Genomic DNA, 57,549 nt, shown 5'->3' on the forward strand with positions numbered 1-57,549 from the left:
CCTCAGTGTCAGTATCAGTCCAGGTGGTCGCCTTCGCCACTGGTGTTCCTTCCTATATCTACGCATTTCACCGCTACACAGGAAATTCCACCACCCTCTACCGTACTCTAGCTTGCCAGTTTTGGATGCAGTTCCCAGGTTGAGCCCGGGGCTTTCACATCCAACTTAACAAACCACCTACGCGCGCTTTACGCCCAGTAATTCCGATTAACGCTTGCACCCTCTGTATTACCGCGGCTGCTGGCACAGAGTTAGCCGGTGCTTATTCTGTCGGTAACGTCAAAACACTAACGTATTAGGTTAATGCCCTTCCTCCCAACTTAAAGTGCTTTACAATCCGAAGACCTTCTTCACACACGCGGCATGGCTGGATCAGGCTTTCGCCCATTGTCCAATATTCCCCACTGCTGCCTCCCGTAGGAGTCTGGACCGTGTCTCAGTTCCAGTGTGACTGATCATCCTCTCAGACCAGTTACGGATCGTTGCCTTGGTGAGCCATTACCTCACCAACTAGCTAATCCGACCTAGGCTCATCTGATAGCGCAAGGCCCGAAGGTCCCCTGCTTTCTCCCGTAGGACGTATGCGGTATTAGCGTTCCTTTCGAAACGTTGTCCCCCACTACCAGGCAGATTCCTAGGCATTACTCACCCGTCCGCCGCTGAATCAAGGAGCAAGCTCCCGTCATCCGCTCGACTTGCATGTGTTAGGCCTGCCGCCAGCGTTCAATCTGAGCCATGATCAAACTCTTCAGTTCAATACTGCTTGGGTTTTTAAGAAACCCTAAACTTGGCTCAGCAATCTCAAATGACTATGTGATTTCTCGCATGGTCACTTGTGATGCTGATAATCTTTCTGACTATCAGTCCGTACTCACAAGCACCCACACGAATTGCTTGATTCGATTTGTTAAAGAGCGTTTGGTTAAGAGATTTTCGTCTCAACCGAGGCGCGCATTCTACGCTTTCCTCAGAGCCTGTCAAGCGTTTATTTTGAAGTTTTTTGCGAGAAACTCGTTTAGCTTCAAACACTTGGCTCGCTGCGATCTCTCGTAGCGGGAGGCGAATCATACAGCGTTTAGAACCGCTGTCAACCACCTTTTTAACCGCTATCGATCAGTCGACCGAAGCACCACCAGCACTACCTGGATTAAGCAACTCATTGAATTTCAAGGAGTTTCTCGTTCCGACTACGCTGGAATTGGGGCGCATTATAAGGGGATTCGAACGCCCGTCAAGGCTTAATTTCAAGAAACCTTGATATTGCCTAAAACAAAGCGGGGAGGCCTGCCGGCCTCCCCGCTTCGCTCCTCATACCTTAAAGGCTAGGGAAGGCAAATTGCGACGCCTCATGGCTCGCACGCTGCGGCCAGCGCTGGGTAATCGCCTTGCGACGGGTATAGAACCGTACCCCATCCGGGCCATAAGCATGCAGGTCGCCAAACAGCGAGCGCTTCCAGCCACCAAAGCTGTGGTAAGCCACAGGCACCGGCAGCGGCACGTTCACACCAACCATGCCCACTTCGATCTCGTCACAGAACAGGCGTGCCGCCTCACCATCACGGGTAAAGATACAGGTCCCGTTACCATACTCGTGATCATTGATCAGCTGCATGGCCTGCTCCAGGCTGTTCACACGCACCACGCACAGCACAGGGCCGAAGATCTCTTCTTTATAGATGCGCATCTCTGGCGTCACCTTGTCGAACAGGGTGCCACCCACGAAGTAGCCGTCTTCATTACCCGCCACACGGAAACCACGGCCATCCACCACCAGCTTGGCGCCAGCAGCAACACCGTCATCGATGTACCCCACTACCTTGTCACGGGCAGCAGCAGTCACCAGCGGCCCCATGTCCAGGCCGCACGAGGTGCCGGCACCGATCTTGAGCGCCTTGATCTGCGGCTCCAGCTTGGCGATCAGCGCATCGGCAACCTGGTCGCCCACACACACCGCCACCGAAATAGCCATGCAACGCTCGCCGCACGAACCGTAGGCAGCGCCCATCAGTGCGCTGACGGCGTTGTCCAGGTCGGCATCCGGCATCAGCACTGCGTGGTTCTTCGCGCCACCCAAGGCTTGCACGCGCTTGCCGCGCTTGGTGCCTTCGGCATAAATGTACTCGGCGATCGGGGTCGAGCCAACAAAGCTCAGCGCTTTCACTTCCGGCGCCTCGATCAGCGCGTCCACAGCTTCCTTGTCACCGTGCACCACGTTGAGGATACCCTTGGGCAGGCCGGCCTCCAGCAGCAACTGGGCAATGTACAAGGTCGAACTCGGGTCACGCTCGGACGGCTTGAGGATAAAGGCGTTACCGCAAGCGATGGCCAACGGGTACATCCACAGGGGGACCATGGCCGGGAAGTTGAACGGCGTAATACCGGCGACCACGCCCAGCGGCTGGAAGTCGGACCAGGCATCGATGTTCGGGCCGACGTTACGGCTGTATTCACCCTTGAGCACCTCAGGCGCTGCGCAGGCGAACTCGACGTTCTCGATACCGCGCTTGAGTTCGCCAGCCGCGTCTTCCAGCGTCTTGCCATGCTCTTCGCTGATCATCTGCGAGATGCGTGCTTCGTTCTGCTCCAGCAGTTGCTTGAAGCGGAACATCACCTGGGCACGCTTGGCCGGCGGGGTGTTGCGCCAGGCCGGGAATGCAGCCTTGGCAGAGTCGATCGCTTCCTGAACGGTCGCGCGGCTGGCCAGCTCGACCTTGCGTACTGCCTGGCCAGTGGACGGGTTGAAGACATCGGCGGTGCGCTCACCCTTGGAAACCAGCTCGCCGTGGATCAGGTGCTGAACAATGCTCATGCAAAACTCCAGATAAAGAAGGTTGATGCTGGCGCGCAAACAGCTCACGCGCCTTACGTCAGAATCGGAAAGATCAGTCGATCTTGTTCAGCGCTTCACCGACCGCGTCGAACAGACGGTCCAGTTCCTGCGGCTGTGTATTGAACGTTGGGCCAAACTGCAAGGTGTCGCCGCCGAAGCGCACGTAGAAGCCGGCTTGCCACAGCTTCATCGCGGCTTCATACGGACGGACAATGGCATCGCCATCGCGGGCAGCGATCTGGATCGCGCCGGCCAGGCCGTAGTTACGGATATCGACGACGTTCTTGGTGCCCTTCACGCCGTGCAACAGCTTCTCGAAGTGCGGCGCCAGCTCGGCGGCGGACTGCACCAGATTTTCCTTCTGCAGCAGGTCCAGCGCGGCGATACCGGCGGCACAGGCTACCGGGTGGGCCGAGTAGGTATAGCCGTGCGGGAATTCCACAGCGTATTCCGGGGTCGGCTGGTTCATGAAGGTCTGGTAGATCTCGCTGCTGGCGATCACCGCGCCCATCGGAATGGCGCCGTTGGTGACCTGCTTGGCGATGCACATAAGGTCAGGGGTCACGCCAAAGGCCTCAGAACCCGTCATGGCGCCCATGCGACCGAAGCCGGTGATCACTTCGTCGAAGATCAGCAGGATATTGTGCTGGGTGCAGATTTCACGCAGGCGCTTCAGGTAGCCCTTAGGCGGCGGCAGTACACCAGCCGAACCCGCAAGCGGCTCGACAATCACAGCTGCGATGTTCGACGCATCGTGCAGTTCGATCAGCTTGAGCATTTCATCAGCCAGGGCGATGCCGCCCTCTTCCGGCAGGCCTTTGGAGAAGGCATTGACCGGCAGCACAGTGTGCGGCAAATGGTCGACGTCCAGTAGCTGGCCAAACATCTTGCGGTTGCCGTTTACGCCACCCAGGCTGGTACCGGCGATGTTCACACCGTGGTAACCACGGGCACGGCCAATGATTTTGGTCTTGGTGGCCTGGCCCTTCAGGCGCCAGTAGGCGCGGACCATCTTCAGCGCGGTATCGGCGCACTCGGAACCGGAGTTGGTATAAAAGACGTGATTCAGGTCACCGGGGGTCAGCGCGGTGATCTTCTCGGCCAACTGGAACGAAAGCGGGTGACCGAACTGGAAGGCAGGGGAGTAATCCAGGGTGCCGAGCTGACGTGCAACCGCTTCGGTGATTTCCTTGCGGGTATGCCCGGCACCACAGGTCCACAGGCCCGACAAGGCATCGAAGATCCTGCGCCCTTTGTCATCGACCAGGTAATTGCCTTCGGCCGCCACGATCAGCCGTGGGTCGCGATGGAAATTGCGGTTGGCGGTGTAAGGCATCCAGTGCGCATCCAGCTTGAGCTGGCTTGCGATACCGGCAGGAGCGGTTTCGGGCATGTTCATCGGCGGTTCCTCGAAAAACGAATAGGCAACGATGGATGTTGTTGCAGCTAAATTCGCACGTGGATAAAGTCTGAAAAAGACTACATTTCTAATCTTCAGGTAGCGCAAGACTAAACTTATGAGCCGACGTCCCGACCCACTCGCCCAAGTCAGCGATTTCGACATCCGCCTGCTGAAGATCTACCGCAGCGTGGTCGAGTGCGGCGGCTTCTCGGCTGCCGAAAACGTGCTGGGCATTGGCCGCTCTGCCATCAGCCAGCAGATGAATGACCTGGAGCAACGCTTGGGCCTGCGCCTCTGCCAGCGTGGCCGCGCCGGTTTTTCGCTGACCGAGGAAGGCCGCGAGGTCTACCATTCGGCGCTGCAACTGCTCAGCGCGCTGGAAACCTTCCGTACCGAAGTCAACGGCCTGCACCAGCATCTGCGCGGGGAGCTGAACATCGGCCTGACCGATAACCTGGTGACCCTGCCGCACATGCGCATCACCCATGCATTGGCCGAACTCAAGGATCGCGGCCCCGAGGTGCGCATCCAGATCCGCATGATCGCCCCAAGCCAGGTCGAGCAGGGTGTGCTCGATGGCAGCCTGCATGTCGGCGTGGTGCCGCAGACCAGCCCGCTATCCGGCCTTGAGTACCAACCGCTGTACAGCGAACGCTCGCTGCTCTATTGCGCGGTTGGCCATCCGCTGTTCTATGCCGACGATCAACAGATCGACGAAGCCCGCCTCAACAGCCAGGAGGCGATCGCTCCGACCTTCCGCTTGCCCGCCGAAATTCAGGCCCATTATCAGGCCCTGAACTGCACCGCCAGCGCCTCGGACCGTGAGGGCATGGCATTTCTGATCCTTACCGGCCGCTACATCGGCTACCTGCCCGACCACTACGCCACGTTCTGGGTTCAGCAAGGTCGCCTGCGCGCCCTCAAGCCCTCGCAGCGCTTCTATGACCTGAGCCTGAGCTGGGTAACGCGCAAGGGCCGGCGGCCGAACCTGGTACTGGAAAGCTTCCTTGAAAGCCTGGCTGCGACACGCTGATGCCTGCTTGTGACGCTAATGCTTGTTACTTGAGCGCAGGAAGGTAATCTTGTCCGACATCCGTTGCCACAGACCTGTACGGAATCGTCCATGACCCTAGAAGTCCCTGCGCATCGCCTATCCGCCTCGGGCAAGCCCGCTGGCCGCATCCGCCAGAAGAACGAACAGGCCATCATCCAGGCCGCCGAAGACGAGTTCGCCCGCCATGGCTTCAAGGGCACCAGCATGAACACCATTGCGCTGAAGGCCGGTTTGCCCAAGGCCAACCTGCATTACTACTTCACCAACAAGCTCGGCCTGTACATTGCCGTGTTGAGCAACATCATCGAGCTCTGGGACAGCACCTTCAACGCCTTGAGCGTTGATGACGACCCCGGTGCTGCGTTGAGCCATTACATCCGCACCAAGATGGAATTCTCCCGGCGCAATCCGCAAGCCTCGCGGATCTTCGCCATGGAGGTGATCAGCGGAGGCACTTGCCTGACCGAGTACTTCAGCGCCGACTACCGCGAGTGGTTCCGGGGCCGGGCGGCGGTGTTCGAGGCCTGGATCGCGGCAGGCAAGATGGACCCGGTAGACCCGGTTCACCTGATATTCCTGCTATGGGGCAGCACCCAGCACTATGCCGACTTCGCCACCCAGATCTGCCAGGTGACCGGCCGCAGCCGCCTGACCAAGCAAGACATGGAAGATGCGAGCAACAACCTTATCCACATCATCCTCAAGGGGTGCGGCATCGCGCCGAGTGCCTGACATCGACTTATGCCTTCTACCCTGCTCGACCTCTGCGAGTTTCGCGAGGAAATCCGCAAAAGCCGCTTCATTACCCTCGCCGGCCCGATATCCAGTGCCGCCGAGGCGATGGGTTTCATTGAACGCCATAGCGACCCGGCTGCCACGCACAACTGCTGGGCCTGGAAGCTGGGCGGGCAATACCGCAGCAGCGATGACGGCGAACCCGGCGGCACGGCCGGCAGGCCAATCCTGGCTGCTATCGAAGCCCAGGACTGTGACCAGGTCGTGGTATTGGTGATCCGCTGGTACGGCGGCATCCAGCTAGGCACCGGCGGCCTGGCCCGGGCTTATGGTGGCGGTGCCAACAAGTGCCTGCAGCAGGCGCCGAAAAGGCTGCTGGTGCAACGCAGCGAGTACCGCTGCAGCTGCAGCTTCAGCGAACTGGCCCTGGTCAAACTGCGCCTGGCAGAAGTCGACGCGTTGGTGCTGGAAGAACGATTCACCGCCAACGGGGTGGATCTGCACATTGCGGTAGGCGAAGCACACATCGGCGCGCTGCAACAGCAACTGGCCGACCTCAGCCGCGGGCGCATCCTCTTGGAAGCCTGCTGACCTTTGCCCACAACAACTGTGGGCCTGCCTGTGGATAAGCTTGGGGCACTCTGATGCAGGCCACGCCCATCAAGGCCTGCAGAGCATTGAGCGTTTTTTGACCACTGCATGATGAAAAGCTCGACCCGCTGAGCTGTCAAGAGTTATCCCCAATCGTCAAGCGTATAACACTACGGCCGCTTGGTAGTTTGCACACATTAACTGTGGAATAGCCTGTGGATAACCCGTTAGCCAACAAGCGAAGCACCCGGGCGCACACAGCCAAACGCCGTTGCTCATTTCTTGACCAGTGTTGATGCGGCGCATGACGCCAGGCTGAAGTATGCTCAAATCCTTTTCTTCTACCGCGACAGGAATGCTCCTATGACCACTCCACGAACTGCCCTCATCATCGGCGCCTCCCGCGGGCTTGGCCTTGGCCTGGTGCAGCGCCTTCACGAAGATGGCTGGAACATTACAGCCACGGTGCGTGACCCGCAAAAAACCGGCGCACTCGGCGAAGTGCCTGGGGTGCGCGTCGAGCAGCTGGAAATGAACGACACCGCACAGCTCGATGGCCTGAAGCAGCGCCTGCATGGCGAAGTCTTCGACCTGGTGTTCGTCAATGCCGGCGTCATGGGGCCGCTGCCGCAGGACCTGGAAACCGTGCAGCGCAGTGAAATCGGCGACCTGTTCATGACCAACGCCGTGGCGCCGATCCGCGTCGCCCGACGCCTGGCCGGCCAGGTGCGTGAAGGCTCGGGCGTGTTGGCGTTCATGAGCTCGATCCTGGGTAGCGTGACCATCCCCGACGGTGGCGAGGTCTGCCTGTACAAGGCCAGCAAGGCCGCCCTGAACTCGATGATCAACAGCTTCGTGGTCGATCTGCAGCGACCTGGCCTTTGCGTATTGGCCATGCACCCGGGTTGGGTAAAGACCGACATGGGCGGCGAGAACGCCGAAATCGACGTGCTCACCAGTACCCAAGGCATGCTCGAACAGATCAAGGCGCAAAGCGGCAACGGCGGGCTGCGCTTCATCAACTACAAGGGCGAATCGCTGGTCTGGTGAGTTGAACCTGATCAGTGGTTGAAACAATGCAGGGCCAGGCCGGGCGCAATGCCCGGCCTGGCCCTGTAGAATGGCGGCAACCGTACCTGATTTGAGAACACCCACTATGTATGAATGGTTGAACGCCCTGCCCAAGGCTGAACTGCACCTGCACCTGGAAGGCTCACTGGAACCCGAGCTGCTGTTCGCCCTGGCCGAGCGCAACAAGATCGCCCTGCCCTGGAACGACGTCGAAGCCCTGCGTAGCGCTTACGCCTTCAACAATCTGCAGGAATTCCTCGACCTTTATTACCAAGGTGCGGACGTGCTGCGCACTGAGCAGGACTTCTACGACCTGACCTGGGCCTACCTGCAGCGCTGCAAGGCGCAGAATGTCATCCACACCGAACCGTTCTTCGACCCACAGACCCACACTGACCGTGGCATCCCGTTCGAAGTGGTGCTCAATGGTATCAACCAGGCACTCAAGGATGGTCGTGAGCAGCTGGGTATCAGCAGCGGCCTCATCCTGAGCTTCCTGCGCCACCTGAGCGAAGAAGAAGCACAGAAAACCTTGGACCAGGCCCTGCCCTTCCGCGACGCGTTCATCGCGGTAGGCCTGGACAGCTCCGAGAAAGGCCACCCGCCGAGCAAGTTCCAGCGCGTCTTCGACCGTGCCCGCAGCGAAGGCTTCGAGGCCGTGGCCCACGCTGGCGAGGAAGGACCACCCGAGTACATCTGGGAAGCCCTCGACCTGCTCAAGATCAAGCGCATCGACCATGGCGTGCGCGCCATGGAAGACGAGCGCCTGATGCAACGCATCATCGACGAGCAGATCCCGCTCACCGTGTGCCCACTGTCCAATACCAAACTCTGTGTGTTCGACCACATGAGCCAGCACAACATCCTCGACATGCTCGAGCGCGGCGTGAAAGTGACCGTGAACTCGGATGACCCCGCCTACTTCGGCGGCTACGTCACCGAAAACTTCCATGCCTTGCACACTCACCTGGGCATGACCGAAGACCAGGCTCGCCGCCTCGCGCAGAACAGCCTGGACGCACGGTTGGTCTGACCGGACACGGCGTTGCAGTTACCCCACCTGCAACGTCGGAACGCGGGCAATGCGATTGATCTGCTGAATCCCCAGGGCCGAGATCTGCAATGCCCGCGTATTCTCGGCCTCACGTATCCATCCCGATTGCAGGAACAAGGTGAGCAAGGCCTGCCCCAGGCTACCGCCAAGATGAGGCCCCTGGTCGCTCCACTCATTACAGTGGCAGATCACGCAACCGCGCTGCTGCTGAGGTGCCAGTGCATCGATATAGACGCCAATGCTTGCCAACTGCGCCCGGCCCTTCTCACTGACCATCATCTGATGCACGCTGCCCTCCAGCCAGCCTGCTACCACCAATCGGTGATAGAGCTCACCGGCCAGCTCGCCGCCCAGGTGATCAGCGCAGCGACGCGCCCGGCGCATCGACATTGGCATCGGCAGCGGCTTGGCCTGCGCGCCTCTGTCATTACCCAGTTGCACACTGGCCAAGGCTTCTACGGCTGCGCCCACCTGGGGCGTCGCCAGCCGGAAGTAACGCTTGCGACCGCGCGCCTCAAGCCTGAGCAGGCCTGCCGAAGACAGCAATGACAAATGGGCGCAGGCCGAGGAGGAGGTCAACCCAGCCATCATCGCCAGCTCATCGGTCGGTCGCGGCGTGCCATCAATCAGCGCCCACAACATGGCGCTCCGCTTGGGGTCGGCCATCAGGCCGGCAATCTGACTGATACTGCTGACTGTATTCATGTCCCTTTAACTCCCTGCAAGATCACATCTGAATTCCAATGGCCAACATTGGCAACGCCGATTGCCCCCTAGCTGCTACCGGCCTGGCACCGGGGTCAGTATAAGCCGCATGAAAGCCCGCTCTAGCAGCCGTGCAGACAGACCTGTGGGTCAAAGGGGGATGGGTAGGGCAACCCTTGATCCATTGAGATAGGCGAACGGCCCCCGCCTCAGTTTTAGGTGACAGGCATCAGACCGCGAAATAAAGGGGAAGAAACAACGCACGAGGAAGAATGGCCCCGTGCGGGCAGCGACTCTGCCGACAGCGCCGTTCCATAAATAGCGCAAATAAAAGCGAAGGTTCGACACCCTGCAGAAATTGCATCTGGAAGCGTCCGACGCCCCTGCCGGAAAATGCCCTGACCGCCAGTCAGGACACCCATTCATGCCCTGGCACCACGTAACCGCAGCGCTACACTTGACCCGCTCTCCCCACCATTCGGAGGTATGCCGCGATGGAGATTATCGTCAGTGCGTCCAACCGCAACCCCAACTGCCCCTGGGAGGTCAGGCTCGACCAGCATGTGGTGAGCTTCCGCAGCGAAGCAGAAGCACGTGCCTTCGTCGTCACGCTGGAAGCCCGTTTGCGCGCGCCTCACCCGCTCAAGCCGGACGCGTGGCCTGCAAGCGCCGGGTCAACAGCGCAACACTGACCACCAGTGCCCCGCACAGGCTGATTACCAACGCCATGGGCACTGCACTGCCGTCATGCAGCAGGCTGACCAAAGCTGCCGCGCCTGCGGCGACGCTGAATTGCAGGCACCCCATCAAGGCCGAGGCGCTGCCGGCGCGTGCGCCCTGGCCGCTCATGGCGCACGCCGAAGCATTGGGGATGATGCAGCCCAGGCTGGCGATGCAGATGAACAGCGGCACCAGCAATGGCCATAGTTCAGCCGGGCGCAGCGCTGCTACAGCGAGCAACGCCAGGGCCGCGACCAGGTACAGCCAGACGGCACGCACCAGCAGGAAGGCCGGACCACGCTTAGCCAGCATGCGCGCGTTGATCTGCGCCACCAGGATGAAACCTGCCGCATTGGTACCGAACAGCCAGCCGTAGTGTTCGGCCGGCACACCGTAGAGCTTGATGAACACGAAAGGTGAACCCGCGATGTAGGCAAACATACCTGCGATGGCGATCCCCCCTGTAAGGGCATGGCCAAAGAACGTGCGGTCAGCCAACAACCGCACGTACTGGCGCAATGCGCCGGATAAAGGCTGGCGTGGCATATGCGCGGGTAAGCTCTCGGGCAACCCCAGGCCGACCGCCACCAGGCAAGCAGCGCTGAACAGGCTCAATGTCAGGAAAATCGACTGCCAACCAGCCAGGTTAACCAGTACGCCGCCGAGCATCGGCGCCAGAATGGGCGCCAACCCCATCACCAGCATCAGTTGTGAGAACACTTTGGCCGACGCCACCGGGTCGCACTTGTCGCTGACGATGGCCCGTGACAACACCATGCCGGCGCAGCCGCCCAACGCCTGGACGAAGCGTGCCAGGATCAGCGTGTCGAGGTTAGGCGCGTAGGCACAGGCCAGCGACGCCAGGGTAAACAGCGCTACGCCGAACAGCAGCGGTTTGCGCCGGCCAAAGCGGTCGGCCATCGGCCCATAGGCCAGTTGCCCCAGCGACAAGCCGAGGAAGTAGGCAGCCAGAGTGGTCTGGACATGTTTTTCGTCGGTGGCGAACGCCTGCGCCATGGCCGGGAAGGCGGGCAGGTAGAAGTCGATCGCCAGCGGCCCGAACGCACTGAGTGCGCCCAGGATAAGCACCATTCGCAGGTTCATCAGGAATCCATAGCAGGCTAAGCAAGTGCGTAAGTCTACCTGCAGTGGACAGTATCAGCATGAAAACATTTGCAACAAAACAGGGCCGCAAACACGGCCCCTTCCAACTCAAGCCACCTCAGCCTGGTAGCCCTCTTCACGAATCGCAGCCAGCAACTGCTCAGCACCCAGAGCGCTCTGCACACGCACCTGCTTGCCGGCCAGGTCGACCTCGACCTGGGCGTTTGCATCCTGTTCCTGCACCGCGCGGGTCACCGCCTTAACGCAGTGGCCACAAGTCATGCCTTGTACGTTGAACACTTGCATGGGTGTTGCCTCCTTCAGGGTTTAACTCAGTTTCAAGCTTGCCATCGGGGCAAGGTCAAGTTCTGCATCCAACGGCCGGGCTGGAAATCCGCACCAACCTCGGCCAAGCTGCGCCTTTGACGATTCGGCAAGCAGGAGATTCTTCATGTTCAGGACAGCACTGGGCGTTGTCGGGCTATTGGGCACGCTGGCCGCGGTGCCACCGGCAAGCGCCGAAGGCAACTCGGACTACAGCGTGCTGATCATTTCACGCGAACGCCTGGAAGTGGCCACCAGCTGCGAAATCGGTGTCTACCTCAACGACCAGCTTTCCGGGCGCGTATTCCAGGAACAGTCGACCTCTTTCAACCTGCCGCCCGGCCCTGTTGATGTACGCTTGCGCCTGCTGCCGGGGCAGATGCCCGGCTGCGCGCCCGGCCTGGAAGACCAGCGCAGCACGCGACTGACCCTGCAGGCGGGCCAGATCAACAAGTACCGCATTGCCATGGGCCACAATGGGCTGGTACTGAGGCGAGCCAACCTGGACTATTGACCTTCCCCACATGGCAAGGTTGATGCTGGTGGCCTGTCCAAGGAGGAGAGCCATGCCCGCATCCACTGTATTCGACCTGCCGATCTGCGGCATGACCTGCGCCAGCTGTGCCGGCCGGGTCGAGCGCGCTCTGCGCAAGGTCAGCGGCGCTGAACAGGTCAGCGTCAACCTCGCCAACGAACAGGCCAGGGTCCAGGCCCCGGCCGGCAGCCTGCCCGCCCTGGTCGAGGCTGTGCGCGGCGCCGGGTACGAGGTACCGACCCGCACCGTAGAGCTACAGATCGATGGCATGACCTGCGCCAGTTGCGTCCGCCGTGTCGAGCGCGCGCTCGGTAAACTACCGGGCGTTGAACAGGTCAGTGTCAACCTTGCCAACGAACGCGCCCACCTTCAGGTGCTACAGGGCCTTGATGACAACCTGCTGCTCGGCGCGGTCGAAAAGGCCGGCTACAGTGCCAGCCTGCCGCTGTCGGTCAACAATGACCAGGAAGCCGTCCAGCGCCGCCTGCGCAACGAACGTCTGGCCGTCGGCGCTGCCCTTTTGCTGGCCCTGCCCCTGGTGTTGCCGATGCTGCTTCAACCGTTTGGTGTGCACTGGATGCTGCCGGCCTGGGCGCAATTCGCGCTGGCCACCCCCGTGCAGTTCATCCTTGGCGCACGCTTTTATGTGGCGGCCTACAAGGCTGTGCGCGCCGGCGCCGGCAACATGGACCTGCTGGTCGCGCTGGGCACCAGTGCCGGTTACGGCCTTAGCCTGTACCAATGGGCCAAGGCATCTGCCGGGATGGCCCCGCACCTGTACTTCGAGGCATCGGCGGTGGTGATCGCCCTGGTGTTGCTGGGCAAGTACCTGGAAAGCCGGGCCAAACGCCAGACCGCCAGCGCCATACGGGCCCTCGAAGCGCTGCGCCCAGAGCGCGCAATGAGGGTGGTCGATGGCCATGAAGAAGACGTTGCAATTGCCCAATTGCGGCTCGGTGACCTGGTGCTGGTCAAGCCAGGGGAGCGCTTCCCGGTCGACGGTGAAGTGGAAGAAGGCAGCAGCCACGCTGACGAAGCCTTGATCAGCGGCGAGAGCCTGCCAGTACCCAAGCAACCCGGCGATAGCGTTACCGGCGGCGCGATCAACGGCGAGGGCCGGCTGCTGGTGCGCACCAGGGCATTGGGCACAGAAACCGTGCTGGCCCGCATCATCCGCCTGGTCGAAGACGCCCAGGCGGCCAAGGCGCCCATCCAGAAACTGGTGGACCGGGTCAGCCAGATCTTCGTCCCGGCCGTGCTGGTAATCGCACTGCTGACCCTGATCGGTTGGTCGCTGGCCGGCGCCCCCCTGGAGACCGCGCTGATCAATGCCGTCGCCGTGCTGGTGATTGCCTGCCCTTGCGCCCTTGGCCTGGCCACACCTGCAGCGATCATGGCGGGTACAGGCGTTGCCGCGCGCCACGGCATCCTGATCAAGGACGCCGAGGCGCTGGAGCGCGCACATGCGGTGAACCGCGTGGTGTTCGACAAAACCGGAACGCTCACCTCCGGCAGCCCGCGCGTTGTCCACAGCCAGGCCCTGGTCGGTGATAGTGCCGAGTTGCACCGCCTGGCGGGGGCCCTGCAACGTGGCAGCGAACACCCCTTGGCCAAGGCGGTACTCGACGCCTGCACCGAGCAAGGCCTAAAGGTTCCCACGGTAGCCGACAGCCAGTCGCTTACCGGCCGCGGCATCGCTGGCCGGGTGGAAGGCCGCGAACTGGCGCTGGGCAACCGGCGCCTTCTCGACGAGTGCAACCTGCAACCCGGCGCCCTCGCCACAGAAGCACAGGCCTGGGAAGCCGAAGGCCGTACCCTGTCCTGGCTGATTGAACGAGGCGCACAACCTCGCGTGCTGGGGCTGTTCGCCTTCGGCGACAGCATCAAGCCCGGTGCCGAACAGGCCATCGCAGCCCTGCGCAAGCGCCATATCAGCAGCCACCTGCTGACCGGTGACAATCGCGGCAGCGCCAAGGTGGTAGCCGATACCCTCGGCATCGACGACGTGCACGCCGAAGTGCTGCCAGCCGACAAGGCCGCCACGGTAGCCGAACTGAAAAAGCACGGTGTGGTGGCGATGGTCGGCGACGGTATCAACGATGCCCCAGCGCTTGCCGCCGCCGATATCGGCATCGCCATGGGCGGGGGCACCGACGTGGCCATGCAGGCAGCCGGCATCACACTGATGCGTGGCGACCCACGCCTGGTGCCTGCCGCCCTGGAAATCAGCCGCAAGACCTATGCGAAAATTCGCCAGAACCTGTTCTGGGCATTCATCTATAACCTCATCGGCATCCCACTGGCCGCGCTGGGTTACCTGAACCCGGTACTGGCCGGCGCCGCCATGGCGTTGTCCAGCGTCAGCGTGGTGAGCAATGCCTTGTGGCTCAAGACCTGGAAACCCACCAGCACCTCGCAGGAGGCCCCATGAATATCGGCCAGGCCGCCCGCCGCAGCGGGCTCAGCACCAAGATGATCCGCTATTACGAAGCCATCGGCCTGCTCAAGCCGGCCACCCGTAGCGACAGCGGATACCGCCTATACCAGCCAGAGGACCTGCACAGCCTGGCCTTCATCAAGCGCTCACGCGACCTGGGGTTTTCCCTGGAAGAGGTGGGCAAGCTGCTGACCCTGTGGCAGGACCGGCAACGCGCCAGCGCTGATGTGAAGGCTCTGGCTCTGCAACACATCGATGAACTGAACCGGCGCATCGAGGAGCTGGCCTGTCTGCGCGACACCTTGAGCGAACTGGTAGCCCACTGCAAAGGCAATGACCGGCCTGACTGCCCGATACTCAAAGATCTCGCACAAGGGGGCGAGTGCTGTCGCTGACGCGTTTGACCACCACGCTCACTCGCTTGGTATGCCATATTAGCCTGAAGCCGACCGAATAGTCGCCAAATGCGCCTAGACCCAATAAATACGGGCATTTTCATTCAAAAAACCCCGGACGCTGCCGATACAGTTTCTACCTGCCTCGCGTGTCGAAAAAAATAAATTCCGGGAGCGTCGATGAACATCAAACAGAAACTGACCTGGGCATTCGCGGTCATCGCCGCACTGCCCATCGTCCTCGTAGCCACCTTGGTGGTCATCAACCTGCGCGGCGAAGCCCGCGAGGATTTTCTTGACGGCAGCAGCCGGGAAATCCGCCAGGTCAGTAACGCGATGAACCTGTTTTTCCAGGGCATCACCCAGAACGTCGACTACCTGGCCAGCCTCCCGCAGGTCACCGGTAGCAGCGACAACGTCAAGAAACACATAGGCGCCGACGCCGCGCAAATCACCCCGAGCGAACAGGACAAGACACTGTTCGAGCTGTTCACGCGCCTGGCCAAGAGCCACCCGGACTACGCCTACGTGTCCTATGGCCTGCAAGACGGCGGCTACGCCTTCTGGCCAGGCGACCCGAACATGAGCAACTACGACCCGCGCACCCGCCCGTGGTACCAGGCGGCCATGGCCAACCCTGGCAAGACCCTGCGCACCGCCCCTTACTACTGGGCCGGCGACGATGCCGTGCTGGTCAGCACCGTGCGTACCGTTGCCAACCAGCTGGGCAGCCCCGGTGGCGTGGTCAACATCGACGTATCGCTCAAGGGCCTTACCGAGATCGTCCAGCAGATCAAGCTGGGCGAAAGCGGCTACCTGATCCTCATGGAAAACAACGGTAACGTGATGGTCGACCCGCGCGATGCCAGTCACAATTTCAAACAGCTGGCCAGCTTCGGCGACGGTTATGCCGAGCTGGCCAAGGCCGGCAAGGGTTTGGCTGAAGTCGAAATTGGCGGCGTGCGCTACATGGCCAACGTCTACCCCGACGAAAAACTCGGTTGGACCTTCATAGGCCTGATCCAACAAAGCGAAGTGATGCAAACCACCACCCGCCTGACCTGGCTCATCGGCGGCGTCGCGCTGGTGCTGGCCGCGCTGTTCGCCGTGGTCGGTGCCACTTTCGCCAAACTCATCGTGCGCCCCATCAACAGTGTTTCCAGTGGCCTGGAAGACATCGCCCAGGGCGAAGGCGACCTGACCCGCAACCTGGAAGTGCGTGGGCGTGATGAAACCGCGCAACTGGCAGGCTGGTTCAACCAATTCCTCGGTGCCATCCGCAGCCTGATCCAGCACATCGGCGCGGCGGCGAGCAAGATCCTCAGCACGTCCACCAGCTCTACTCAGGTCTCCAGCGACATGGCCGAGGCCGCCGGGCGCCAGCGCGAAGCGGTGGACATGGTGTCCACCGCATTCCACGAAATGGTCGCCACCGCCAACGAGGTTGCCCGCTCCTGCAGCCAGGCCGCGCAATCGGCCGACAGCGGCCAGCAACAGGCCCGCGAAGGCCAGCAGCAGATCGATGCGGCCGTCAGCAGTGTCGACCGGCTGAGCCAGGAGATCGAGCAATCGGCGCAGTCGATTCAGCAGTTGGAGCGCGACAGCAATGCCATTCAGTCGATCCTCGGTACCATTCGCTCGATTGCCGAACAGACCAACCTGCTGGCGCTCAATGCTGCGATCGAAGCCGCCCGCGCCGGCGAACAGGGCCGTGGGTTTGCGGTAGTTGCCGACGAGGTCCGGGCGCTGGCCAAGCGCACCGCCGATTCCACTGCTGAAATCGACGGGCTGCTTGGCAACCTGGCCAGCCGTACCGCCGAAGTGGCCGAGCAGATGCATGCCAGCCTGGAAGTGTCGCAGCAGTCGGTCAGCCGCATTGGCCTGGCCCGCGACAGCTTTGGCCAGATACGCGAGTCGGTGGACATCATCCGCGACATGAACACGCAGATCGCCACCGCGGCGGAAGAACAGCACCAGGTTGCCGAAGACATCAACCGCCATATCAGCCAGATTCACGGTGATGCGCAGCTGGTGGCCGACCTGGCTCAGGCGGCGCGGCAGGACTCGGAAAGCCTGGCCGGGTTATCCAATGAGCTGGATTCGCTGGTGCGGCGCTTCCGTACCTGACCGGTTGTCTGCACCGGCCTCTTCGCGAGTTATCGGGAAGAGGCCGGTACCCCTGTTACAACGTCAACTCACCAGGTGTCGAGCCAAACAATTGCTTGAAGGCGGCGATATAGGCCGACGTCGAGTCATAGCCACAGCCCAGCGCCGCTTCGGTCACGCTCGCCCCCGTCTCCAGCAGCGCCAGCGACGACAATAGCCGCATGCGTTGACGCCAGTTGCGAAAACTCAACCCCGTCTCTCGCTGAAAAAGGCGCATGAGGGTCTTCTCCGAGCACTGCAGTTGGCGGGCCCACTGCTGCAGGGTCTGCACGTGATCCGGCGCGGCTATCAGGCTGTTGCACAGCGCCAGCAAGCCTGTATGCCGTGGCAGTGGCAGGGAAAACCCCACTTCAGGCAACGTACGAAGCTGGTCGAGCAGCACCGAGACCAAGCGGCCTTCCACGCTGTCGCCTTCAGGATAGTGCGGCGGGAACACGCAAAACTGCTTTATCAACTCACGCGCCAGCGGGGTCACTTCCAATACCCGGCACTGCGCCGAAGCCCACGGGCAAGCGTCGCGGCGAATGTACAGGCTGCGCATTTCCGCCCGCCCGGACGTCACCACTTCATGTTCGGCGTCGGCAGGGATCCACACGCCCCACTGCGGCGGCGCGAAATAGCTGCCATCACGCGTGTAGACACCCAGCACGCCGCTGATCGCATAGGAAAACTGCACCCAGTCGTGGCTGTGGCGGGTGGTCCAGGAGCCGGCCCCCAAGCTTTCAGCACGGGCATAGAGCGGCCTGGGCAAATGGACCAGGGCAGGGATGGCGCGGGGGTGTCCTATAATCGGCATGGTGAGTTCTTGTAGTTCTGACCAGACAAGCCTAACACCCGCCATCGCGACCCTGCAGCCCTTCAGGCAGTTACCGCTCGACGATCACTGTCACCCCTTGCCCGCCCGCCGCGCAGATCGAAATCAAGCCTCGCCCCTTCCCTGCCGTCGCCAGCAGTTTGGCGAGGTTTGCCAGGATCCGCCCCCCGGTCGCCGCAAACGGGTGCCCTGCCGCCAATGAGCTGCCTTTGACGTTGAGCTTGCTCCGATCGATCGCACCCAGGGGGGCATCCAGCCCCAGCCGCTCGCGGCAGAACTCGGCACTCTCCCAGGCCTTGAGCGTGCACAGCACCTGGGCAGCAAATGCCTCATGGATCTCGTAGTAATCGAAGTCTTGCAGGGTAAGGCCATTGCGCGCCAGAAGCCGCGGCACCGCATAGGCCGGCGCCATCAGCAGCCCTTCCTGGCCCTTGACGAAGTCCACCGCAGCAGTCTCGCCATCGACCAGATAGGCCAGCACCGGCAGGCCCTGTGCCTGCGCCCACTCCTCTGTGCCCAGCAGCACCAGCGACGCACCATCGGTCAGCGGTGTGGAATTGCCTGCTGTGAGTGTGCCCAAGCCACTGCGGTCGAACGCGGGCTTGAGCTTGCTCAACTGCGCAAGGGTCAAGTCCGGCCGCAGGTTGTTGTCGCGCGTAAGGCCCAGAAACGGTGTCAGCAGGTCATCCTGCCAACCCTCGGCGTAGGCCGCTGCCAGATGCTGATGGCTAAGCAGAGCCAGCTCATCCTGCTCGGCGCGACCGATCTGCCAGGCCTGGGCCATGCGCTCGCAGTGTTCGCCCATCGACAACCCGGTACGCGGCTCGCCATTGCGTGGCAGCTCGGGCTTGAGATGGCCCGGGCGCAACTGTAGGAAGGGCTTCAAACGCTCGCCCAGAGTCCTGCCGCGGTTGGCCTGCAGCAAGATGCGCCGCAACCCCTCATTGACCCCGATCGGGGCATCGGATGTGGTGTCGACGCCACCGGCGATACCGCTGTCGATCTGCCCGAGGGCAATCTTGTTGGCCACCAGCAGGGCAGCCTCCAGCCCGGTACCGCACGCCTGCTGAATATCGTAGGCCGGTGTCTGCGGCGACAGCCGCGAACCGAGCACGCATTCGCGGGTCAGGCTCATGTCGCGCGAATGCTTGAGCACCGCACCGGCCACTACTTCACCCAGGCGCAAACCGTGCAGGCGGTAGCGTTCTGTCAGGCCCTCCAGCGTGACCGTGAGCATCGCCTGGTTGCTGACAGTGGCGTAGGCACCGTTGGAGCGGGCGAAAGGGATTCGGTTGCCGCCCAGAATCGCGACCCGGCGAAGTGAACGCATGCGTAAATTCCTCCTGAAACAATTCGATCCGAACAGCCTAGGTGTTTTTGCCGCATTCGAACGACCTCTTCACAAAGTTGGTCCACACTTCAATGCTTGCCTTCAGGGAGACCCGCACATGAGCGACCGCTATCTCGGCTTTGCCAACTCCAACCTCGGCCGCCGCTTCGTCGATGCCCTCGGGCTGCAACGCCCGGTACCGCTGGAACGCTGGCAGGCCGGGCGCCTGCGCCCGGTGGAGGGCGCACTGGTCATCGGCGGTGGGCCTCTGGCAAATCAGGTCGAAGCCATCGCTCCACGCCTGACCGACGAATGCTACAGCTTCAATGGTGTAAGCCTGCAGGCTCCCGCCTGGGTGGCTGGCCTGGGGCCCAAGCTCAAGGCCGTGGTGTTCGATGCCAGTCATCTGTCCGACAGCGATGAGCTGAAGCAGTTGCGCGAATTCTTCCAGCCGTTGCTGCGCAGCCTGGCACCCTGCGCCCATGTGGTCATACTCGGGCGCGCACCGGAAGGCATCGACGACCCGCTGGCCAGCGTCGCCCAGCGTGCTCTGGAGGGTTTCAGCCGCTCGCTGGCCAAGGAATTGCGTAACGGTGCGACGGCGCAGCTGTTGTACGTGGATGAAGCTGCCGATGGCCAGCTCGAAGGCGCCTTGCGCTTCTTCCTGTCACCCAAGAGCGCATTCATTTCCGGCCAGGTGCTGCGTTTGCAGGCCTGTGCCAGCCAGGTCGAAGACTGGACGCGGCCGCTCGCCGGGCGCCGAGCATTGGTCACTGGCGCTGCACGCGGGATAGGCGCCGCCATTGCCGAAACCTTGGCACGTGATGGTGCCGAGGTGATGCTGCTGGACGTGCCGCAGGCCCAGCAAGATCTCGATGCCCTCGCTGCCCGCCTGGGCGGCAAGGCGCTGGGGCTGGGGCTGGACATCTGTGCCAGTGACGCAGCCGCGCAACTGCTCCAGGCCTTGCCTGATGGCATCGATATCGTCGTGCACAACGCCGGCATCACCCGGGACAAGACCCTCGCCAACATGACCCCCGATTACTGGGACGCCGTCATGGCGGTCAACCTCAAAGCACCCCAGGTACTGACCCAGGCGCTGTATGAAGGCGGCGCCCTGGGCGCAGATGCACGCATCACTCTGCTGGCCTCGGTCAGCGGCATCGCCGGCAACCGCGGCCAGGCCAACTATGCCGCAAGCAAGGCCGGGCTGATCGGTTTTGCCCAGGCCTGGGCACCCAAGCTCGCCGGCCAAGGTGGCAGCATCAATGCCGTGGCTCCCGGTTTTATCGAGACGCACATGACCGCCGCCATGCCCATGGGCCTGCGTGAAGCCGGGCGGCGCCTGAGCTCGCTGGGCCAGGGCGGGCGCCCGCAGGATGTCGCCGAGGCCATCGCCTGGCTCAGCCAGCCCGGTTCCGGCGCGGTGAATGGCCAAGCGCTGCGGGTCTGTGGCCAGGCATTGATGGGAGCTTGAGCATGAACCGGCACTGGCATGACCTGAACAGCCCCGACTCACGCGCAAGCCTTTATCTGCGCGCGGCCAGCAAACGCAAGATCAGCGGCCACGCCCTGCCAGCCGATGGCCTGCGCTGCTTCATCCCTATGCAGCCCGGCAATCTCGCGGCGTACCGCAATCTGTGCCACTTCACCGATGACGGCCGCTTGCCGGGCACCTACCCCCATATCATGGCGTTTAACCTGCAGTTGCAGTTGCTGACCGCCCACGGCTTCCCTTTCCCGCTGCTGGGCCTGGTACACCTGCACAACCGCATCGAGGTGCTGCGCCCCCTGGGTGGTATCGACGGGCTGCACTTTGCGGTGTTTGCCGACAACCTGCAGCCACATGCCAAAGGCGGCACATTCGACCTGATCACCGAAGCCGAAGATGGCCTTGGCCTTTTGTGGCGCGAAACCAGCCGCATGCTGGTGCGCGGCTTGAAACTTGAAGGGCAGCCCGAAGAAAGCGAGGAAAGCGAACCGCAGCCTTTGCCTGAAACGACCCGCTGGTACGCCGACAGCGATATTGGCCGGCGCTACGCCAAAGTCTGTGGCGACTACAACCCGATTCATCTGAGCGCCACAAGTGCCCGGTTGTTTGGCTTCCCCAAGGCGATCGCCCATGGCATGTGGAGCAAGGCCATGGCGCTGGCAGCGCTGCGTGGGCACCTGCCAGGCAGCGGGTATGCCTTCGAAGTGGATTTCCGCAAGCCAGTGCGGTTGCCCTCGGAGGTGGTATTGAGTGCCAGCGCCGCCGGCCCTGCCGGTGAGCTGCGCCTGGATGGGCACGGTGAGCTGCCGCACATGGTCGGGCGCTGGGGTTCGCTCTGAAGGCCGCAGGCTGCTTTGGCCCCTTGAATCCTCTTGCTTTGCATTGGGGCTGCACGGAAGCTATGCGGCACTAGGAGAACCGCAATGAACCTGCAAGAACTCACTCAACGCCTGCACCAGATCCGTGACAACAACGACTGGCGCGGCTTCCACAGCCCGAAGAACCTGGCCATGGCCGCCAGCGTGGAAATGGCCGAGCTGGTGGAAATCTTCCAATGGCTCAGCGAAGACGAATCGCGCCAACTGCCTGCGGACAAGCTCGCCCACGCCGGCCAAGAGGTAGGTGACGTCATTCTCTACCTGCTGTTGCTGTGCAGCGAACTGGGCCTGGACATGGAGCAGGTGGTCCGGGCCAAGCTGGCCGACAGCGAAAGGCGCTTCGCCCGATGAACGACCGTCACTTCGACGAACTGGCCACTCGCTTCGCCGAGAAGATCTACGGCGGCGCCAAAGGCGCGATCCGCCTGGCCGTGCTGCAGGCCGACCTGGCCGACGCCCTCCCCGACCGCCCGCTGCGGGTGCTCGACATCGGTGCCGGGCTCGGCCACATGGCTTTGTGGCTGGCCGAGCGCGGTCACCAACTGACCCTCGCCGAACCGGCCGCACCCATGCTCGAAGGTGCCCGCACGCGCTTTGCCGATGCCGGCCAGACCGCCACGTTCATCCAGGCGCCATGGCAGGACCTGCTCGGTCAGCTCACCGAGCCCTACGATCTGGTGCTGTGCCACGCCGTGCTCGAATGGCTGGCCGAGCCAGAGAGCATCCTGCCAGTGCTGCACCAACTGACCGCACCTGGCGGGTGGTTGTCCCTGGCCTTCTACAACCGGGATGCGCTGGTTTATCGCAACCTGCTCAAAGGCCATTTCCGCAAGTTGCGCAGCAACCGCCTGGAAGGTGAAAAACAGAGCCTCACCCCGCAGAAACCGCTTGATCCACGTGAGCTCAAGGTGCAACTTGATCCTCTGTGGCAGGTCGAAACCGAGAGTGGCGTGCGAGTTTTCCACGACTACATGCCCAGGGAATTCCAGGCCAAGGCCGAGATGCTCGACCTGCTGGAAATGGAACTGGCCCACCGCCGCCACCCGAGCTTTGCCGGGCTTGGCCGCTACCTGCACTGGATGTGCCGCCCTCGCTGAACCACCCGCCGGGAGGATTTCATGCCGTACCGCCTGCTGTGCCTGGCCTTGCTCCCGCTTGCCCTCAGCGCCTGTCAGGGCAGCAACCCGTACGTTGCCAGCAGCCGCCCCTTGCCGCCGGCCCCCGCGCAGGCGGCCAGCACCTTCGACGCCAGTGCCTACCCGGCCCCACCGCGTGACTATGGCCGTTACCGCAGTTGGAGCTGGCGCGACGGCCAGTTGCCAAGCGGCACTGCTGACGCCGCCCCGGGGCAACTGGCCGATGCCGTCAGTGGCGCCCTCGACCAGCATGGACTGCGCCCGGCCAGGGGCGCGACCGGCGACTTGCTGGTCAGTGCCGACATGCGCCTGGAGCGGCGTTTGCGCCAGGTACGCGACTATGACTACTACGACCCCTACTACGGCCCGTCCCCCTACGGCGGTGTCGGTTTCGGCGGTTACCGCAACGGTTACGGCGCCTATGGCAGCGTGCCGATCGTACGCACTTACGAAGTTGAAGTGATGGTGGTGCGCATCGACCTGTTCGACGCCCGCAACGGCCAGCCGGTGTGGAGCGCGAGCGCTGAAAGCGGCAGTGACAAAAGCTCGCCGCGTGACCGCGAAAGCGCATTGCGCGAATCGGTACACAAGGCACTCAGCGGCTATCCTCCCAGTTAATGCCTAACGGAGAACCATCATGTTGCGTCGCTTCGTTCTACTGTCATTCGTGCTGTTGCTTGCCGCCTGCTCCAGCAACAACGTCCAGCAGGATTTCGACGCCAGCCGAGACTTTGCCGCGTACCGCAGCTGGGCATGGCAAGAGCCGGCCCTGCACTACCGCCCGGATGACCCGCGTATCAAGAGCGACCTCACCGAACAGCGGATCCGCCAGGCCGTCGCCGACCAGCTCGACCAGCGCGGCCTGCGCCCGGCACAAGGCAATGCCCAACCTGATGTCACTGTGCGTGCCTACCTGATCGTCGAACAACGCCAGCAGCAGATCACCACCAACTACGGTGGTGGCTGGGGTGGTTATTGGGGTGGCTATTGGGGCGGGCCGATGTACAACGAAACCCGTAGCGTCGATTACAAGGTAGCGACCATCCAGGTCGACATGTTCGATGGCCGCGACGGCAAGCTGGTCTGGCGCGGCAGTGCAGAGCAGATCATGAACAACTACCCGCCCAGCCCTGAGGAACGCAACAGCGCCATCCAGAAGACCGTTGGCCAGGTACTGGGCAATTACCCGCCAGGCAGGGCCAAATGAGCATGGCATAGCCCGTTCGTCAGATCGCGTCTACCCTGTTGATAAACCTGCTGAACGGGTAGACGTGTTCAACGAATAAGGATCGACCTGCCAATGCAAAGCATTGTTCTGCTGATGTGGCTTGCCTTGTGCACTGAACAGGATATTCGCGAACGCCAGATCGCCGATGTCCTGACCTTGGGCGTAGCAGCCTGTGCGCTGATCTGGCTGTTCTTCACCGGCCACACCTGGATTGGCGCCGACGCCAGCGATGCCGGCTGGGCATTGGCCATCGTCATGCTATTGACCTTGCCCGGCTACATGCTCGGCCACTTCGGCGCTGACGACGTCAAGCTGATGGGCGCCCTGGCGTTGGCGACCAGTCATCAGTATGTGCTGGGGACCTTTATCGGTGCCGGCGTAAGCCTCTTGCTGTGGCTGCTGACTCGCCGCCGCCTGTGGACCCTGTTCAACCCCAAGGTAAAGAAGCGGCTGCAGGCGCTCACCGAACAAATGGGCGACAAACAAGCCTTCGTGCCTTATGTGCTGGCCGGCTTTCTGCTCACAGCGGTATGGATCCAATAATCAGTCCCGTTGTCCGATAACTTGTACATGCGTTGTACAGGTTCGCAAGCAGCGTCTATGGTTAAGCTGCCAGAGCGTCTGGCCCGGGAGCAGGGCCGCTTAGGAACAGGGAGTTGATCGTGAACAAGTCATTCAGCGAGGTGAAGGTTCTGGTGGTCGATGACCAGCCCCTGATCGTCGAACAGTTGTGTGAGTATCTCGAAAATCAGGGCCACCATTGCGTGGCCGCGCATTCAACAGACGAAGCCATCGAGCGCTATGTGGCAGATGAATCCATTGGCCTGGTGCTGTGCGACCTGCACATGCCCGAGCGCGATGGCATTGAACTGGTGAGGGCGTTGAAGGAAATTGCCGGGCGCCAGCGCGTGTTCGAAGCGATCATGCTCACTGGCCGGGCCGACAAGCAGGACGTGATTCGTGCGCTGCGCGAAGGCTTCGCTGATTACTACCAAAAACCCGTTGACCTCGACGAACTGCTGGAAGGCGTGCGTCGCCAGGAGCAGGTTTTGCTGGAGCGCAAATCCAACTTCCAGAACCTGGGCAGTCTCAACAAACGGTTGCAAGACCTGGCGGGCTGCATCGATGAGCTTTACCAGGACCTGGAGAAAGCGCGGGGCCAGGGCGTCCACCGCCGCGCCAGCGATGTCGAAGAGGGCGAGAGCGATCTGCCTGCCGCGTTCGAGAAGCTCTCACCACGCCAGCTGGAAGTGGCCCGGCTGGTGAGCAAAGGCAAGACCAACTACCAGATTGCCTGCGAGCTCGGGATCACCGAAAACACCGTGAAACTGTACGTTTCGCAGGTGTTGCGACTGACCCATATGCACAACCGCACGCAACTGGCGCTTGCGTTGACACCCAGTTCGTCGCCGGTGCACCAGCGGTTCACCACCCATTGAGTGAAACGGTCTTCACAGGCCCTGTCACCGGCAGCCGCCGATAGGGCCTGAAGACCCGACGCTCAATCCAGCTGATAGCTGACGCTCAGCATCAGCCGAGGCCGGCGGTTCAGGCTGTCCAGTGCCACATCCGCCAGCGGCTTGGCCACCTCCAGCGCCACATTGCCATATCGCCCGCCTGCCAGGCGCACGCCCAGCGCTACCGAACTAAGGTGCGCATCCTCGAAAGGCCCGCCGTTGTACCAGGCGTGCGCCGCATCGAGCACCGCATAGGGCTGCACCCGTTGCAACCAGGCACGGCCAGCCATAATGCTGTAGTTGAGCTCGTAAGCCACACCCCAGCCCTTGTCACCTGAGGCCTGGTCGCTCGGGTAGCCGCGGCCGAAACGCTGCCCGCCAAACACCGCTCGCTCACTGTCGGGCAGCCTGTAGTCACTCCAGTGCACTGCGGCCGACACGACGCCCTGCCACTTTTCAGACAGTTGGTCGCTCTGCAGCCCGGCGATCCGAAAGCGCAGAAAGTCCATGTCGTAGTCCGCATCGCTACGCGCCCCCAGGTAGTCCATACCCTGATAGACCCCAGCGCTGGCGATGCGCAGGCGACCGGGATCTGCCTTGCGCCAGTCGCCTTCGAATGACAGCGCGCGAACATAGGTGTCGTACTCGGGTAAGCCGCCCGCCCGATACTCAATGTGCTCGCCGACCGAATAAAAACGCCCGGCCACGTTCACCCATTCGTTCGGTGCAATCATCAGGGGCTGGCCGAGGCCAATAGAATAACGCTCGCTCTCAAGGCGCTGATTGATGTCGGCACCGCCATCCAGCCGGACACGAGTACGCGGCTCACTGCGGTACCGTGCAGCGCCTAGCAGCAATTGGTTGCCGTGAGCGTCCAGAGGCTGGCTGTAATCCAGGCGCTGGTAATCAACGTGTTCGTCACCGGCCGGCAGCAGAAAGCTCGCAGTCAGTTGCTCGGCAAAGCGTGTCTGGCCATTGCTGGAGATTTTGAACAGCGCCTGCAGGTCCCCGCGGCTGCCGTCACTCAGGGTCACGCCAGCATCAACTGGCCTGCGCCACGCACGTATTTTCAGACGGTTCGCGTCTTCAGGGGCGGGCCCCACCGCCACTTCAGCCTTCACATTGATACCCGGTAGCCGCTGCACCGCGCCGACATAGCGCTCGAGCGTTTCCTGGGTCAGTGGCCGCTCGGCCAGCAGGCGTCCTGTCACCTGCTTGAGGTAGAGCGCGGGCGGGCCGATATCACCCAGCAGTTCATAGCCCTGGATGTACCCTTCCACCAGCACCACATGCACACGGCCATCGGCAAAGTCCTGAGGTGGCAGGTAGGCATACGACAGGGGGTATCCATCATGCTGGTAACGCTGGGTCAGTCGCTCAGTGAATTGCTGCAGATCACCCAAGGAGATCTCGTGCCCAATCAATGCTTGATAGTGCTCACGCAATTCACTCAGCGGGTAAACCGTACCGCCCTCGAAGCGCACCTTGTGCAGTACGAATCGGGCATCTGACGGCAAGCTCTCGGGTGCAGCAGGTAACACGACATGCAGCGCCGGGGTAACGGGGCGATAGGTATCTACCGGCAGGTTGGCGGTGGGCAGGCGGCGCTCGTATTCATGGGTATCGAGAAAAGCCGGCAACGGCTCGGCAAGGGCCAGGCTGGCCCAGGTCAGCAGTAACAGGGGCACGACCGCAAGACGCATAGGACGCTCCACGATCCCTTGGGCGCCGGGGCGTCGGCCGGCCACACCCATCACCAGCAAGCGTAGGTGCTGCCCCGGCAAACGTCGAACGGCTAATCGCTGACCTGGAACGCCACCCGCGCGGTTTCACCGCTCTCATCGAGTGCGCTGAGCTCGATCTGCCCGGCCTGCTCAAAGCGCACCCGCATGCTGCCCTGGCCCTCGGTCTGGCCAAGGGGCTGGCCGTTGAGGAACCACCAGCGCCGCCCACCCCCACCCAGGGCCGAAACCTGCAGTTGCAACGGCTCGCTGCTGGTGGCCGGGCGGCGCAGGTTGTCGCCTGGGCGTACACCGACGATAGACAGGGGCGGTGCCGTGGCAGGTACCTGCGGCGGGCAGCTTGGGTCCACCGCCGGTAGCCGCGCCGCACGCCGCTCGACCCGCGCCAACCAAGGCTCGAGCGGGGCCGGCCAAAGGGCGACATCGCGCGCGTGGGCACCTGGGCACGAGCCATCCACCCGCAGCCCCTGCGCGTTGACCCAGACCTGCTCACGCAAACCCAGCCCAAGCGGTTGATCGGCTGCCTGCAGGGTCGGCGGGGTGGTGCCGTCGAGTGTCCAGGCAAAGCGCTGGCGCCTGCAGTTGGGGTCTTGCCGGTTCATGGGCTGGCCCAGCGGCCAGCAGATCGCGGCCACGCCAATGCTGGCGGGCACCTGTTCGACCGGCACGCCAAGGCCCCGCTGGCTGTCACGGTTGGTCAGCAGGTCGTGAATCTGCAGCATCAGCGGCGCCGCCGAAGCCAGGCCGAACTGGCCGGGCACTGGGGTGCCGTCGGGCCGGCCAATCCACACGCCAATCAGATAACGCGGCCCGACGCCGATCGACCAGGCATCACGAAAGCCATAGCTGGTACCCGTTTTCCAGGCCAAATGCGGGCGTTGCACCAACTGCGCGTGCGGGTCACGGTCCGGCCGCGCCTGGCCGCTGAGAATACGGCGGATGATCCACGCCGCCCCCGGTGACAGCAGACGCCGCTCCAGCAGCGGATCCTGCGGTTGCAGACGCACCCGTGCACTGTTACCGCCACGGGCCAATGCCGCATAACCACCCACCAGCTCCTCCAGGCGGCTGCCTGCGCCACCGAGGATCAACGACAGATTAGGCTCGGCCAATGGCGGCAGCGCCAGCGGCATGCCGGCCATGCGCAGTTGCGCAGCAAAGCGCTTGGGCCCATACGCTTCGAGCAACTGCACCGCCGGCAGGTTGAGCGACAAGGCCAGCGCCGAACTGGCCGAGACCGGGCCGCTGAAACCCATCGAGAAGTTGCCAGGCCGGTAATCGCCATAGCGGCGCGGTACATCCTGCAGCAGCGATTCGGAATGGATCAGGCCGTCGTCCAGGGCCATGCCATAGAGAAACGGCTTGAGGGTCGAGCCCGGTGAACGCAGCGAGTGGACCATGTCGACGTGGCCGAAACGGCGCTCATCGGCAAGGTCGATCGAACCCAGGTAGGCACGCACGGCCATGCTCTGCGCATCCACCACCAGCACGGCCGCGGAGGTACGTTCCGGCAAGCGGGCACGCCAGCCCAGCAGCAGATCCTCGAGGCGCCGCTGCAACGAGGCATCGAGCGTGGTGCGGATCAACGGCGGGCTGCCGGGAGTGTTCAGGCGGCGCGCCAGCAGCGGTGCCAAGGCTGGCTCCTTACGTGGGGCCAGCAATAACGGCTCTTCGGCAGCTTCCTTGATCTGCCAGGCAGGCCACACCTGATACTCGTCCAGGCGCTGCAGCACCTTGTCCCGCGCACGCTGGGCGCGTGCGGGGTGACGGTCCGGGCGCAACCGGCTGGGTGCCTGGGGCAGCACTGCCAGCAGCGCCGCTTCGGCAGGCGTGAGGTGCATCGGCGATTTGCCGAGGTAGGCCCAACTGGCCGCCGCCACGCCCTGCAAGGTGCCACCGAAGGGTGCGCGATTGAGGTAGATCTGCAGAATCTCGTGCTTGGACAGGTGCCATTCCAGCTGCGCCGTACGCCACAGTTGCCGCAGCTTGCCTGCCAGCGTGCGTTCGTGCGGGTCGAGTAAACGCGCAACCTGCATCGACAGCGTGCTGCCACCTGAAACAACCCGCCCGCCGCGCACGTTCAGCCATGCCGCGCGCACCAGCGCCAGCGGGTTGACCCCTGGGTGGTGGTAGAACCAGCGGTCCTCATAGGTCAGCAGCGCCTGCAGGTACAAAGGCGAAACCTCTTTGGGGCTGACCGGGTAGCGCCACACGCCCTCGGCATCGGCGAAGCGCCACAAGGGCGTGCCGTCTTCGGCCAGCACGACCCGCGCCAGATCATCTGCCGGCATGGGCAATGGCCAGATACGGTCAGCCAGCCACAACAGGCCGGCGATGCCCACCAGCGCCATCACGCTGGCGCGCAGGATCCTTGCCGCTCGGGTGCGCGGTCGCGCTAAGCTAGGCATCGGGAACCGACCGGGCCAGGTGATGGCCAAAGGCTTGGGGACGGCAACCTCGCCGATTCGTACATCAGGAAGCAACTATGCATGTAGAAGGTTTTTTCGAGTGGCTTGGCCAGGCACTGGGTTCGTTGATCCGCTTCATCGTCGACGCCTTGGGCGGCCTGTTCAACCTGCTGGCCAACGCCGGGGGCAACTTCATTGATGGCCTTGCGCGCACACTGGGCATGGACACCTCACTGGTCAGCATCCTTGCCCTGATCGTCGGCCTGCTGCTGCTGTACTCGGCAATCCGCGCCTTCATGCGCGCCTCGATCATCCTCGGGATCATCTGGCTGGTGCTGGGGTTGTGGGTGATGAGCTGGGTGATTCATTGAGCGTGCACCGTCAATTGTAGGAGCGGCCTTGCGTCGCGATCGGGCGCGCAGCGGCCGCAAAAACGGCACACACGATACTTCTTGTTCACCACAGTTGCTGGTCTGGGGCCTCTATGAGGCCCTTTCGCGACGCAAGGCCGCTCCTACAAAAGAGCAGCATGCCCTACCTTGATTTAACCGTCATCTCACCCTGCCCATCGCCCACCGCCTGCAGGTTCGGCCGGTACATCGACTCCACTTGCGGCGGCGGTATACGGTAGGTGCCCGGGGTCACCGCTCGCGCCAGATACAACAGGTGAGTGGTGCCATAGCCGTCGAGCTTGAGCGCCGCCACATACCGGTCATCACGGTATTCCTGATGCACCACGCTGGCGTTTTGCATCGACTCACGCCACTGCTTCACTGCGCTGCTGGCATTGTTCAGGCTGGCAGCGCTCTGCGCCAGGTTCTGGTTCTCCAGCTCCAGGCCCGCCGGCAACAGGTCGACCACCAGCGCATCCGGAACCCGGTCCGTGGCCTTGAGCGCCAGATGCACCAGCACCAGGTCGCCGCTGCGCACGTTGTGCAGGTCCAGTACCTGGCCGTTCATGCCCAGGTATTCACGGCGGATCTCCATGCCGTTGCCGCCTGCGGCAGGCGCCTGACGTGGATAGCCCGAGAGGGTCAGTTGCTGGTAGACAGTTTCACTACCTTCGTTCTGCACACTCAGCGGCGAGGCCAACAGTGGGCCTTCGAGCTTCATGCCAGCGTCGCCATTGCTGAACTCCCGCACCTCACCGGCACTGTCCAGGCGCGCCTTCCACGGGCTCTCAGGCTTATCGAGCAAGCCACGCCCGGCCAGGTACAGCGCATTACGCTCCTGCGTCGACAGCCAACGGTTGGCGGCCAGCTCATCAGACAGCGCGAACAACCGCTGATCGACCTGGTTGCTGGCCAGATCACTCTCCTGCAGCAACGCCAGGATCAATGCCTGGTCACGCAGGCTGCTGCCGTAATCGGCCATCCAGCCTTTGCTGCGGCTGATACCCAGGCCTGCTTGCAATGCCTCCTGCGAACGCGGCTTGTCGCCCATCTTGTCCAGCGCCACCGCCAGTTGTACCAGCGGCAGGCCGGAGCGCGCATCGGCGCGCCGTTCGAACAGGCTGCGCAAGGCCCCCAGCGGAGCCTGCTGGCTGCGCGAAAGTACCAGCGCAGCGTAGGCCTGCACGGCAAAGCGGGTGTGTGCGGCGTTCTCGCTGTAGTCGACCTCGATCAGGTTACGCTCCTGCAAGTAGCGCAGCAGGCGTTCATTGGCTTTCTTCAGCGCCTCGGCCGGCACACCATAGCCTTGGTCACGGGCCCTGAGCAGGAAGTCGGTGACATAGGCGGTCAGCCAGTACTCCTCCTCGCTGTCCGAACTCCACAGCCCGAAACTGCCGTTGTAGCGCTGCATCCCCAGCAGGTGTTCGATGCCCATTTCGATCTTGCGCTTGCGCACCTCGGCCGGCTCGCCTTTGATCCCCAGGCGCTTGAGGCTCTGCGCATCGGCGTACAGCGAGGGGTACAGGCCGCTGGTGGTCTGTTCCAGGCAACCGTAGGGGTAGGCTTCGAGGGCACGGATCTGCTCGGCCAGGTTCAGTGGCGGGCGGCTCGACAACGCCAGGCTGGCTTCCAGCCCGGCCGGTTCGAATGCTGCCAGGTCGGCTTCAGGCAGCGTCCAGGGCTGGTCCTTGAGAGCCACGCGGTAATGCTTGAGCACGGCCGGGTACGCGGGGCGTACGCCCAGCGTCCATTCACGCTCGAAGGTGTTCAGCGGCTCGCCCGGCAACTGCAGGCCATTGACCCGTACATGCACCTTGCCCTGGCCCAAGCCACCCTGCGCCTGCACCGGGATCATCAGGGTGGTGTGCTGGCCCTCGGCCAGGGCAACACGCTGCTGGGCGCTCATTGCCAGGCTCACCTGCCCCTCGGTGCTGATATCGACAGTCAGCTGCTGGGCCAGGCCGGAAAGGTTGGCCAGGTCCAGCGCCAGGCTGGTGCGGTCGCCACCGGCAAGGAAGCGCGGCGCCGAGAGTTCGGCAATCAGCGGGGCCGCCACCACGGTCTTGCCCTCGGCCATGCCGAAGTGGTCCTCGGTCCAGGCCTGGGCCATCAGCCGCAGTTCGCCATTGAAGTCGGGAATATCGACGCTCGCCTCGCCCTCGCCCTGCTCGTTCAGGGTCACCGGCACACTCTGCCGGGCAACGATGGTGACCGTGGTGTTGGGGCGCTTGCCACCCTTGGCCATGGCTGCGTCACCGCCGAAGGCCAGGCTGGCCAGGCGCCCCTGACCGGCTTCGATCAGTTGGCCATAGATGTCCAGCTGGTCGGCGCCATAGGCCTTGCGGCCGAACAGGCTGGCGTATGGGTCAGGGGTCTTGAAGTCGGTGATGTTGAGGATGCCCACATCCACAGCAGACAACAGCACATGGGCCTGTTTAGGAATACTGCCATCGGCATTGGTGGCCTTGATCCTGACCGTCAGGGGTTGCTTGGGGCGCATTTTTTCCGGTGCCTGCAGGCTGACCGCCAGCTTGCGCTCGGCGCGGCCCAGCGGCAGGTGTAGCACACCGACGGCACGCTTGGGCGTGGCATTGGCCTTGCGCTCACCCGGGCGGATCACCAGGGCACTGATGTAAAGGTCGTGGCGAGCCCACTGCTTGTCCAGCTGCACCTCGAAGGTCTTGCCTTCGGCGGGGACGTCGATCTCCTGCCACCACAGCGGGCCATCGCTGGATTCGATCATCAGGTAGCCATTGCCGGCAGCTGGCGGGGTTACCGTGACCTTGGCAGTAGCGCCATCAGCGTAAGCCGGCTGGTCCAGCGCCAGCTTGACCTGGTCGGGGCGCACTGCGCCGCCTTCGGCATTGTCCTGGGCGCGATACCCCGCCCAGAAGCGTTCGCTGGACACCAGGCCAGTCTGTGGGTCTTCCACCTCGACGCGGTAAGGTCCCCACTCGACCTGGAAGGTCAGCTTGGCAGTAGAGCCCGCTTTTACATTGACGCTTTGCTCACTCTGAGTGAGGAATTTTTCGTTGTAGTTGTAGCTCCAGCCGTCGCTTTGCGAGTAGTTCCAGTAGTAATCGCGGCGCTCTCGGATCAGCCGTACCTTGAGGTCGCTGGCAGCGAGCTTGTTGCCGTCTCGGTCGGCCACCAGGAACTCGAATTCCACCGGGCCGTCGCTGTCGGTTTCCTCGCCCTCGAACACGCCACGCAGGCCAGGCAGGCGGTCGGCGGGCCAGATCGGTTGTTCGAGACGACGGGTGATCGGTCGGCCACCGGACTCCTGCAAGCTGGCCTGCACGGTCAACTGCAGCGGCGAGCGCGCTTCGGCCCAGCGGCTTTCGATATCGACCACGGCCTTGCCAGCCTGATCGAGGGTCACTTCATCCAGCTCCAGGTCTTGGTTCAGCTCGGTTTCGGTGACCGAACCAAACTGATAACCCGGCAAAGCAGGTACCGCTTCGCGCAAGGGGCGCACGTACGCCTGGCCGCTCAGGCGATTGCCCGCCGCCGGCGCACCGTAGAGGTACCGGCCATGGACCTGGACCTGCGCCGTTTCTTCGGGCGAGAGCGGTGTGCTGCTGCCCTTCAGTTCAAGCGCCAGGCGTTCAGGAAGGAAGTCTTCGACGAGGAACTCATAGACCTGCTTGCGCCCCCCGCCAAGGTCGAGCAGCAGTTGCCAACGACCGGTCGGCGCTTCTGTAGCCAGTTGCAACTGGTACTGATAAAGGCCGTTGGCATCGGCCTCCCAGACAAACTTGCGGCTGACCTGCTCATCCGGGCGGCGTACCTCCACACTGACCGGCTGGGCCTTTACCGGCTTGCCATCCTGGTCGCGCAACAGGCCGTTGAGCAGCACCGTCTCACCCGGGCGATACAGGTCGCGCGGGCCAAAGATGAAGAACTGCAGCGGGTTTGCCTGCGGGCCGGTGATGTCGAATTCGGCCAGGTCCAGCGCTGCAGTGTTCAGGCGTAACAGTGTGGTATGCACACCCTGGGTCGCGATCAGGGTATCGGCCTTGGCCGTGAGCGGCAGCTGGGCATGGCCTTGGCCATCGGTCTTGGCCTGGGCCAGCAGCTTGCCCTTGTCGTCATGCAGTTCGAGGTTTACCTGGTTGAGCGCCTTGCCGCCCTCCAGGGCCTGGGCAAACACGTCAAGACGGTCGCGATAGCGGTGGGCCGAGACGCCGATATCGCTGAGGGTGAACAGCGTCGCCGGCTGCGAATAATCGTAGGTTCCTGACGCGCGCATCACTGCCAGGTATACGCCCGGCTCCTGCAGCGGCTTGATCCCGGCGATCGGCAGCAGCACGGTCTCACGGGTATTGCGCGCCGGGTTGAGGTCGAACCGGCCGCTGTAGACCAGGTCGGCCAGGGCCAGGGTTTCCTTGGACTGGTAGTAGTAGAGGCTGCTGTTGCGGCCCCAGTTGACCAGGAAGGTCGAGAGCATGTCCGGCTTGACCCGGAAAAACTCGACATCGACCTTGTCGACGTTCAGGGCAATCACCGGCAGGCCCTCGGCCAGCCGCGTAGGCAGGAGCGAGCCACGGCTGGCGAAGCCGATGGTTGGCTGCATGTCGCGGGTTTCCAGACGGGTCACCGACTCGCTTTCCAGCTGCTTGCCGTTGACAGCCAGCAGGCCCTTGTCGACGGTCAACACAAGCTTGCGCTGCGGCTCGAGGTGACGCAGGCGCAGTTCCATCTGGTTGTCGGCAAGCTCCCAGGCACCGTCGACCTTGCCTTTGACGGTATCGACCAGATGCAGCTTGGCAGCGAAGTTCTGCTTGGCGTCCAGCGGTGCGGAAAAACTGACCGAGAGGGCACTGGCGCCGTCGAGCTGCACTTCCGAGACATCCAGTACGCTGAGCTCACGGCCTTCGTAGCGTTTGGCGAGTTCGGCAGGGTCCTGGCGCTTGGGCGCAGCAGATTCGGCCGGGGTGCTTGCCGCCGGTTTTTCGGTGGCGGCAGGTTTGTCTGGCGTGGAGGAATCACAGGCACTGAGCAGGGCCAGCGCGCAGGCCAGCAACAATCCTTTGTTGAACATGGAGTGGGGACTCTAATCGGCAGCGTATGCGTGAAGGCAGCAACTATAGCGCAACGGCAGGTGGCTGGCCGTTAGAATGCGGCCTATCGATCCAGAAGGGCCGCTATGCGGCCCTGTTTTCCCAGGAACTCAAATGTCGCAAATTGCCACCGACTGGCAGCACCGCCTCACCCACCGCAAAGTCTGGGCCCTGGCCGCACCGATGATTCTGTCCAACATCTCGGTGCCCTTGGTGGCCCTGGTAGACAGCACGGTCATCGGTCACCTGCCCCACGCCCATCAGCTTGGCGCAGTGGCGGTGGGCGCCACGCTGTTCACCTTCATGGTCGGCCTGATGGGCTTCCTGCGCATGGGCTCCACCGGCTTCGCTGCCCAGGCCGCGGGGCGTGCCGACGGTGCTGCGCTGCGCCAGGTCCTGGTGCAAGGCCTGCTGCTGGCGGTGGGCTTTGCCCTGCTCATCGGCCTGCTCGCCCTGCCCTTGAGCCAACTGGCGCTGCACGCGATGCAACCGAGCCAAGCGTTGCAGCAATCGACCGAGGCCTTCTTCCATACCCGCCTGCTCGGCCTGCCGGCGGCGCTGGCCAGCTACGCGCTGGTCGGCTGGTTCCTCGGCACCCAGAACGCCCGAGCACCGCTTGCCATATTGCTGACCACCAACCTGCTGAACATCGGCCTCAACCTATGGTTCGTTCTTGGCCTGGATTGGGGTGTGCTGGGGTCGGCGCGGGCGTCGGTGATCGCCGAGTGGGCGGCGGCACTGCTTGGCCTGGCCCTGACCCGCCCTGCCCTGCGCGCCTACCCCGGGCATATCGCCTGGGCGGCACTCAGGCGCTGGCAAGCCTGGCGGCCGTTGCTATCGGTCAACCGCGATATCTTCCTGCGCAGCCTGGCCTTGCAGCTGGTGTTCCTGCTGATCACCGTGCAAGGCGCGCGACTGGGCGAGGCCACGGTGGCGGCCAATGCACTGCTGCTCAACGGCCTGCTGCTCACCGCCTACGCCCTCGACGGCCTGGCGCATGCCGTGGAAGCCCTGTGCGGCCATGCCATCGGCGCCCGCGATCGCGACACCCTGCGCCGCTCGCTGGTGGTGGCCTGTGGATGGTCATTGATTACCAGTCTGGGTTTTGCCGGGCTGTTCCTGCTGGCCGGGCATTTGTTCATCGACCTGCAGACCGATATCGAGAGTGTACGCGCGGCCGCCTATCCGTACCTGCCGTACCTGGCGGTACTGCCATTGGTAGCGGTGTGGAGTTACTTGCTGGACGGCCTGTTCATCGGTGCCACGCGGGCGCGGGAGATGCGCAATGCAATGCTGGTTTCGGTGCTGGTTGCATTGCCGCTGGCGTGGGCCATGAGTGGCTTTGGCAACCACGGTTTGTGGTTGGCGTTTCTCGGGTTCATGGCGTTGCGGGCGGTGACGTTGGGATGGGTGGGCTGGCGCCTGCAACGAAAAGGACTGTGGATTCACTGATGCTGGGGCTGCCTTGCAGCCCTTTCGCGACGCAAGGCCGCTCCTACAGGCGACGCGGTACCGCTGTAGGAGCGGCCTTGTGTCGCGAAATGAGGGCGCAGCCCTCATCTGCATACTCACAGCCACACACAATCCCAGTGAGAATACTCGCCAGCACGCTGTACCAGTCCGGCACGGATTGGAGTGGGTTTGGCAACCACGGGTTGTGGTTTGCGTTTCTCGGGTTCATGGCGTTGCGGGCGCTGACGTTGGGATGGGTGGGTTGGCGCCTGCAACGAAAAAGACTGTGGATTCACTGATGCTGGGGCTGCCTTGCAGCCCTTTCGCGACGCAAGGCCGCTCCTACAGGCGACGCGGTACCGCTGTAGGAGCGGCCTTGTGTCGCGAAATGAGGGCGCAGCCCTCATCTGCATACTCACAGCCACACACAATCCCAGTGAGAATACTCGCCAGCACGCTGTACCAGTCCGGCACGGATTGGAGTGGGTTTGGCAACCACGGCTTGTGGTTTGCGTTTCTCGGGTTCATGGCGTTGCGGGCGCTGACGTTGGGATGGGTGGGTTGGCGCCTGCAACGAAAAGGACTGTGGATTCACTGATGCTGGGGCTGCCTTGCAGCCCTTTCGCGACGCAAGGCCGCTCTACGGGCGACCGCTGTAGGAGCGGCCTTGTGTCGCGAAATGAGGGCGCAGCCCTCACCTGCACACTCACAGCCATACACAATCCCAGTGAGAATACTCGCCAGCACGCTGTACCAGTCCGGCACGGATTGGGTTGGCGATGATGTATCGAGCAACGGCCCTGATGTCCTGCTCACGCCGTAACGCTCGGTCATGGAAGCCAGGTTGCCAGATACGGCGCCTATCAGCTCCGGCTCGATAAAGCGCGCAACTGCTTCGAGATTTGAATGCGCACATCAATTCGCCAAGCGTTCCGTGGCCTAGCTCGATCAGCCAGTGCAGATGATCTGGCATCAAGACCCACGCCAGCGTTCGACAGCACGCTTCCTGATCGCTTAGCCGCAACTGTTGAATGGTGGCTCGGGCGAAAGGAAGATTCTTGAAGATTGGAGCGCGATTGCGGGTAACCGTTGTTAATAGATACAGCCTCCCCTGCTCCGAGTGGCGGCCTTTGCGCAAACGGTGATTGCCTTGACGGTCCATGTCGGTATCCCTTGAACATTGCGTTCAACGGTAGTCAGCCCCATGCAGCTGGGTACGTTTGTTCCTTTTCCTGATGTGACACCGGTGAGGGCTGCGCCCTCATTCGCGACGCAAGGCCGCTCCTACGGGGGTAGCAGGAGCGGCCGTGACAATCACGACGACAGGTAGGAAGACCGGGTCAGCCCCAGGCGCAGTGCATCGAGGAACTGGGTACGCTCTCGGGCGCTGATCTTGGCGCTGGCCACCTTGTCGCGGTAGTGGGTCATCAACTCCTCCGGCGACAGGTGCACATAGCGCAACATGTCTTCGATGGTGTCGTGGGTCTCGATACCGGCGTGGAACACGCTGCCATCGGCGTTCTGGTAAATGTTCACCGAGTCGGTATCACCGAACAGGTTGTGCATGTCACCGAGAATTTCCTGGTAGGCACCGACCAGGAACACGCCCAGCAGGTAGTCCTCACCGTCCTTGAGCGAGTGCACCGGCATGCTGGTCTCGATGCTCTGCTCGTCGACGTACTGGTTGATCTTGCCGTCGGAGTCGCAGGTCAGGTCCTGCAGCACTGCACGGCGCAGCGGCTCTTCGTCCAGGCGGTGCAACGGGATGATCGGCAGCACCTGGCCGATGGCCCAGGTGTCCGGCAGGCTCTGGAACACCGAGAAGTTGCAGATGTACTTGTCGGCCAGCTTGTCGTTCAGTTCGTCCAGCACCTGGCGGTGCGAGCGCTGGCGGGCCTTGAGCGAGTTGTGCAGGCGACGGCACACGGCGAAGTAGCACTGCTCGGCCAGGGCCTTTTCGGCCAGGCTGATCTTGCCATCGGCATATTGCGCTGCCACGTCTCCCATGTAGTGCGTGGCGCGCCAGTAGGTCTCGGTGACCATCTCGATGTCGGTCGGGCCGAGCAGGTCGGCCAGCCACTGCACGGTCTCGGGCAGGCTTTCCTTGTTTTCGATGGTCGGCACGTCGTCGTTGTGTTTCTCGACGTCGGTCACCTGGATCACCAGCATGGCGTGGTGCGCAGTCAGCGAACGGCCACTCTCAGAGAAAATGTGCGGATGCGGCAAGCCCTGCGCGTCGCAGAACTCCTTGAGCATGCCCACCACCACGCCGGCATAGTCGTCCATGTCGTAGTTGATCGAACTGGCGTTGCGCGAGTGGGTGCCGTCGTAGTCCACACCCAGGCCACCGCCCACGTCGATATGGTCGACCGGCAGGCCCAGGGCACGCAGCTCGCCGTAGTAGCGGATGGCTTCCTTGAAGCCATGCTGGTAGTCGGCCAGGTTGGCGATCTGCGAACCCATGTGGAAGTGCAGCAGGCGGATGCCCTGGTCCAGCCCGGCATCGCGGAAGCGCTGCACGACCGAAATCAACTGGGCAGCCGACAGGCCGAACTTGGACTTCTCGCCACCGGTGTCTGCCCACTTGCTCGAAGCCAGCGACGACAGGCGAACGCGCAGCCCAACCTGCGGCTTGACCTTGAGCTCGGCGGCCTCTTCGATCACCAGCGCCACTTCGGACTCTTTCTCGATGACGATGAACACATTGTGGCCGAGCTTCTGGCCCATCAGCGCCAGGCGGATGAACTCGCGGTCCTTGTAGCCGTTGCAGACGATGGTGCCGCCCTTCGGCGCCAGCGCCAGCACCGCCAGCAGTTCAGGCTTGGAACCTGCCTCCAGGCCGATGGAAACGTTCTGCGTGGCGATGATGTTCTCTACCACCGCTTCCTGCTGGTTGACCTTGATCGGATACAGCGCGGTGTACTGGCTCTGGTACTCAAGGCGCGCGATGTTGGCGTCGAAGGCACCAGTCAACTGGCGCACGCGGTCCTGCAGAATGTCGGGGAAGCGTACCAGCAGCGGCAGCGACAAGCCGCTCTGGCGCAGCTCATCGACCTGCTCGAACAAGTCGATCGGCGCGCTCTGAGGGCCGTTGGGGCGCACTTCGACGCGCCCGGCTTCATTGATGGCGAAATAACCAGCGCCCCAATGGCGGATACCATAAACACTGCGGCTGTCGGCCACGGTCCATTGGCTACCATCGTCTTTGCGTGTGCGTCGTACGGACATTCAAGTCCCCTATAAAGTCGAAAACACTGCCCCACATGGTGGCGGGCGCAGTGTAAAAGCTGGAAATGACGATTCATCCGTGCCCAGCAATAGACCCTGGTCACGGGAACGAGTTTAGAAAGCGCTGGGCAAAAAATCGCGTGATGGCCTCAGCCCCCGGACTTTTTCGCCTTGAAACCCTGTTTGGTCAGCTCGCCGATCAACAGCTCGACATGGTCGCCCTGGATCTCGATAACCCCGTCCTTCAGGGCACCGCCGGTACCGCAGCGGCGCTTGAGGGTGGTGGCCAGCTCCTTGAGCTGGTCTGGCGGCAGCGGCACGCCGGTGACAGTGGTCACGGTCTTGCCGCCACGGCCTTTGCTCTCACGGCGAACACGGGCGATGCCGTCGCCTTCGGGGATGGTTTGCTGCTTGCAGATGCAGGCATCCACCGGCTGGCTACAGTCGGGGCAGTGCCGACCGGCGTCGGTGGAAAACACGAGACCGCCAAGGGCGGAAAAGGAAGAAGCTTTCTTGGCCACTTTTGTTCCTCTGTGCTGAGGACAAAAACTGGTCGGCAGGAGCCGACCGCGAAGCCCCACTCTGGCAGGGGCGGCGCTACTGCCGCAAGATCCTGCAACAGCCCGAAAAGGGCGCGCAGTGTAACGATAAATCAGGTGATTGCTAAGTACCGGAATGCGCCATTTTGCGAAAGATTTGCGACTCATGGGACCTGGGACCGCAAAGCGGCCCCAGCCTTAGCCCAGACTGACCTTGTACCGCTGCAGCGCCGCCAACGAGTCCGGACAGTAGGGCTTGCTGAGGCTTTCTGCCTCAGCCTGGGCGAGGCTGATGAACCTCGCCTCGCTCACCTCTTCAGGCTGCAACCGCAGCGGCGCGTCCGACACTGCCGAATACACCGCGCACCATAACCGGTTGTCGGGCTGGTCGAAGTAGAACCGTTCGTGGAAACGCAACTCGGCGCCCTCGATGCCCAACTCCTCGGCCAGTTCACGGGCCGCCGAGTCGGCATACGCCTCCCCCGCCGCCACCATGCCGCCTGCGGCCACATCCCAATAGCCCGGATACAGCGCCTTGCTCAAGGTGCGCCGGTGTACGCACAACTCACCGGCGCCATTGAACAGCAGAATGAAGGTACAGCGGCCAATCAGACCACGCTCGCGAAGCTCCGCCCTGGGCAGCGCACCAAGCACCTGGTCGGCTTCGTCCACCCAGGCGACCAGTTCGCGGTCGGAAGCCGCCCGGTGGGCGGCCTCGTTGGGGCTTATAGCCATGTTCAACCCTGCGACAACAGTTGACGCAGGTCGATGACCGCCGCGTTGGCCCGCGAAATATAGTTGGCCATGACCAGCGAGTGGTTGGCCCACATGCCGAAGCCGCTGCCGTTGAGCACCATCGGGCTCCACAACGCTTCCTGCGACGCCTCCAGTTCACGAATGATCTGGCGCACGCTGACGGTGGCATTCTTCTTCGCCAGCACGTCAGCGAAGTCCACTTCGATGGCACGCAGCAGGTGCGACAGCGCCCAGGCCTGGCCGCGGGCTTCGTAGAACACGTTGTCGATCTGCAGCCAAGGCGTTTCCACCACCTCCTCGTCCACCTGCGGCGCTTGGCCAGCAACCACCGATTCGGTCTTCAGGGTGGTATTGAGCTTGACCCGACCAACACTTGCCGACAGGCGCTGCGACAGCGAACCCAGGCGCGTGGCGACATCGCCCAGCCAGTTGTTCAGGTTGTCGGCACGGGTATAGAAGATCGCACCCTTGTCGCCTGCAGCCAGGCGGGTCTGGTAGCGGGCGAGCGATTTGATGCCCTCTTCGAACTCCGATTCGCTCGATGGCAGGATCCAGCTCTTGTTGTCGAAGTTGAAGCGCGGCTCGGCCTTGGCAAGGTCCGCATCCTCGGTGGACTGCGACTGCGAGCGGGCGAAGTCTTTGCGCAAAGCGCGGGACAGGTCACGCACCTGGACCAGCACGCCGTATTCCCAGCTCGGCATGTTGTCCATCCACAGCCCCGGCGGGAAGCGATCGTTGGAAATGTAGCCGCCCGGCTTGTTCAGCAGGGTTTCGGCCACAGTCTTGAGCGTTTCGATGGTGGTGTAACCAATCACCATCTGCTGGCCGTTGCGCTCGGCTGCTGCCTGGGCATTCTGCTGCACCGGGAACAGCTCCGGTTCCTGGCTCCAGTACCAGCCCAGCCCGATGCAGACCAGCAGGTACAACCCGATCAGGGTCCCCAGGGCTCGGCTCCAGAGGCCACCCACATAGCTACGGGCGGCAGCACCGCGGCCATCGACACGCTCACGGGGCTCGGCCTTGGCCTCGCGGTTTTTCCAGTCCAGCATGGCTTTGTCCTTATCAGTCACGACGGTTCAGGGCTTTTGACCACAGGCCAGTGCCAGGGTGCCACGGCAAGCCCACGTTGCTGCACTATAAAGCAGACACCACCGTACGCATAAGCGACCAATCGGTCAGCAACTGAATATTCGTCATCAACGCTTTGTTGATCCCGCGCACTCGCATGCCTGGAAAGAGCTGCTAGCATAGAGCCATCATCGCACCTGCATATCCCACTAATAAGTAGTCAGGACATGACCCAAGCCGCGGAGCCGAGCCAAGAGCGCCTCAAGCAGGAGCTCGATCACCTGTTGCAACGCCTGTCGCGCACTCGTTTGCGCCAGGGCGACCAACTTGATCAGCTGACGTTGCCACCTGCCCGCAGGCCGGTGTATCTGCTGCTGCGCGACCATGAGCGCGCCGAGCGTCTGGCCCAGCAACTGGAGTTCTTCGGCCTGAGCGTGCAAGCGCTGTTCAGCGTCGACGCTTTGCTGGCGTCAGTGGCCGAGCAGGCACCCTCTGCCATCGTGATGGATGTCGACTTCAGCGGGCCAGGTTGCGGCATGCAACTGGCGGCACAGGCGCAGTCGGGTCTGGAGCAGCCGATCCCGCTGCTGTTCTTCAGCCTGCACGAAGCGGACACGCCAACGCGCCTGGCCGCAGTACGCGCAGGTGGTCAAGCATTTCTCACCGGCACACTGGAAGCCTCCAGCCTGCTTGAGAAGCTCGAGATCATGACCAGCACCGCGCCTCTTGAACCGCTGCGCGTGCTGATCATCGACGACTCGCGCACCCAGGCACTGCACACCGAACGCGTGCTGGGCAGCGCCGGCATGATCACCCGCAGCCTGACCGACCCGATCCGCGCCATGGCCGAGTTGGCCGAGTTCCAGCCCGACCTGATCATTCTCGACCTGTACATGCCAGCCTGCTCGGGCCCGGAACTGGCCAAAGTGATCCGCCACAACGACCGCTACGTCAGCGTACCCATCATCTACCTGTCCGCCGAGGACGACCTGGACAAACAGCTCGACGCCATGAGCGAGGGCGGCGACGACTTTCTGACCAAACCGATCCGCTCGCGCCACCTGATCACCACTGTGCGCAACCGTGCTGCCCGAGCGCGCCACCTCAAGTCGCGCATGGTCCGCGACAGCCTTACCGGCCTGTACAACCACACGCACATCCTGCAATTGCTGGAAGATTGCAGCTTTCGCGCCCGTCGCGAGGGCCAGCCGCTCAGCTTTGCCATGCTCGACATCGACCACTTCAAGAAGATCAACGACCGCCATGGCCACCCCATGGGTGATCGGGTTATCAAAAGCCTGGCGCTTTTTCTCAAGCAACGGCTGCGCAAGACCGACTTCATCGGCCGCTATGGCGGCGAGGAGTTCGCCATCGTCATGCCCAACACCGCACTGGATGCCGCGCACAAGGTTCTCGACGAGATTCGCCGGCGCTTCGCCGAAATCCTCTACCCGGCACAGCCTTGCGACCTGCGGTGCACGTTCAGTGCCGGGGTGGTGCAGCTGGACGATGAGCTCGATGCATTGAGCATGGCCAGCACCGCTGACGAGGCGCTGTATCGGGCCAAGCATGCGGGGCGCAACTGTGTGGTGCGGGTCGAGCCTTAGCCGGCCGGCCCGCGCCCATTAGATAGCGTTAAGCCACCATCGTCATCACCCCGTCACAAAATAGCAATAACTTCAGGCACCTACCCCTCCACCCCCGCAGGAAGTTCGCGGCTATGCGCCTGAAGTGGCTGACCAATTTCAACACCCTGTTGCTGGTGACCGTGTGTATCGCTCTGGGCGCGACCCTTTGGTGGTCGCAGCGCGCCCTGGAGCGCCCCTATCAATTGATGGAACGCTATCTGGGCCTGTCGCAGCAGTTCCAGAACCAGGCCGCGCGCAACATCCAGGCTTATCTGGGCAGCGGCGACGCCCTGCGCCATGCGGCGGCGCTGGAGGCCAACCAACAGCTTGGGCAGGCACTGGCCGACTGGCCTGAAGAGCTGGCCGGCCAATTGCGCCCAAGCCTTGATACCCTGCAAGCCTTCACCGCCAACGAGCTGCTCGCGGCCGGCAAACTGGCCGGCGACCCTCAAGCCCTGCTGTTGCAGGCCGAACGTGAACTAGGCGCCAATTTCGAACAACTGGCCGGCTATGCCCGCGACAGCGCCAGCAGCGAGGCGAGCGGTTATCTGCTGCCGCTGCTCGACGCCAGCGTACACCTGGGCCGCCTGTCGCTGGCCCGTGACAAACTGGTCAGCAGCGGCCGCGCCGAGCTGGCCGACGAGGTAGAACGCGAGCTGCAACTGATCCGCGCCCAGGCTCAGGTCATCGACAACCTGCCGTTGCTGGGCGTGACCCGCGCCGCCGAATCCAACGCTGATGATTTCGCCGCCATGATGGGCCTGGAAACGCAGGCCGCCGGGCAACAGGAAGACGTTGCCGTTGGCCTCAAGCGCGAACTGCAGAGCCTGCTCAACCGCTACCCTGGCGAACTGCAACGCACCCGCGAACAGATCGAGCGGCGCACAGCCCTGGCCGCCAGCACCAATGAACGGCTCGACGCCGTGCAAAAAGCCATTGCCAGCCTTGAGCCTGAAGTGCGCGGCCAGCACGCCCGTATCGCCAGCGAAGTGCGCCTTATCCAGGGCCTGATGATCGGCCTGATCCTGCTGATCGCCCTGCTCATCGACACATTGCAGCGGCGGCTGACGCGCACCCTGACCGGCCTGGCCCCGGCCCTGTCGCGATGGGCCGAAGGCGATTTCGCCGCCCCCATCGCCCTGGGCAAGACAAACCGCGAGCTGCACGACATCCAGGAATCGCTCAACCGCCTGCGCCAGTACCTGGTGGAGCTGGTCGGCACCATCCGCCACAACGCCGAGCAGGTGGCCGGCAGCAGCCACGCACTGGCCGGCATGAGCGCCGCCCTGCATGACGGCGCAGAGCGCCAGGCCGGTGACACCGGGCAGATCCGCGATGCGCTGGGCGAACTGGAAGCCACCATTTTGCAGGTGGCTGATGATGCCAGCTCCGCGGCCGATGCCAGCCGCGATGCCGGCCGCGCCGTGGAGCAAGGCCAGACGGTGATCGGCCAGAGCCTTGGCGGGCTGCGCACGCTGGTCGATGAGGTGCAGGGCAATGCCCGCATGATCGAACAGCTGGCCGAGGAGTCGGCCACCATCGGCGGTGTGCTCACCGTGATCAGATCGATCGCCGAGCAGACCAACCTGCTGGCATTGAACGCCGCCATCGAAGCCGCCCGCGCGGGCGAAATGGGCCGCGGCTTTGCCGTGGTTGCAGACGAAGTACGCTCGCTGGCACAACGCACCACAGGCGCCACTGGCGAGATCCAGGCCTTGATCGACCGGCTGCAACAGGCGGCACGGGAGTCGGTGACAGGTATGCGGGCGCAACTGGAACATGCGCAAGCCACAGCTGACCAGGCTCAGGCTGCCGATGGCGCGCTGGACGAGATCGTCAACGCGATCCGCACCATCGCCGATACTGCAGTGCGCATTGCCGACGTCACGGCGCAGCAGAGTGATGCGGTGAGCGAGATTCGAGGGCACAGCGAGCGGATTCATGAGCTGGGTGAAGACAACCTGCAGCGCATCGGTGAAGGGCGCGAGCAGGGCGAGCAATTGCTGACCCTTGGCGGCGAGCTGAACCGTGCGGTGCGGGCCTTCAGGCTGTGATCGTTTGCCTGCACTGCCCCCCAACCAAGGCCAACTCCGCTATCATGCCGGGCACGTTCCACCTCGCGAGTCCGCCATGCGCCGCCTGTTTTTCCTGCTGTTCCTGCTGCTGGCCAGCCCTGCCTTCGCCACGGGCCTGCTCGACAACCGCCCCAGCGCCACCCTCGGCGCCGCCTCGCTGAGCAACAGCGCAGACTTTTTGCCCGTACATGAAGCCTTCAAGCTCAGCCTGGTCCAGGCCGATGCGCACACCATCAAACTGCGCTTCGTCGCCACCGACGGCTATTACCTCTACCGCCATCGCTTCCAGTTCCGCAGCGAACCGGCAGACATCACCCTGGGTTCGCCGAACATTCCCAAGGGCGAGGCCAAGCACGATGAGTTCTTCGGCGACGTCGAGGTCTACCACGGGGTGCTCGACATCGAACTGCCGCGCACCGACGCCCGCGCATTCACCCTGCTGGTCGGCTACCAGGGCTGTGCCGACAAGGGCCTGTGCTACCCACCAGAGACGGCACGCCTGAGCATCGACGGCGCAGGGGTGAGCACGGCCGACGCCCCGGCGACGGCCAGCGAGCAAGGCTGGAGCTGGAAATCGTTGCTGCTGTTCTTCCTCGCCGGGGTCGGCCTGACCTTCACGCCCTGCGTGCTGCCAATGCTGCCGATCCTCTCTGGAGTGGTCCTGCGCGGCCAGGTCGCCGGCCTGCGCGGCCTGGCCCTGTCGCTGGCCTATGTGCTGGCCATGGCCGCCAGTTTCGCCCTGCTGGGGGCGCTGATGGGCCTGTTCGGTGCAGGCCTGAACCTGCAGGCGCGGCTGCAATCGGCTTGGGTACTGGTGCCTTTCGCGCTGTTCTTCGTGCTGTTCGCACTGGCCATGTTCGGCCTGTTCGAACTCAAACTGCCACAGGCCTTGAACAATCGCCTGGACACGCTCGCCCACCGCACCAAGGGCGGCTCGCTGCTGGGTGCAGCAGTGCTGGGCGTGCTGTCCAGCCTGCTGGTTTCGCCGTGCGTCTCGGCACCATTGGCCGGCGCCTTGCTGTATATCAGTGCCAGCGGTGACGCCCTGGGTGGCGCACTCAAGTTGTTTGCCCTCGGCCTGGGCATGGGCGCGCCATTGTTGCTGGTAGCTACTGGGGGCGCGGCCTGGCTGCCAAAGAGCGGGCCTTGGCTGAACACCGTGAAAAACGCTATTGGTGTGTTGCTGCTGGGCCTCGCCATCGGCCTGCTCAGCCGCGTGCTGCCGGGGCCGGCAACCTTGTTGCTGGTCGGTTTCCTGAGCGTGGGCGTAGCCGTTTTCCTCGGTGCGCTGGAGTTCGTGGTCAAGGCGCCACGCCAACGCCTGGCGCAACTGCTGGGCCTGGCCCTGCTGGTCTACGGCCTGGCCTGCTGGTACGGCGCCCTCAATGGCCAGGGCGACCCGCTGCGCCCATTGCCTGCGCCAACGCCGACAACCGTCGGCAGTGGCCCGGCAGCTTCGGTGGATGCCTGGCAAACCGTCACTACGCCGGCCGCACTTGACGCGGCCCTGGCCGAGGCGAAAGCTGCGGGGCAGCCGGTCTTGCTCGACTGGTACGCCGACTGGTGCATCAGCTGCAAAGTCATCGAGCATGAAGTACTCAACGCAGCGCAGGTCCAACCGCAACTGGGCGCATTCAAGTTGCTGCGTTTCGACATCACCGAAAGCAACGCCGAGCAACGTACCCTGCTCGACCGCTACCAGCTGTTCGGCCCGCCTGCACTGTTGTTCTTTGCCGCGAACGGCAGCGAAATGACCACCGATCGGGTCATTGGCGAGATAAACGCCGCCGAATTTGCGGGTGTTCTGGCGCGCGTGCGCGGCAAACTCGGTCTATAACTTCCCGCGTGCTGGCATATTTCTGCGAACGAGTGACCAGATTTTAATATTTGGTCACATACTTCGCGCGAACCTCGGACATCGTGCTGGCTATTGCCGGGAACTGGACACTTGCCGTCGCTTTACGGCACACTCGCCGCGCTGTGTCGAATTGCCCTACAAATCCAAGGAATCTGCAGATGGCAACGCTACTGGTGCTTCACGGCCCCAACCTGAACATGCTCGGCCTCCGCGAACCGGGCCACTACGGCGCCGTGACCCTGGCCCAGATCAACCAGGACCTGGAACAGCGCGCCCGCGCCGCAGGCCATCACCTGCAGTACCTGCAGAGCAATGCCGAGTACGAGCTGATCGACCGTATTCACGCCGCACGCAACGAGGGTGTGGACTTCATCCTGATCAATCCGGCTGCTTTCACCCACACAAGCGTCGCATTACGTGACGCATTGCTTTCGGTGAGCATCCCATTCATCGAAGTGCACCTGTCCAACGTGCACAAACGCGAACCGTTCCGTCACCACTCCTACTTCTCCGATGTAGCCGTAGGGGTGATCTGCGGCCTGGGCGCCAGCGGGTATCGCCTGGCCCTGGAGGCCGCACTGGAACAACTGGCTGCCAACGCACAGCCCTGATGATAGAAGCCCTGGCCTGAGTGGGCCGGGGTTCGAGAAAAACGTTTCAGATACGTTTTTAACTTAATGCCCCCTGACCGAACCTTTGGGAGTTGATGATTAATGGATATCCGTAAAGTCAAGAAACTGATCGAGCTGCTGGAAGAGTCTGGCATCGACGAACTGGAGATCAAGGAAGGCGAAGAGTCGGTCCGTATCAGCCGTCACAGCAAGACCCCAGCCGCTCAACAGTTCTACGCACCTGCGCCAATGGCTGCCGCGCCTGTAGCTGCTCCGGCCGCTGCTGCCCCGGTTGCCGAAGCTGCCGCCGCTGCCCCGGCCCTCAAAGGCACCGTGATCCGTTCGCCAATGGTCGGTACCTTCTACCGCAAGCCTTCGCCGACCTCGCCGAACTTCGCTGAAGTTGGCCAGAGCGTGAAGAAAGGCGACACCCTGTGCATCGTCGAAGCGATGAAGATGATGAACCACATCGAAGCCGATGTCGGCGGCGTTATCGACGCCATCCTGGTGGAAGACGGTCAGCCGGTTGAGTTCGACCAGCCGCTGTTCACCATCGTTTGATTCGCGGAGAGCCAACGATGTCTGGGAAGCTGGAAAAAGTCCTGATCGCCAACCGCGGGGAAATTGCCCTGCGGATCCTGCGTGCCTGCAAAGAACTGGGCATCAAGACCGTCGCCGTGCACTCCACGGCCGACCGCGAACTGATGCACCTGGGCCTGGCAGACGAGTCGGTCTGCATTGGTCCTGCTTCGTCCAAAGATTCGTACCTGCACATCCCGGCGATCATCGCCGCCGCTGAAGTGACAGGCGCTACCGCCATCCACCCGGGTTACGGCTTCCTCGCGGAAAACGCCGACTTCGCCGAGCAGGTGGAGAAGTCCGGTTTCGCCTTCATCGGCCCGCGCGCCGACACCATTCGCCTGATGGGCGACAAGGTTTCGGCCAAGGACGCGATGATCAAGACCGGCGTACCGACCGTACCGGGCTCCGATGGCCCGCTGCCGGAAGACGAAGAGGTCGCCCTGGCGATCGCGCGTGATGTCGGCTACCCGGTGATCATCAAGGCCGCCGGTGGTGGTGGTGGTCGCGGTATGCGCGTGGTGCACAGGGAAGAGGACCTGATCGCCTCGGCCAAGCTCACCCGTACCGAAGCCGGTGCAGCCTTCGGCAACCCGATGGTCTACCTGGAGAAGTTCCTGACCAACCCACGCCACGTGGAAGTTCAGGTGCTGTCCGACGGCCAAGGCAACGCCATCCACCTGGGCGACCGCGACTGCTCGCTGCAGCGTCGTCACCAGAAGGTACTTGAAGAAGCGCCTGCCCCGGGCATCGACGAGAAGGCCCGCCAGGAAGTCTTCAAGCGTTGCGTCGATGCGTGCGTCGAGATCGGCTACCGTGGCGCCGGTACTTTCGAGTTCCTGTACGAAAACGGCCGTTTCTACTTCATCGAAATGAACACCCGTGTGCAGGTTGAGCACCCGGTTTCGGAGATGGTCACCGGTATCGACATCGTCAAGGAGATGCTCAGCATCGCCGCTGGCAACAAGCTGTCGATCCGTCAGGAAGACGTGGTGATCCGCGGCCACTCGCTGGAGTGCCGGATCAACGCCGAAGACCCGAAGAAGTTCATTCCGAGCCCAGGCAAGGTCAAGCACTTCCACGCCCCGGGTGGCAACGGCGTTCGCGTCGATTCGCACCTGTACAGCGGTTATTCGGTTCCGCCGAACTACGACTCGCTGATCGGCAAGCTGATCACCTACGGCAAGGACCGCGACGAAGCCATGGCGCGCATGCGCAATGCCCTGGACGAGATCGTCGTCGACGGCATCAAGACCAACATCCCGCTGCACCGCGACCTGGTGCGTGATGAAGGTTTCTGCAAAGGCGGCGTGAACATCCACTACCTCGAGCACAAACTGGCCAACCAGGAGTGATCGCGTTAGCGTGATGCAGCGAAGAACCCCGGCCCTGTGCCGGGGTTCTTTTTTGTAGGGCTGCTCTCAGCCCATCGGTTATGCGTTACCACGTTTACCGGCCCGATCGCTGGCAAACCTGCGCCTACAGTCAGATCAGTGCACTGAAAAACAGTGAAGAGCCCGTTGGACCCGGCTCGCCGGCGATTGGCCTGCAAGGCAGCCCCTCAAGTCATCCACAAACACACCGCACTCGCGTAAACTGCCAGCCTTCGCGCAGCCTCGGGCTGCCCCTCTCGATTTACCAAAGGTGCCCGCCATGCCTTGGCTGCAAGTACGCCTGGCCATCAGCCCGGAACAAGCCGAAACCTACGAAGACGCCCTGCTCGAAGTCGGCGCCGTATCGGTCACGTTCATGGACGCCGAAGACCAGCCCATCTTCGAACCCGACCTCAACACCACGCCGCTGTGGTCGCACACGCACCTGCTGGCACTGTTCGAGGCGGACGCCGACCCTGAGCAGGTATTCGCTCACCTGCGCCTGCTGACCGGTGCGCAGCTGCCGGAACACCAGGCCGAAGTGATCGAAGATCAGGATTGGGAACGCAGCTGGATGGACAACTTCCAGCCAATGCGCTTCGGCCGCCGCCTGTGGATCGTGCCAAGCTGGCACGAAGCGCCGGAAAAGGACGCAGTCAACCTGCTGCTTGACCCTGGCCTGGCCTTCGGCACCGGCACCCACCCGACCACCGCCCTGTGCCTGGAATGGCTCGACGGCCAACAGCTCGAAGGCACCCAGGTGCTGGACTTCGGCTGCGGCTCGGGCATTCTGGCCATCGCTGCATTGTTGTTGGGCGCACGCGAAGCGGTCGGTACCGACATCGACGTGCAGGCCATCGAAGCCTCGCGTGACAACGCCCAGCGCAATGGCGTCGCCGACGAGAAGCTGGCGCTGTACCTGCCCGAGCATATGCCGGCCATGCAGGCCGACGTGCTGGTCGCCAATATCCTGGCTGGCCCTTTGGTCTCGCTGGCGCCGCAGCTGTCCGGCCTGGTACGCCCAGGTGGCCTGCTCGCGTTGTCTGGCATCCTTGCCGAACAGGGTGAGGAGGTCGCCGCGGCCTACGCCGCCGACTTCGAGCTGGACCCGATCGTCGTGCGCGACGGCTGGGTGCGCATCAGTGGTCGCCGCCGCTAAGCGGGCCTAAAATACTTCTCTGCACAGCTCCCGGATCGCCGCATGACCGACAGTTTCGTCACCCAGTGCCCGCATTGCCAGACCAGCTTTCGCGTCACCCATCACCAGTTGAGCGTGGCGCGCGGCGTAGTGCGCTGCGGCCATTGCCTGCAGGTGTTCAACGCGGCGAAGCAACTGCTGGAGCAGAATCGCGCCAGCGCCGCCCCGGCAGTGCCGCCGATACCGGTGGTCGCGCCCGTCACCGCGCCCGAGCCCCCGGTCAGCGAGCGCTCAGCCGCCGAGCCGCAAGACTGGGCAGCCACAGCGCAAGCCCTCGACGAACTCGACCTGGACCAGGAACTGGCCCGCCTCGAACGCCGTGGCAAGCCAGACGAGCCGCGCCCTGCTGCCCCTGCCGATGCACTGCAGGCGCGGCGTGACGAGCCCGCCGCCGAGCCCCATGGCGACGCACTGTTCGGTAATGCAACCGACGATCACCATGAGCCGCTGGAAACCGTCGATCCCGCCCCGGTACTGCTGGAGCAGGAGCCACTGGACCTGGAGCCCGCCCCAGGCGATCGCACCGAGCCCACACTGGACGGCAACCTGGACCTGGACTTCGATGATGAACCTGCCACGCACCGGGCTGCCGAGCGCGATAACGCGCACGACTTTTCCGAGCGGCTGTCGCCAGATGACGAACCCGTTCACGAAAAAGGCCTGAGCGCCCGCGATGATGACGATACGGATCTGCATCTGGCGGCGCACGATGACACCCCTGCCCCGGCGCTGACTGGCGAGCGCCTTGAACCTGGCTTCGCTGCCAGGCCCCAGCGCCCGTCACGCAAGGAGCCGCTCATCGACGTGGTCGACGACCCTTTGCAACTGGGCTGGGAGAAGCCGCGCCCCCACTGGGGCAAACGCGTGCTCTGGGGCTTGCTCACCCTGCTGGCCGCCGGCCTGCTGGCATTCCAGTACGTGTGGTTCCATTTCGACGAAATGGCACGCCAGGACCAGTACCGCCCGCTCTTCCAGCAACTGTGCCCGATGCTTGGCTGCGAGGTGCCCACCCGTGTCGACATCGGCCGAATCAAGAGCAGCAACCTGGTGGTGCGCAGCCACCCTGACTTCAAGGGCGCGCTGATCGTCGATGCGATCATCTACAACCGCGCGCCCTTCGCCCAGCCGTTCCCGCTGCTGGAACTGCGTTTTGCCGACCTCAATGGCCAATTGATCGCCAGCCGGCGCTTCAAGCCGAGCGAGTATCTCTCGGGTGAATTGGCCGGCCGTGGCGAAATGCCCAGCCAGACGCCGATCCACATTGCCCTGGACATCCTCGACCCTGGCCCGAAAGCAGTGAACTACAGCCTCAGCTTCCGCTCCCCCGAATAAACGTCGAGCGGCAAGCTGCAAGAGAAGCGAGCCGACAACCGGTCTGCTTCCTCTTGCCGCTTGAAGCTGAAGCTTGTAGCCCAAAGGCATAAGCCTACAACTGTTCAGAATTTATCCAAATCCATCTTTATCCGGTCACCGAGAGCGGGTATTATGCCAACCCTTTTTCGACTCCAATGATTCGGCCCCACAACAGGGAACACCTATGTCGGCGGTACGCATCGGCCCATACACACTACGCAACAACCTGATCCTCGCGCCCATGGCCGGGGTCACGGACCAGCCTTTCCGTACACTTTGCAAGCGCCTGGGCGCGGGCATGGTGGTGTCGGAGATGGTCAGCAGCGACATGAGCCTGTGGAACAGCCGCAAGTCGAGCCTGCGCCGCATTCACGAAGGCGATCCCGAGCCGCGCTCGGTACAGATCGCCGGTGGCGATGCGCAGATGATGGCGGCGGCGGCCAGGGCCAACGTCGAAGCTGGCGCCCAGATCATCGACATCAACATGGGTTGCCCGGCGAAAAAAGTCTGCAACAAAGCTGCAGGCTCTGCTTTATTGAGAGATGAAGTTTTGGTCAGCGAGATTCTCCACGCCGTCGTCGGCGCGGTGGACGTCCCGGTGACCCTGAAGATCCGCACCGGTTGGGACCGGGCGAACAAGAACGGCCTGAACGTGGCGAGGATCGCCGAGCAGGCTGGCATCCAGGCGCTGGCGGTGCATGGCCGCACACGCGCCGACCTGTACACCGGCGAAGCCGAATACGACACCATCGCTGCCATCAAGCAGGCGGTGTCCATCCCGGTTTTTGCCAACGGCGATATCACTTCGCCAGAAAAGGCCCGGGCGGTGCTGGACGCCACCGGCGTCGACGGTCTGCTGATTGGCAGGGCCGCCCAGGGGCGGCCCTGGATCTTTCGCGAGATCGAGCATTACCTGGGGACTGGCCAGCATTTGCCGGCCCCGCAGCTGGACGAAGTGGAACGTATCCTGCTGGAGCACCTTGCCGCGCTGCACGCCTTCTATGGCGATGTGATGGGCGTACGTATCGCCCGCAAGCACGTTGGCTGGTACCTGGCAACACGACCCGGCGGCAAGGAGTTTCGCTCCCGGTTCAACGCTTTGGAAGACACACAAGCGCAGTGCGCCAACGTTCGAGCGTATTTCAGCGAACGTCGACAGAGCCTTGAGACAGAGGACGGACAAGGGGTGGCCGCATGACGATGATGACCGAGACATTAGTGAGTGGAACAACGCCCGTGAGCGACAACGCCAACCTCAAACAGCACCTCAACACGCCGAGCGAAGAGGGCCAGACCCTTCGTGACAGCGTCGAGAAGGCGCTGCACAACTACTTCGCACACCTGGAAGGCGCTACCGTCACTGACGTGTACAACCTGGTGCTCTCCGAAGTCGAGGCGCCCCTGCTCGAAAGCGTGATGAATTACGTCAAGGGCAACCAGACCAAGGCCAGCGAGATGCTCGGGCTCAACCGAGGCACCCTGCGCAAGAAACTCAAGCAGTACGACTTGTTGTAAGCCAGAATCCCAATCAGAAAAGGCGGCTCCCTGAACAGAGGCGCCTTTTTTGCTGACTCCACCGCGTTATTGGAATCCGAAATGACCGACCAGACTACCCGCCTGCCAGTCCGCCGCGCCCTGATCAGCGTCTCCGACAAGACCGGTATCCTCGAATTCGCTCGTGAGCTGCAGCAGCTCGGTGTCGAGATCCTGTCCACCGGCGGCACCTACAAGCTGCTCAAGGACAACGGCGTGAACGCGGTGGAAGTGGCCGACTACACCGGCTTCGCCGAAATGATGGACGGCCGGGTCAAGACCCTGCACCCAAAGATCCACGGCGGCATCCTCGGCCGTCGCGGTGTCGACGACGCCATCATGAACGAGCACGGCATCAAGCCGATCGACCTGGTCGCCGTCAACCTGTACCCATTCGAGGCCACCATCGCCAAACCTGGCTGTGACCTGCCGACCGCCATCGAGAACATCGACATCGGTGGCCCGACCATGGTCCGTTCGGCTGCCAAGAACCACAAGGACGTCGCTATCGTGGTCAACGCCGGCGACTACGCCAGCGTCCTCGAAGGCCTCAAGGCCGGCGGCCTGACCTACGCCCAGCGTTTCGACCTGATGCTCAAGGCCTTCGAGCACACTGCCGCTTACGACGGCATGATCGCCAACTACATGGGCACCATCGACCAGGCCAAGGACACGCTGTCCACTGAAGCGCGCAGCGAGTTCCCGCGCACCTTCAACAGCCAGTTCGTCAAGGCTCAGGAAATGCGCTACGGCGAGAACCCGCACCAGAGCGCGGCGTTCTACGTTGAAGCCAACAAAGGCGAAGCCAGCGTTTCTACCGCCATCCAGCTGCAGGGCAAGGAGCTGTCGTTCAACAACGTGGCCGACACCGATGCCGCGCTCGAGTGCGTGAAGAGCTTCGTCAAGCCGGCCTGCGTCATCGTCAAGCACGCCAACCCATGCGGCGTCGCCGTGGTGCCTGAAGACGAGGGCGGTATCCGCAAGGCCTACGACCTGGCCTACGCTACCGACACCGAATCGGCCTTCGGCGGGATCATCGCCTTCAACCGCGAACTGGATGGCGAAACCGCCCAGGCCATCGTCGAGCGCCAGTTCGTCGAAGTGATCATCGCCCCGAAAATCTCCCAAGCTGCCCGCGACGTGGTGGCTGCCAAGCAAAACGTACGTCTGCTGGAGTGCGGCGAGTGGCCAGCCGAGCGCGCCGCCGGTTGGGACTTCAAGCGCGTCAACGGTGGCCTGCTGGTGCAGAGCCGCGACAACGGCATGATCACCGCAGATGACCTGAAGATCGTCACCAAGCGTGCACCGACCGAGCAGGAAATCCACGACCTGGTGTTCGCCTGGAAAGTGGCCAAGTTCGTCAAGTCCAACGCCATCGTCTACGCCAAGCAGCGCCAGACCATCGGCGTGGGCGCCGGCCAGATGAGCCGCGTCAACTCCGCGCGCATCGCGGCCATCAAGGCAGAGCATGCCGGCCTGCAGGTGCAAGGTGCGGTCATGGCGTCGGACGCGTTCTTCCCGTTCCGTGATGGCATCGACAATGCAGCTAAAGTGGGTATCAGCGCCGTGATCCAGCCAGGTGGTTCGATGCGCGATGCTGAAGTCATCGCCGCTGCCGACGAAGCTGGCATCGCGATGGTGTTCACCGGTATGCGCCACTTCCGCCACTGATAGCAGCGGCAAGCTTTAAGCTGCAAGCTGCAAGCAAGAGCAGGCCCAGTCGCTCCTGCTTGCAGCCACAGCCCCTTGAATCCCTGAGTTGTGAGCATTTGAAAGGATCAGCGCGAACCGCTTTTGCTTGACGCTTGCAGCTTGCAGCTTCTCCGAAGGAGCCTGTAATGAAAGTTTTGATCATCGGCAGCGGCGGCCGTGAGCACGCCCTGGCCTGGAAAGTCGCCCAGGACCCACGCGTCGAGAAAGTATTCGTCGCCCCCGGCAACGCCGGTACCGCCATTGAAGCCAAGTGCGAGAACGTCGCCATCGACGTCACCGCCCTTGAGCAACTGGCAGACTTCGCCGAGAAGAACGTCGACCTGACCATCGTGGGCCCCGAGGCGCCGCTGGTCATCGGTGTGGTCGACCTGTTCCGCAGCCGCGGCCTGGACTGCTTCGGCCCGACCAAGGGCGCGGCCCAGCTGGAAGGTTCCAAGGCCTTCACCAAGGACTTCCTGGCTCGCCACAAGATCCCGACCGCCGACTACCAGAACTTCACCGAGATCGAGCCGGCCCTGGCCTACCTGCAGGAAAAAGGCGCGCCGATCGTGATCAAGGCCGACGGCCTGGCCGCAGGCAAAGGCGTGATCGTCGCCATGACCCTGGAAGAAGCCGAAGCCGCCGTGCGTGACATGCTCGCGGGCAACGCCTTTGGCGACGCCGGTTCGCGCGTGGTGATCGAAGAGTTCCTCGACGGCGAGGAAGCCAGCTTCATCGTGATGGTCGACGGCCACAACGTGCTGCCAATGGCCACCAGCCAGGACCACAAGCGCGTCGGTGATCAGGACACCGGCCCGAACACGGGCGGTATGGGTGCCTACTCCCCTGCCCCGGTCGTTACCGCCGATGTACACCAGCGCGTGATGGACCAGGTAATCTGGCCGACCGTGCGCGGCATGGCCGAAGAAGGCAACGTGTACACCGGCTTCCTGTATGCCGGCCTGATGATCGACAAGGCGGGCAACCCCAAGGTCATCGAGTTCAACTGCCGCTTTGGCGACCCGGAAACCCAGCCGGTCATGCTGCGCCTGGAGTCGAGCCTGGTGCTGCTGATCGAAGCCGCTTTCGCCAAGGCGCTGGACAAGGTCGAAGCGCAGTGGGACCCCCGCCCAAGCCTGGGTGTGGTGCTGGCTGCCGGCGGTTACCCGGGCGACTACGCCAAGGGCGACGCGATCAGCGGCCTGGAGGCCGCAGCCAAGATCGAAGGCAAGGTGTTCCATGCCGGTACTTCGCTCAAGGACGGCCAGGTAGTGACCAACGGTGGCCGCGTGCTCTGCGCCACGGCCATGGGCAGCACGGTTGCCGATGCCCAGCAGCAGGCTTACCGCCTGGCCAAGGAAGTCACCTGGAACGGTAGCTTCTACCGTACCGACATCGGCTACCGGGCTATCGCCCGCGAGCGCGGTGAACACCAGCAATAACCTTTACCGGATAGCCGCAGCGTCTTGCGCATGCGGCCTTCGGCTCGTCGACAGGGCCCCATCGCGGGCCTTGCCTTCGACTTGGCGCGCCGCGCATAGTT

At 63.0% G+C, this 57,549-nt stretch carries 47 protein-coding genes, 1 rRNA gene and 1 pseudogene (1 of these 49 cut by a window edge); 33 read left to right on the forward strand and 16 right to left on the reverse strand.

From position 1 onward, the window contains the following. From ACMGF5_RS05510 to ACMGF5_RS05520, 3 genes are all read right to left on the reverse strand, one after another. Window positions 1-755: ribosomal RNA gene (locus ACMGF5_RS05510) — 16S ribosomal RNA — on the reverse strand (it extends 782 nt beyond the left edge of the window). 560 nt (window positions 756-1,315) lie between these two features. After that, window positions 1,316-2,809: a CoA-acylating methylmalonate-semialdehyde dehydrogenase gene (locus ACMGF5_RS05515; RefSeq protein WP_012316366.1), complete on the reverse strand. Its 1,494-nt coding sequence runs from the start codon at window positions 2,807-2,809 to the stop codon at window positions 1,316-1,318. Between the two features lie 73 nt (window positions 2,810-2,882). Further along, window positions 2,883-4,229 carry an aspartate aminotransferase family protein gene (locus ACMGF5_RS05520; RefSeq protein ID WP_046787872.1) on the reverse strand — a complete coding sequence of 449 codons (1,347 nt, stop codon included), beginning with the start codon at window positions 4,227-4,229 and terminating at the stop codon, window positions 2,883-2,885. Window positions 4,230-4,347: 118 nt separating this feature from the next. On the opposite strand from ACMGF5_RS05520, the gene ACMGF5_RS05525 reads away from it, so the two are divergent. The 5 genes from ACMGF5_RS05525 to ACMGF5_RS05545 all read left to right on the forward strand — a co-directional run bounded on the left by ACMGF5_RS05525 (window position 4,348) and on the right by ACMGF5_RS05545 (window position 8,716). Next, window positions 4,348-5,265 (forward strand): LysR family transcriptional regulator, encoded by a 918-nt coding sequence (locus tag ACMGF5_RS05525; RefSeq protein ID WP_012316368.1) that lies wholly within the window; start codon window positions 4,348-4,350, stop codon window positions 5,263-5,265. A 90-nt stretch (window positions 5,266-5,355) separates the two neighbouring features. Then, window positions 5,356-6,018, forward strand: a complete 663-nt coding sequence (locus tag ACMGF5_RS05530; RefSeq protein WP_046787871.1) for a TetR/AcrR family transcriptional regulator — start codon at window positions 5,356-5,358, stop codon at window positions 6,016-6,018. A gap of 9 nt (window positions 6,019-6,027) precedes the next feature. Then, the gene (locus ACMGF5_RS05535) at window positions 6,028-6,612 is read left to right on the forward strand and encodes an IMPACT family protein (protein ID WP_119687807.1); all 585 of its coding nucleotides are present in this window, start codon (window positions 6,028-6,030) and stop codon (window positions 6,610-6,612) included. Between the two features lie 363 nt (window positions 6,613-6,975). Beyond that, a complete protein-coding gene (locus ACMGF5_RS05540; protein WP_115273817.1) occupies window positions 6,976-7,662 on the forward strand; it encodes an SDR family oxidoreductase in 687 nt (228 codons plus the stop codon). A 106-nt stretch (window positions 7,663-7,768) separates the two neighbouring features. Further along, a complete protein-coding gene (locus ACMGF5_RS05545) occupies window positions 7,769-8,716 on the forward strand; it encodes an adenosine deaminase (RefSeq protein ID WP_119687808.1) in 948 nt (315 codons plus the stop codon). Between the two features lie 18 nt (window positions 8,717-8,734). On the opposite strand, the gene ACMGF5_RS05550 is transcribed toward ACMGF5_RS05545, so the two are convergent. After that, window positions 8,735-9,442 (reverse strand): ArsR/SmtB family transcription factor, encoded by a 708-nt coding sequence (locus ACMGF5_RS05550; RefSeq protein ID WP_046787867.1) that lies wholly within the window; start codon window positions 9,440-9,442, stop codon window positions 8,735-8,737. A 494-nt stretch (window positions 9,443-9,936) separates the two neighbouring features. Between ACMGF5_RS05550 and ACMGF5_RS05555 the strand changes: the two genes are divergently transcribed. After that, the gene (locus ACMGF5_RS05555) at window positions 9,937-10,134 is read left to right on the forward strand and encodes a hypothetical protein (RefSeq protein WP_080952191.1); all 198 of its coding nucleotides are present in this window, start codon (window positions 9,937-9,939) and stop codon (window positions 10,132-10,134) included. Here ACMGF5_RS05555 and ACMGF5_RS05560 read toward each other — a convergent pair. Together ACMGF5_RS05560 and ACMGF5_RS05565 are read right to left on the reverse strand one after the other, a co-directional pair. After that, entirely contained in the window at window positions 10,085-11,266 is a 1,182-nt protein-coding gene (locus ACMGF5_RS05560) for a multidrug effflux MFS transporter (protein ID WP_115273815.1), read from the reverse strand. The genes ACMGF5_RS05555 and ACMGF5_RS05560 overlap by 50 nt on opposite strands. Before the next feature lie 108 nt (window positions 11,267-11,374). Beyond that, a complete protein-coding gene (locus ACMGF5_RS05565; protein ID WP_046787865.1) occupies window positions 11,375-11,572 on the reverse strand; it encodes a heavy-metal-associated domain-containing protein in 198 nt (65 codons plus the stop codon). A 145-nt stretch (window positions 11,573-11,717) separates the two neighbouring features. On the opposite strand from ACMGF5_RS05565, the gene ACMGF5_RS05570 reads away from it, so the two are divergent. From ACMGF5_RS05570 to ACMGF5_RS05590, 5 genes and pseudogenes are all read left to right on the forward strand, one after another. After that, a complete protein-coding gene (locus tag ACMGF5_RS05570) occupies window positions 11,718-12,104 on the forward strand; it encodes a hypothetical protein (protein ID WP_046787864.1) in 387 nt (128 codons plus the stop codon). A gap of 52 nt (window positions 12,105-12,156) precedes the next feature. Then, the gene (locus ACMGF5_RS05575) at window positions 12,157-14,556 is read left to right on the forward strand and encodes a heavy metal translocating P-type ATPase (protein WP_414157630.1); all 2,400 of its coding nucleotides are present in this window, start codon (window positions 12,157-12,159) and stop codon (window positions 14,554-14,556) included. Next, entirely contained in the window at window positions 14,553-14,957 is a 405-nt protein-coding gene (gene cueR, locus ACMGF5_RS05580; protein WP_414157631.1) for a Cu(I)-responsive transcriptional regulator, read from the forward strand. The genes ACMGF5_RS05575 and cueR overlap by 4 nt, the downstream gene beginning before the upstream one ends. Window positions 14,958-15,293: 336 nt before the next feature. Beyond that, a pseudogene (locus ACMGF5_RS05585) lies at window positions 15,294-16,226 on the forward strand (cache domain-containing sensor histidine kinase); the annotation flags it as partial. A gap of 129 nt (window positions 16,227-16,355) precedes the next feature. Then, a complete protein-coding gene (locus ACMGF5_RS05590) occupies window positions 16,356-17,084 on the forward strand; it encodes a methyl-accepting chemotaxis protein (RefSeq protein WP_371316880.1) in 729 nt (242 codons plus the stop codon). Between the two features lie 55 nt (window positions 17,085-17,139). On the opposite strand, the gene ACMGF5_RS05595 is transcribed toward ACMGF5_RS05590, so the two are convergent. Both ACMGF5_RS05595 and ACMGF5_RS05600 read right to left on the reverse strand, forming a co-directional pair. After that, window positions 17,140-17,919: an AraC family transcriptional regulator gene (locus ACMGF5_RS05595; RefSeq protein ID WP_414157632.1), complete on the reverse strand. Its 780-nt coding sequence runs from the start codon at window positions 17,917-17,919 to the stop codon at window positions 17,140-17,142. A 70-nt stretch (window positions 17,920-17,989) separates the two neighbouring features. Then, window positions 17,990-19,267, reverse strand: coding sequence for an acetyl-CoA C-acetyltransferase (locus tag ACMGF5_RS05600; protein WP_125925040.1), 1,278 nt, complete (start codon window positions 19,265-19,267; stop codon window positions 17,990-17,992). A gap of 118 nt (window positions 19,268-19,385) precedes the next feature. Between ACMGF5_RS05600 and ACMGF5_RS05605 the strand changes: the two genes are divergently transcribed. The 8 genes from ACMGF5_RS05605 to ACMGF5_RS05640 all read left to right on the forward strand — a co-directional run bounded on the left by ACMGF5_RS05605 (window position 19,386) and on the right by ACMGF5_RS05640 (window position 25,440). Beyond that, window positions 19,386-20,744 carry a 3-oxoacyl-ACP reductase gene (locus tag ACMGF5_RS05605; protein ID WP_414157633.1) on the forward strand — a complete coding sequence of 453 codons (1,359 nt, stop codon included), beginning with the start codon at window positions 19,386-19,388 and terminating at the stop codon, window positions 20,742-20,744. A gap of 2 nt (window positions 20,745-20,746) precedes the next feature. Then, window positions 20,747-21,598: a MaoC family dehydratase gene (locus tag ACMGF5_RS05610; RefSeq protein ID WP_414157634.1), complete on the forward strand. Its 852-nt coding sequence runs from the start codon at window positions 20,747-20,749 to the stop codon at window positions 21,596-21,598. Window positions 21,599-21,682: 84 nt separating this feature from the next. Next, window positions 21,683-21,988, forward strand: coding sequence for a MazG-like family protein (locus ACMGF5_RS05615; protein ID WP_039602431.1), 306 nt, complete (start codon window positions 21,683-21,685; stop codon window positions 21,986-21,988). Further along, window positions 21,985-22,734, forward strand: coding sequence for a methyltransferase domain-containing protein (locus tag ACMGF5_RS05620; RefSeq protein WP_012316386.1), 750 nt, complete (start codon window positions 21,985-21,987; stop codon window positions 22,732-22,734). The genes ACMGF5_RS05615 and ACMGF5_RS05620 overlap by 4 nt, the downstream gene beginning before the upstream one ends. A gap of 21 nt (window positions 22,735-22,755) precedes the next feature. Next, complete coding sequence (locus ACMGF5_RS05625; RefSeq protein ID WP_115273810.1) at window positions 22,756-23,391, forward strand: DUF4136 domain-containing protein; 636 nt, start codon at window positions 22,756-22,758, stop codon at window positions 23,389-23,391. A gap of 19 nt (window positions 23,392-23,410) precedes the next feature. Beyond that, window positions 23,411-23,980 carry a DUF4136 domain-containing protein gene (locus ACMGF5_RS05630; protein ID WP_046787856.1) on the forward strand — a complete coding sequence of 190 codons (570 nt, stop codon included), beginning with the start codon at window positions 23,411-23,413 and terminating at the stop codon, window positions 23,978-23,980. A gap of 93 nt (window positions 23,981-24,073) precedes the next feature. Further along, entirely contained in the window at window positions 24,074-24,544 is a 471-nt protein-coding gene (locus tag ACMGF5_RS05635) for an A24 family peptidase (RefSeq protein ID WP_414157635.1), read from the forward strand. A gap of 113 nt (window positions 24,545-24,657) precedes the next feature. Further along, the gene (locus ACMGF5_RS05640; RefSeq protein WP_217433399.1) at window positions 24,658-25,440 is read left to right on the forward strand and encodes a response regulator transcription factor; all 783 of its coding nucleotides are present in this window, start codon (window positions 24,658-24,660) and stop codon (window positions 25,438-25,440) included. 62 nt (window positions 25,441-25,502) lie between these two features. Here the strand turns inward: ACMGF5_RS05640 and ACMGF5_RS05645 are convergent, their stop codons facing one another. Continuing rightward, window positions 25,503-27,161, reverse strand: coding sequence for a ShlB/FhaC/HecB family hemolysin secretion/activation protein (locus ACMGF5_RS05645; protein ID WP_414157636.1), 1,659 nt, complete (start codon window positions 27,159-27,161; stop codon window positions 25,503-25,505). Between the two features lie 92 nt (window positions 27,162-27,253). After that, on the reverse strand, window positions 27,254-29,608 hold the full coding sequence (gene pbpC, locus ACMGF5_RS05650; RefSeq protein ID WP_404602312.1) for a peptidoglycan glycosyltransferase PbpC: 2,355 nt from the start codon (window positions 29,606-29,608) through the stop codon (window positions 27,254-27,256). 77 nt (window positions 29,609-29,685) lie between these two features. Here pbpC and ACMGF5_RS05655 point away from each other — a divergent pair, with 77 nt between their 5' ends. After that, window positions 29,686-29,979: a hypothetical protein gene (locus tag ACMGF5_RS05655; RefSeq protein ID WP_046787853.1), complete on the forward strand. Its 294-nt coding sequence runs from the start codon at window positions 29,686-29,688 to the stop codon at window positions 29,977-29,979. Window positions 29,980-30,142: 163 nt separating this feature from the next. Here the strand turns inward: ACMGF5_RS05655 and ACMGF5_RS05660 are convergent, their stop codons facing one another. Beyond that, the gene (locus ACMGF5_RS05660) at window positions 30,143-35,044 is read right to left on the reverse strand and encodes an alpha-2-macroglobulin family protein (RefSeq protein WP_414157637.1); all 4,902 of its coding nucleotides are present in this window, start codon (window positions 35,042-35,044) and stop codon (window positions 30,143-30,145) included. 133 nt (window positions 35,045-35,177) lie between these two features. Between ACMGF5_RS05660 and ACMGF5_RS05665 the strand changes: the two genes are divergently transcribed. Continuing rightward, window positions 35,178-36,515 carry an MATE family efflux transporter gene (locus tag ACMGF5_RS05665; RefSeq protein ID WP_414157638.1) on the forward strand — a complete coding sequence of 446 codons (1,338 nt, stop codon included), beginning with the start codon at window positions 35,178-35,180 and terminating at the stop codon, window positions 36,513-36,515. Between the two features lie 706 nt (window positions 36,516-37,221). Here ACMGF5_RS05665 and ACMGF5_RS05670 read toward each other — a convergent pair. From ACMGF5_RS05670 to ACMGF5_RS05690, 5 genes are all read right to left on the reverse strand, one after another. Beyond that, window positions 37,222-37,677: an REP-associated tyrosine transposase gene (locus tag ACMGF5_RS05670; RefSeq protein WP_414157639.1), complete on the reverse strand. Its 456-nt coding sequence runs from the start codon at window positions 37,675-37,677 to the stop codon at window positions 37,222-37,224. Window positions 37,678-37,829: 152 nt separating this feature from the next. Next, window positions 37,830-39,743: an arginine decarboxylase gene (speA, locus tag ACMGF5_RS05675; protein WP_012316398.1), complete on the reverse strand. Its 1,914-nt coding sequence runs from the start codon at window positions 39,741-39,743 to the stop codon at window positions 37,830-37,832. 149 nt (window positions 39,744-39,892) lie between these two features. Continuing rightward, the gene (locus ACMGF5_RS05680; RefSeq protein WP_012316399.1) at window positions 39,893-40,264 is read right to left on the reverse strand and encodes a translation initiation factor Sui1; all 372 of its coding nucleotides are present in this window, start codon (window positions 40,262-40,264) and stop codon (window positions 39,893-39,895) included. A gap of 216 nt (window positions 40,265-40,480) precedes the next feature. Continuing rightward, a complete protein-coding gene (locus tag ACMGF5_RS05685) occupies window positions 40,481-41,017 on the reverse strand; it encodes an NUDIX hydrolase (protein WP_046787850.1) in 537 nt (178 codons plus the stop codon). A gap of 2 nt (window positions 41,018-41,019) precedes the next feature. Continuing rightward, window positions 41,020-42,087, reverse strand: a complete 1,068-nt coding sequence (locus ACMGF5_RS05690; RefSeq protein ID WP_046787849.1) for a DUF2333 family protein — start codon at window positions 42,085-42,087, stop codon at window positions 41,020-41,022. Between the two features lie 246 nt (window positions 42,088-42,333). On the opposite strand from ACMGF5_RS05690, the gene ACMGF5_RS05695 reads away from it, so the two are divergent. The 12 genes from ACMGF5_RS05695 to purD all read left to right on the forward strand — a co-directional run bounded on the left by ACMGF5_RS05695 (window position 42,334) and on the right by purD (window position 57,448). Beyond that, window positions 42,334-43,713 carry a diguanylate cyclase gene (locus ACMGF5_RS05695; RefSeq protein WP_046787848.1) on the forward strand — a complete coding sequence of 460 codons (1,380 nt, stop codon included), beginning with the start codon at window positions 42,334-42,336 and terminating at the stop codon, window positions 43,711-43,713. 227 nt (window positions 43,714-43,940) lie between these two features. Next, on the forward strand, window positions 43,941-45,788 hold the full coding sequence (locus ACMGF5_RS05700) for a methyl-accepting chemotaxis protein (protein WP_414157846.1): 1,848 nt from the start codon (window positions 43,941-43,943) through the stop codon (window positions 45,786-45,788). Between the two features lie 76 nt (window positions 45,789-45,864). Continuing rightward, window positions 45,865-47,646, forward strand: a complete 1,782-nt coding sequence (locus ACMGF5_RS05705) for a protein-disulfide reductase DsbD (protein WP_414157640.1) — start codon at window positions 45,865-45,867, stop codon at window positions 47,644-47,646. A gap of 179 nt (window positions 47,647-47,825) precedes the next feature. Further along, window positions 47,826-48,278, forward strand: a complete 453-nt coding sequence (gene aroQ / locus ACMGF5_RS05710) for a type II 3-dehydroquinate dehydratase (RefSeq protein ID WP_012316405.1) — start codon at window positions 47,826-47,828, stop codon at window positions 48,276-48,278. A gap of 102 nt (window positions 48,279-48,380) precedes the next feature. Next, the gene (gene accB, locus ACMGF5_RS05715; protein WP_046787845.1) at window positions 48,381-48,839 is read left to right on the forward strand and encodes an acetyl-CoA carboxylase biotin carboxyl carrier protein; all 459 of its coding nucleotides are present in this window, start codon (window positions 48,381-48,383) and stop codon (window positions 48,837-48,839) included. 17 nt (window positions 48,840-48,856) lie between these two features. After that, a complete protein-coding gene (gene accC / locus ACMGF5_RS05720) occupies window positions 48,857-50,212 on the forward strand; it encodes an acetyl-CoA carboxylase biotin carboxylase subunit (RefSeq protein ID WP_414157641.1) in 1,356 nt (451 codons plus the stop codon). A gap of 298 nt (window positions 50,213-50,510) precedes the next feature. Next, window positions 50,511-51,389, forward strand: a complete 879-nt coding sequence (prmA, locus tag ACMGF5_RS05725) for a 50S ribosomal protein L11 methyltransferase (RefSeq protein WP_046787844.1) — start codon at window positions 50,511-50,513, stop codon at window positions 51,387-51,389. A gap of 42 nt (window positions 51,390-51,431) precedes the next feature. After that, window positions 51,432-52,760 carry a DUF3426 domain-containing protein gene (locus tag ACMGF5_RS05730; RefSeq protein WP_177010427.1) on the forward strand — a complete coding sequence of 443 codons (1,329 nt, stop codon included), beginning with the start codon at window positions 51,432-51,434 and terminating at the stop codon, window positions 52,758-52,760. Between the two features lie 205 nt (window positions 52,761-52,965). Next, complete coding sequence (dusB, locus tag ACMGF5_RS05735; RefSeq protein WP_251962427.1) at window positions 52,966-53,979, forward strand: tRNA dihydrouridine synthase DusB; 1,014 nt, start codon at window positions 52,966-52,968, stop codon at window positions 53,977-53,979. Further along, window positions 53,976-54,296 (forward strand): DNA-binding transcriptional regulator Fis, encoded by a 321-nt coding sequence (gene fis / locus ACMGF5_RS05740; protein WP_008093076.1) that lies wholly within the window; start codon window positions 53,976-53,978, stop codon window positions 54,294-54,296. Before dusB ends, fis begins: the two co-directional genes overlap by 4 nt. Before the next feature lie 81 nt (window positions 54,297-54,377). Further along, window positions 54,378-55,985 (forward strand): bifunctional phosphoribosylaminoimidazolecarboxamide formyltransferase/IMP cyclohydrolase, encoded by a 1,608-nt coding sequence (gene purH / locus ACMGF5_RS05745; RefSeq protein WP_115273798.1) that lies wholly within the window; start codon window positions 54,378-54,380, stop codon window positions 55,983-55,985. 167 nt (window positions 55,986-56,152) lie between these two features. After that, window positions 56,153-57,448: a phosphoribosylamine--glycine ligase gene (gene purD / locus ACMGF5_RS05750; RefSeq protein ID WP_046787841.1), complete on the forward strand. Its 1,296-nt coding sequence runs from the start codon at window positions 56,153-56,155 to the stop codon at window positions 57,446-57,448. Window positions 57,449-57,549 lie beyond the last annotated feature (101 nt).

This window comes from Pseudomonas sp. BNK-15 (assembly GCF_047456105.1).
GTDB lineage: Bacteria > Pseudomonadota > Gammaproteobacteria > Pseudomonadales > Pseudomonadaceae > Aquipseudomonas > Aquipseudomonas putida_E.

Coding starts and splice junctions, on each gene's coding strand:
- ACMGF5_RS05575 (WP_414157630.1), top strand. CDS start 12,157: ATGCCCGCATCCACTGTATTCGACCTGCCGATCTGCGGCATGACCTGC.
- aroQ (WP_012316405.1), top strand. CDS start 47,826: ATGGCAACGCTACTGGTGCTTCACGGCCCCAACCTGAACATGCTCGGC.
- ACMGF5_RS05600 (WP_125925040.1), bottom strand. CDS start 19,267: ATGCGTTCACTTCGCCGGGTCGCGATTCTGGGCGGCAACCGAATCCCT.
- dusB (WP_251962427.1), top strand. CDS start 52,966: ATGTCGGCGGTACGCATCGGCCCATACACACTACGCAACAACCTGATC.
- ACMGF5_RS05535 (WP_119687807.1), top strand. CDS start 6,028: ATGCCTTCTACCCTGCTCGACCTCTGCGAGTTTCGCGAGGAAATCCGC.
- ACMGF5_RS05610 (WP_414157634.1), top strand. CDS start 20,747: ATGAACCGGCACTGGCATGACCTGAACAGCCCCGACTCACGCGCAAGC.
- ACMGF5_RS05520 (WP_046787872.1), bottom strand. CDS start 4,229: ATGAACATGCCCGAAACCGCTCCTGCCGGTATCGCAAGCCAGCTCAAG.
- ACMGF5_RS05630 (WP_046787856.1), top strand. CDS start 23,411: ATGTTGCGTCGCTTCGTTCTACTGTCATTCGTGCTGTTGCTTGCCGCC.
- ACMGF5_RS05570 (WP_046787864.1), top strand. CDS start 11,718: ATGTTCAGGACAGCACTGGGCGTTGTCGGGCTATTGGGCACGCTGGCC.
- ACMGF5_RS05555 (WP_080952191.1), top strand. CDS start 9,937: ATGGAGATTATCGTCAGTGCGTCCAACCGCAACCCCAACTGCCCCTGG.
- cueR (WP_414157631.1), top strand. CDS start 14,553: ATGAATATCGGCCAGGCCGCCCGCCGCAGCGGGCTCAGCACCAAGATG.
- ACMGF5_RS05665 (WP_414157638.1), top strand. CDS start 35,178: ATGTCGCAAATTGCCACCGACTGGCAGCACCGCCTCACCCACCGCAAA.
- ACMGF5_RS05685 (WP_046787850.1), bottom strand. CDS start 41,017: ATGGCTATAAGCCCCAACGAGGCCGCCCACCGGGCGGCTTCCGACCGC.
- ACMGF5_RS05700 (WP_414157846.1), top strand. CDS start 43,941: ATGGAACGCTATCTGGGCCTGTCGCAGCAGTTCCAGAACCAGGCCGCG.
- ACMGF5_RS05670 (WP_414157639.1), bottom strand. CDS start 37,677: ATGGACCGTCAAGGCAATCACCGTTTGCGCAAAGGCCGCCACTCGGAG.
- purH (WP_115273798.1), top strand. CDS start 54,378: ATGACCGACCAGACTACCCGCCTGCCAGTCCGCCGCGCCCTGATCAGC.
- ACMGF5_RS05595 (WP_414157632.1), bottom strand. CDS start 17,919: ATGCCGATTATAGGACACCCCCGCGCCATCCCTGCCCTGGTCCATTTG.
- ACMGF5_RS05545 (WP_119687808.1), top strand. CDS start 7,769: ATGTATGAATGGTTGAACGCCCTGCCCAAGGCTGAACTGCACCTGCAC.
- purD (WP_046787841.1), top strand. CDS start 56,153: ATGAAAGTTTTGATCATCGGCAGCGGCGGCCGTGAGCACGCCCTGGCC.
- ACMGF5_RS05530 (WP_046787871.1), top strand. CDS start 5,356: ATGACCCTAGAAGTCCCTGCGCATCGCCTATCCGCCTCGGGCAAGCCC.
- ACMGF5_RS05515 (WP_012316366.1), bottom strand. CDS start 2,809: ATGAGCATTGTTCAGCACCTGATCCACGGCGAGCTGGTTTCCAAGGGT.
- ACMGF5_RS05620 (WP_012316386.1), top strand. CDS start 21,985: ATGAACGACCGTCACTTCGACGAACTGGCCACTCGCTTCGCCGAGAAG.
- prmA (WP_046787844.1), top strand. CDS start 50,511: ATGCCTTGGCTGCAAGTACGCCTGGCCATCAGCCCGGAACAAGCCGAA.
- ACMGF5_RS05695 (WP_046787848.1), top strand. CDS start 42,334: ATGACCCAAGCCGCGGAGCCGAGCCAAGAGCGCCTCAAGCAGGAGCTC.
- ACMGF5_RS05525 (WP_012316368.1), top strand. CDS start 4,348: ATGAGCCGACGTCCCGACCCACTCGCCCAAGTCAGCGATTTCGACATC.
- ACMGF5_RS05605 (WP_414157633.1), top strand. CDS start 19,386: ATGAGCGACCGCTATCTCGGCTTTGCCAACTCCAACCTCGGCCGCCGC.
- accB (WP_046787845.1), top strand. CDS start 48,381: ATGGATATCCGTAAAGTCAAGAAACTGATCGAGCTGCTGGAAGAGTCT.
- ACMGF5_RS05540 (WP_115273817.1), top strand. CDS start 6,976: ATGACCACTCCACGAACTGCCCTCATCATCGGCGCCTCCCGCGGGCTT.
- ACMGF5_RS05645 (WP_414157636.1), bottom strand. CDS start 27,161: ATGCGTCTTGCGGTCGTGCCCCTGTTACTGCTGACCTGGGCCAGCCTG.
- ACMGF5_RS05565 (WP_046787865.1), bottom strand. CDS start 11,572: ATGCAAGTGTTCAACGTACAAGGCATGACTTGTGGCCACTGCGTTAAG.
- fis (WP_008093076.1), top strand. CDS start 53,976: ATGACGATGATGACCGAGACATTAGTGAGTGGAACAACGCCCGTGAGC.
- ACMGF5_RS05635 (WP_414157635.1), top strand. CDS start 24,074: ATGCAAAGCATTGTTCTGCTGATGTGGCTTGCCTTGTGCACTGAACAG.
- ACMGF5_RS05705 (WP_414157640.1), top strand. CDS start 45,865: ATGCGCCGCCTGTTTTTCCTGCTGTTCCTGCTGCTGGCCAGCCCTGCC.
- ACMGF5_RS05660 (WP_414157637.1), bottom strand. CDS start 35,044: ATGTTCAACAAAGGATTGTTGCTGGCCTGCGCGCTGGCCCTGCTCAGT.
- ACMGF5_RS05550 (WP_046787867.1), bottom strand. CDS start 9,442: ATGAATACAGTCAGCAGTATCAGTCAGATTGCCGGCCTGATGGCCGAC.
- speA (WP_012316398.1), bottom strand. CDS start 39,743: ATGTCCGTACGACGCACACGCAAAGACGATGGTAGCCAATGGACCGTG.
- ACMGF5_RS05625 (WP_115273810.1), top strand. CDS start 22,756: ATGCCGTACCGCCTGCTGTGCCTGGCCTTGCTCCCGCTTGCCCTCAGC.
- ACMGF5_RS05590 (WP_371316880.1), top strand. CDS start 16,356: ATGGTGTCCACCGCATTCCACGAAATGGTCGCCACCGCCAACGAGGTT.
- ACMGF5_RS05560 (WP_115273815.1), bottom strand. CDS start 11,266: ATGAACCTGCGAATGGTGCTTATCCTGGGCGCACTCAGTGCGTTCGGG.
- ACMGF5_RS05690 (WP_046787849.1), bottom strand. CDS start 42,087: ATGCTGGACTGGAAAAACCGCGAGGCCAAGGCCGAGCCCCGTGAGCGT.
- pbpC (WP_404602312.1), bottom strand. CDS start 29,608: ATGCCTAGCTTAGCGCGACCGCGCACCCGAGCGGCAAGGATCCTGCGC.
- accC (WP_414157641.1), top strand. CDS start 48,857: ATGTCTGGGAAGCTGGAAAAAGTCCTGATCGCCAACCGCGGGGAAATT.
- ACMGF5_RS05730 (WP_177010427.1), top strand. CDS start 51,432: ATGACCGACAGTTTCGTCACCCAGTGCCCGCATTGCCAGACCAGCTTT.
- ACMGF5_RS05615 (WP_039602431.1), top strand. CDS start 21,683: ATGAACCTGCAAGAACTCACTCAACGCCTGCACCAGATCCGTGACAAC.
- ACMGF5_RS05655 (WP_046787853.1), top strand. CDS start 29,686: ATGCATGTAGAAGGTTTTTTCGAGTGGCTTGGCCAGGCACTGGGTTCG.